Annotated in this window: 59 protein-coding genes, 6 pseudogenes, 1 riboswitch and 1 other annotated feature (2 of these 67 cut by a window edge); of the genes and pseudogenes, 51 read left to right on the forward strand and 14 right to left on the reverse strand. The window is 32.0% G+C overall.

Features of this window, described 5'->3' with window-relative positions:
- From ILS93_RS00260 to ILS93_RS00280, 5 genes and pseudogenes are all read left to right on the forward strand, one after another.
- Nucleotides 1-765: the final stretch of an ATP-binding cassette domain-containing protein gene (locus tag ILS93_RS00260; RefSeq protein ID WP_222659566.1), read on the forward strand. Its footprint begins 2,406 nt before the window's first position; 765 of the gene's 3,171 nt are visible here — the last part of the coding sequence; its start codon lies beyond the left edge, outside the window; its stop codon occupies nucleotides 763-765.
- A 184-nt stretch (nucleotides 766-949) separates the two neighbouring features.
- Complete coding sequence (locus tag ILS93_RS00265; protein ID WP_098111713.1) at nucleotides 950-1,759, forward strand: MerR family transcriptional regulator; 810 nt, start codon at nucleotides 950-952, stop codon at nucleotides 1,757-1,759.
- A gap of 226 nt (nucleotides 1,760-1,985) precedes the next feature.
- A pseudogene (locus tag ILS93_RS00270) lies at nucleotides 1,986-2,222 on the forward strand (helix-turn-helix domain-containing protein); the annotation flags it as partial.
- 64 nt (nucleotides 2,223-2,286) lie between these two features.
- Nucleotides 2,287-3,252 (forward strand): annotated as a pseudogene (locus tag ILS93_RS00275) (helix-turn-helix transcriptional regulator).
- Between the two features lie 71 nt (nucleotides 3,253-3,323).
- Nucleotides 3,324-3,956 (forward strand): type 1 glutamine amidotransferase family protein, encoded by a 633-nt coding sequence (locus ILS93_RS00280; protein WP_064475313.1) that lies wholly within the window; start codon nucleotides 3,324-3,326, stop codon nucleotides 3,954-3,956.
- A gap of 269 nt (nucleotides 3,957-4,225) precedes the next feature.
- On the opposite strand, the pseudogene ILS93_RS00285 reads toward ILS93_RS00280, so the two are convergent.
- Nucleotides 4,226-4,477, reverse strand: a pseudogene (locus tag ILS93_RS00285) (MFS transporter); the annotation flags it as partial.
- A gap of 164 nt (nucleotides 4,478-4,641) precedes the next feature.
- On the opposite strand from ILS93_RS00285, the gene ILS93_RS00290 reads away from it, so the two are divergent.
- Both ILS93_RS00290 and ILS93_RS00295 read left to right on the forward strand, forming a co-directional pair.
- A complete protein-coding gene (locus tag ILS93_RS00290) occupies nucleotides 4,642-4,770 on the forward strand; it encodes a hypothetical protein (protein ID WP_255449769.1) in 129 nt (42 codons plus the stop codon).
- 49 nt (nucleotides 4,771-4,819) lie between these two features.
- Nucleotides 4,820-5,377 carry an NUDIX domain-containing protein gene (locus ILS93_RS00295; RefSeq protein WP_222659568.1) on the forward strand — a complete coding sequence of 186 codons (558 nt, stop codon included), beginning with the start codon at nucleotides 4,820-4,822 and terminating at the stop codon, nucleotides 5,375-5,377.
- A 42-nt stretch (nucleotides 5,378-5,419) separates the two neighbouring features.
- Here the strand turns inward: ILS93_RS00295 and ILS93_RS00300 are convergent, their stop codons facing one another.
- Nucleotides 5,420-6,136 carry an SDR family oxidoreductase gene (locus ILS93_RS00300; protein ID WP_088047090.1) on the reverse strand — a complete coding sequence of 239 codons (717 nt, stop codon included), beginning with the start codon at nucleotides 6,134-6,136 and terminating at the stop codon, nucleotides 5,420-5,422.
- A 185-nt stretch (nucleotides 6,137-6,321) separates the two neighbouring features.
- On the opposite strand from ILS93_RS00300, the gene ILS93_RS00305 reads away from it, so the two are divergent.
- The 3 genes and pseudogenes from ILS93_RS00305 to ILS93_RS00315 form a co-directional block, all read left to right on the forward strand.
- Nucleotides 6,322-6,660 carry a winged helix-turn-helix transcriptional regulator gene (locus tag ILS93_RS00305; protein WP_064469748.1) on the forward strand — a complete coding sequence of 113 codons (339 nt, stop codon included), beginning with the start codon at nucleotides 6,322-6,324 and terminating at the stop codon, nucleotides 6,658-6,660.
- 266 nt (nucleotides 6,661-6,926) lie between these two features.
- Nucleotides 6,927-7,679, forward strand: a complete 753-nt coding sequence (locus ILS93_RS00310) for a class I SAM-dependent methyltransferase (protein WP_064475315.1) — start codon at nucleotides 6,927-6,929, stop codon at nucleotides 7,677-7,679.
- Nucleotides 7,680-7,721: 42 nt separating this feature from the next.
- Nucleotides 7,722-7,889 (forward strand): annotated as a pseudogene (locus ILS93_RS00315) (alpha/beta hydrolase); the annotation flags it as partial.
- 140 nt (nucleotides 7,890-8,029) lie between these two features.
- On the opposite strand, the gene ILS93_RS00320 reads toward ILS93_RS00315, so the two are convergent.
- Nucleotides 8,030-8,473 (reverse strand): carboxymuconolactone decarboxylase family protein, encoded by a 444-nt coding sequence (locus tag ILS93_RS00320; RefSeq protein WP_064469746.1) that lies wholly within the window; start codon nucleotides 8,471-8,473, stop codon nucleotides 8,030-8,032.
- Nucleotides 8,474-8,723: 250 nt separating this feature from the next.
- On the opposite strand from ILS93_RS00320, the gene ILS93_RS00325 reads away from it, so the two are divergent.
- Together ILS93_RS00325 and ILS93_RS00330 are read left to right on the forward strand one after the other, a co-directional pair.
- Nucleotides 8,724-9,518 (forward strand): VOC family protein, encoded by a 795-nt coding sequence (locus ILS93_RS00325; protein ID WP_064475318.1) that lies wholly within the window; start codon nucleotides 8,724-8,726, stop codon nucleotides 9,516-9,518.
- Between the two features lie 116 nt (nucleotides 9,519-9,634).
- A complete protein-coding gene (locus ILS93_RS00330) occupies nucleotides 9,635-10,384 on the forward strand; it encodes an aminoglycoside phosphotransferase family protein (protein WP_222659570.1) in 750 nt (249 codons plus the stop codon).
- A gap of 78 nt (nucleotides 10,385-10,462) precedes the next feature.
- Here the strand turns inward: ILS93_RS00330 and ILS93_RS00335 are convergent, their stop codons facing one another.
- Nucleotides 10,463-11,410, reverse strand: a complete 948-nt coding sequence (locus ILS93_RS00335; RefSeq protein WP_222659572.1) for a phosphotransferase enzyme family protein — start codon at nucleotides 11,408-11,410, stop codon at nucleotides 10,463-10,465.
- A gap of 192 nt (nucleotides 11,411-11,602) precedes the next feature.
- On the opposite strand from ILS93_RS00335, the gene ILS93_RS00340 reads away from it, so the two are divergent.
- Nucleotides 11,603-12,697, forward strand: a complete 1,095-nt coding sequence (locus ILS93_RS00340; protein WP_222659575.1) for a helix-turn-helix domain-containing protein — start codon at nucleotides 11,603-11,605, stop codon at nucleotides 12,695-12,697.
- A 14-nt stretch (nucleotides 12,698-12,711) separates the two neighbouring features.
- Here ILS93_RS00340 and ILS93_RS00345 read toward each other — a convergent pair whose 3' ends face one another.
- Together ILS93_RS00345 and ILS93_RS00350 are read right to left on the reverse strand one after the other, a co-directional pair.
- Nucleotides 12,712-14,403, reverse strand: coding sequence for a M3 family oligoendopeptidase (locus tag ILS93_RS00345; RefSeq protein WP_222659577.1), 1,692 nt, complete (start codon nucleotides 14,401-14,403; stop codon nucleotides 12,712-12,714).
- Between the two features lie 17 nt (nucleotides 14,404-14,420).
- On the reverse strand, nucleotides 14,421-15,359 hold the full coding sequence (locus ILS93_RS00350) for a DMT family transporter (RefSeq protein ID WP_064475322.1): 939 nt from the start codon (nucleotides 15,357-15,359) through the stop codon (nucleotides 14,421-14,423).
- 127 nt (nucleotides 15,360-15,486) lie between these two features.
- Between ILS93_RS00350 and ILS93_RS00355 the strand changes: the two genes are divergently transcribed.
- From ILS93_RS00355 to ILS93_RS00365, 3 genes are all read left to right on the forward strand, one after another.
- On the forward strand, nucleotides 15,487-16,866 hold the full coding sequence (locus ILS93_RS00355) for an aminotransferase-like domain-containing protein (protein ID WP_222659579.1): 1,380 nt from the start codon (nucleotides 15,487-15,489) through the stop codon (nucleotides 16,864-16,866).
- An 11-nt stretch (nucleotides 16,867-16,877) separates the two neighbouring features.
- Nucleotides 16,878-17,225: a hypothetical protein gene (locus tag ILS93_RS00360; RefSeq protein WP_064475324.1), complete on the forward strand. Its 348-nt coding sequence runs from the start codon at nucleotides 16,878-16,880 to the stop codon at nucleotides 17,223-17,225.
- A gap of 176 nt (nucleotides 17,226-17,401) precedes the next feature.
- Nucleotides 17,402-17,605, forward strand: coding sequence for a hypothetical protein (locus ILS93_RS00365; protein ID WP_064475325.1), 204 nt, complete (start codon nucleotides 17,402-17,404; stop codon nucleotides 17,603-17,605).
- 27 nt (nucleotides 17,606-17,632) lie between these two features.
- Here ILS93_RS00365 and ILS93_RS00370 read toward each other — a convergent pair whose 3' ends face one another.
- Entirely contained in the window at nucleotides 17,633-17,875 is a 243-nt protein-coding gene (locus tag ILS93_RS00370) for a hypothetical protein (RefSeq protein WP_222659581.1), read from the reverse strand.
- Between the two features lie 111 nt (nucleotides 17,876-17,986).
- On the opposite strand from ILS93_RS00370, the gene ILS93_RS00375 reads away from it, so the two are divergent.
- The 6 genes from ILS93_RS00375 (at nucleotide 17,987) to ILS93_RS00400 (ending at nucleotide 23,405) form a co-directional block, all read left to right on the forward strand.
- A complete protein-coding gene (locus ILS93_RS00375; RefSeq protein ID WP_222659583.1) occupies nucleotides 17,987-18,913 on the forward strand; it encodes a zinc-dependent alcohol dehydrogenase in 927 nt (308 codons plus the stop codon).
- Nucleotides 18,914-19,130: 217 nt separating this feature from the next.
- On the forward strand, nucleotides 19,131-19,298 hold the full coding sequence (locus ILS93_RS00380; RefSeq protein ID WP_048560991.1) for a hypothetical protein: 168 nt from the start codon (nucleotides 19,131-19,133) through the stop codon (nucleotides 19,296-19,298).
- Between the two features lie 211 nt (nucleotides 19,299-19,509).
- On the forward strand, nucleotides 19,510-20,007 hold the full coding sequence (locus tag ILS93_RS00385) for a DUF421 domain-containing protein (protein ID WP_222659585.1): 498 nt from the start codon (nucleotides 19,510-19,512) through the stop codon (nucleotides 20,005-20,007).
- 316 nt (nucleotides 20,008-20,323) lie between these two features.
- Nucleotides 20,324-20,953, forward strand: a complete 630-nt coding sequence (locus ILS93_RS00390) for a class I SAM-dependent methyltransferase (protein ID WP_064475328.1) — start codon at nucleotides 20,324-20,326, stop codon at nucleotides 20,951-20,953.
- A 283-nt stretch (nucleotides 20,954-21,236) separates the two neighbouring features.
- A complete protein-coding gene (locus tag ILS93_RS00395; protein ID WP_222659587.1) occupies nucleotides 21,237-22,718 on the forward strand; it encodes a UDP-N-acetylmuramoyl-L-alanyl-D-glutamate--2,6-diaminopimelate ligase in 1,482 nt (493 codons plus the stop codon).
- Between the two features lie 54 nt (nucleotides 22,719-22,772).
- Nucleotides 22,773-23,405 carry a type 1 glutamine amidotransferase family protein gene (locus ILS93_RS00400; RefSeq protein WP_064475330.1) on the forward strand — a complete coding sequence of 211 codons (633 nt, stop codon included), beginning with the start codon at nucleotides 22,773-22,775 and terminating at the stop codon, nucleotides 23,403-23,405.
- A gap of 146 nt (nucleotides 23,406-23,551) precedes the next feature.
- Here the strand turns inward: ILS93_RS00400 and ILS93_RS00405 are convergent, their stop codons facing one another.
- The gene (locus ILS93_RS00405; RefSeq protein WP_222659589.1) at nucleotides 23,552-24,253 is read right to left on the reverse strand and encodes a class I SAM-dependent methyltransferase; all 702 of its coding nucleotides are present in this window, start codon (nucleotides 24,251-24,253) and stop codon (nucleotides 23,552-23,554) included.
- Nucleotides 24,254-24,489: 236 nt separating this feature from the next.
- Here ILS93_RS00405 and ILS93_RS00410 point away from each other — a divergent pair, with 236 nt between their 5' ends.
- Together ILS93_RS00410 and lysS are read left to right on the forward strand one after the other, a co-directional pair.
- Entirely contained in the window at nucleotides 24,490-24,654 is a 165-nt protein-coding gene (locus ILS93_RS00410) for a DUF2197 domain-containing protein (RefSeq protein ID WP_064505453.1), read from the forward strand.
- 66 nt (nucleotides 24,655-24,720) lie between these two features.
- Nucleotides 24,721-24,977 (forward strand) — a binding site (T-box leader).
- Between the two features lie 83 nt (nucleotides 24,978-25,060).
- Complete coding sequence (lysS, locus tag ILS93_RS00415; RefSeq protein ID WP_064475332.1) at nucleotides 25,061-26,614, forward strand: lysine--tRNA ligase; 1,554 nt, start codon at nucleotides 25,061-25,063, stop codon at nucleotides 26,612-26,614.
- Nucleotides 26,615-26,671: 57 nt separating this feature from the next.
- Here the strand turns inward: lysS and ILS93_RS00420 are convergent, their stop codons facing one another.
- A complete protein-coding gene (locus tag ILS93_RS00420; protein ID WP_064475333.1) occupies nucleotides 26,672-27,100 on the reverse strand; it encodes a cell wall hydrolase in 429 nt (142 codons plus the stop codon).
- 156 nt (nucleotides 27,101-27,256) lie between these two features.
- Between ILS93_RS00420 and ILS93_RS00425 the strand changes: the two genes are divergently transcribed.
- The 3 genes from ILS93_RS00425 (at nucleotide 27,257) to ILS93_RS00435 (ending at nucleotide 29,985) form a co-directional block, all read left to right on the forward strand.
- Nucleotides 27,257-28,171 (forward strand): acetamidase/formamidase family protein, encoded by a 915-nt coding sequence (locus tag ILS93_RS00425; protein ID WP_098111717.1) that lies wholly within the window; start codon nucleotides 27,257-27,259, stop codon nucleotides 28,169-28,171.
- 126 nt (nucleotides 28,172-28,297) lie between these two features.
- Nucleotides 28,298-29,005 carry a response regulator transcription factor gene (locus ILS93_RS00430; RefSeq protein ID WP_088046637.1) on the forward strand — a complete coding sequence of 236 codons (708 nt, stop codon included), beginning with the start codon at nucleotides 28,298-28,300 and terminating at the stop codon, nucleotides 29,003-29,005.
- Complete coding sequence (locus tag ILS93_RS00435; protein WP_222659592.1) at nucleotides 29,002-29,985, forward strand: sensor histidine kinase; 984 nt, start codon at nucleotides 29,002-29,004, stop codon at nucleotides 29,983-29,985. The genes ILS93_RS00430 and ILS93_RS00435 overlap by 4 nt, the downstream gene beginning before the upstream one ends.
- A gap of 466 nt (nucleotides 29,986-30,451) precedes the next feature.
- On the opposite strand, the gene ILS93_RS00440 is transcribed toward ILS93_RS00435, so the two are convergent.
- Nucleotides 30,452-31,078, reverse strand: a complete 627-nt coding sequence (locus tag ILS93_RS00440; RefSeq protein WP_098094867.1) for a DUF6518 family protein — start codon at nucleotides 31,076-31,078, stop codon at nucleotides 30,452-30,454.
- A gap of 367 nt (nucleotides 31,079-31,445) precedes the next feature.
- Here ILS93_RS00440 and ILS93_RS00445 point away from each other — a divergent pair, with 367 nt between their 5' ends.
- Entirely contained in the window at nucleotides 31,446-32,345 is a 900-nt protein-coding gene (locus ILS93_RS00445) for a LysR family transcriptional regulator (RefSeq protein ID WP_222659594.1), read from the forward strand.
- Nucleotides 32,346-32,416: 71 nt separating this feature from the next.
- Here the strand turns inward: ILS93_RS00445 and ILS93_RS00450 are convergent, their stop codons facing one another.
- Nucleotides 32,417-33,406: an aldo/keto reductase family protein gene (locus tag ILS93_RS00450; protein ID WP_222659596.1), complete on the reverse strand. Its 990-nt coding sequence runs from the start codon at nucleotides 33,404-33,406 to the stop codon at nucleotides 32,417-32,419.
- Nucleotides 33,407-33,910: 504 nt separating this feature from the next.
- Between ILS93_RS00450 and abc-f the strand changes: the two genes are divergently transcribed.
- The 5 genes from abc-f to ILS93_RS00475 all read left to right on the forward strand — a co-directional run bounded on the left by abc-f (nucleotide 33,911) and on the right by ILS93_RS00475 (nucleotide 39,847).
- A complete protein-coding gene (gene abc-f / locus ILS93_RS00455) occupies nucleotides 33,911-35,539 on the forward strand; it encodes a ribosomal protection-like ABC-F family protein (RefSeq protein WP_222660535.1) in 1,629 nt (542 codons plus the stop codon).
- 20 nt (nucleotides 35,540-35,559) lie between these two features.
- Nucleotides 35,560-36,153 carry a GNAT family N-acetyltransferase gene (locus ILS93_RS00460; RefSeq protein ID WP_064475340.1) on the forward strand — a complete coding sequence of 198 codons (594 nt, stop codon included), beginning with the start codon at nucleotides 35,560-35,562 and terminating at the stop codon, nucleotides 36,151-36,153.
- Between the two features lie 274 nt (nucleotides 36,154-36,427).
- Nucleotides 36,428-37,198, forward strand: a complete 771-nt coding sequence (locus ILS93_RS00465) for an ABC transporter ATP-binding protein (protein ID WP_064475968.1) — start codon at nucleotides 36,428-36,430, stop codon at nucleotides 37,196-37,198.
- The gene (locus tag ILS93_RS00470) at nucleotides 37,173-39,107 is read left to right on the forward strand and encodes an ABC transporter permease (RefSeq protein ID WP_222659598.1); all 1,935 of its coding nucleotides are present in this window, start codon (nucleotides 37,173-37,175) and stop codon (nucleotides 39,105-39,107) included. Before ILS93_RS00465 ends, ILS93_RS00470 begins: the two co-directional genes overlap by 26 nt.
- A gap of 68 nt (nucleotides 39,108-39,175) precedes the next feature.
- The gene (locus ILS93_RS00475) at nucleotides 39,176-39,847 is read left to right on the forward strand and encodes a lipoprotein BA_5634 family protein (protein ID WP_142328896.1); all 672 of its coding nucleotides are present in this window, start codon (nucleotides 39,176-39,178) and stop codon (nucleotides 39,845-39,847) included.
- Between the two features lie 75 nt (nucleotides 39,848-39,922).
- Here the strand turns inward: ILS93_RS00475 and ILS93_RS00480 are convergent, their stop codons facing one another.
- Nucleotides 39,923-40,264 carry a DUF3914 domain-containing protein gene (locus tag ILS93_RS00480; protein WP_064475343.1) on the reverse strand — a complete coding sequence of 114 codons (342 nt, stop codon included), beginning with the start codon at nucleotides 40,262-40,264 and terminating at the stop codon, nucleotides 39,923-39,925.
- Nucleotides 40,265-40,532: 268 nt separating this feature from the next.
- Here ILS93_RS00480 and ILS93_RS00485 point away from each other — a divergent pair, with 268 nt between their 5' ends.
- The 10 genes and pseudogenes from ILS93_RS00485 (at nucleotide 40,533) to ILS93_RS00530 (ending at nucleotide 52,078) form a co-directional block, all read left to right on the forward strand.
- A complete protein-coding gene (locus tag ILS93_RS00485) occupies nucleotides 40,533-41,774 on the forward strand; it encodes an esterase/lipase family protein (RefSeq protein WP_098112107.1) in 1,242 nt (413 codons plus the stop codon).
- Nucleotides 41,775-41,862: 88 nt separating this feature from the next.
- On the forward strand, nucleotides 41,863-42,906 hold the full coding sequence (locus ILS93_RS00490) for a homoserine dehydrogenase (RefSeq protein WP_064475345.1): 1,044 nt from the start codon (nucleotides 41,863-41,865) through the stop codon (nucleotides 42,904-42,906).
- Nucleotides 42,907-43,066: 160 nt separating this feature from the next.
- On the forward strand, nucleotides 43,067-44,515 hold the full coding sequence (gene pdxR, locus ILS93_RS00495; protein WP_222659600.1) for a MocR-like pyridoxine biosynthesis transcription factor PdxR: 1,449 nt from the start codon (nucleotides 43,067-43,069) through the stop codon (nucleotides 44,513-44,515).
- A 4-nt stretch (nucleotides 44,516-44,519) separates the two neighbouring features.
- Nucleotides 44,520-45,434, forward strand: coding sequence for a D-alanine--D-alanine ligase (gene ddlB, locus ILS93_RS00500; RefSeq protein ID WP_064475969.1), 915 nt, complete (start codon nucleotides 44,520-44,522; stop codon nucleotides 45,432-45,434).
- Nucleotides 45,435-45,506: 72 nt separating this feature from the next.
- A riboswitch (TPP riboswitch) is annotated at nucleotides 45,507-45,612 on the forward strand.
- Between the two features lie 124 nt (nucleotides 45,613-45,736).
- Nucleotides 45,737-46,426, forward strand: coding sequence for a thiaminase II (gene tenA / locus ILS93_RS00505; protein WP_098112046.1), 690 nt, complete (start codon nucleotides 45,737-45,739; stop codon nucleotides 46,424-46,426).
- Between the two features lie 445 nt (nucleotides 46,427-46,871).
- Complete coding sequence (locus ILS93_RS00510) at nucleotides 46,872-47,180, forward strand: heterocycloanthracin/sonorensin family bacteriocin (protein ID WP_222659602.1); 309 nt, start codon at nucleotides 46,872-46,874, stop codon at nucleotides 47,178-47,180.
- A gap of 515 nt (nucleotides 47,181-47,695) precedes the next feature.
- Nucleotides 47,696-48,028, forward strand: coding sequence for a DUF898 family protein (locus ILS93_RS00515; RefSeq protein WP_000402399.1), 333 nt, complete (start codon nucleotides 47,696-47,698; stop codon nucleotides 48,026-48,028).
- 831 nt (nucleotides 48,029-48,859) lie between these two features.
- Nucleotides 48,860-50,391: pseudogene (locus ILS93_RS00520) on the forward strand (alpha/beta hydrolase).
- A gap of 386 nt (nucleotides 50,392-50,777) precedes the next feature.
- Nucleotides 50,778-51,047, forward strand: a pseudogene (locus tag ILS93_RS00525) (thiaminase II/PqqC family protein); the annotation flags it as partial.
- 329 nt (nucleotides 51,048-51,376) lie between these two features.
- Nucleotides 51,377-52,078: a pPIWI_RE module domain-containing protein gene (locus tag ILS93_RS00530; RefSeq protein ID WP_222659604.1), complete on the forward strand. Its 702-nt coding sequence runs from the start codon at nucleotides 51,377-51,379 to the stop codon at nucleotides 52,076-52,078.
- A gap of 38 nt (nucleotides 52,079-52,116) precedes the next feature.
- Here the strand turns inward: ILS93_RS00530 and ILS93_RS00535 are convergent, their stop codons facing one another.
- Nucleotides 52,117-53,226 (reverse strand): site-specific integrase, encoded by a 1,110-nt coding sequence (locus tag ILS93_RS00535; RefSeq protein ID WP_222659606.1) that lies wholly within the window; start codon nucleotides 53,224-53,226, stop codon nucleotides 52,117-52,119.
- A gap of 234 nt (nucleotides 53,227-53,460) precedes the next feature.
- Here ILS93_RS00535 and ILS93_RS00540 point away from each other — a divergent pair, with 234 nt between their 5' ends.
- From ILS93_RS00540 to ILS93_RS00555, 4 genes are all read left to right on the forward strand, one after another.
- Nucleotides 53,461-53,922 (forward strand): hypothetical protein, encoded by a 462-nt coding sequence (locus ILS93_RS00540; RefSeq protein WP_222659608.1) that lies wholly within the window; start codon nucleotides 53,461-53,463, stop codon nucleotides 53,920-53,922.
- 778 nt (nucleotides 53,923-54,700) lie between these two features.
- On the forward strand, nucleotides 54,701-55,798 hold the full coding sequence (locus ILS93_RS00545; protein ID WP_222659610.1) for an AimR family lysis-lysogeny pheromone receptor: 1,098 nt from the start codon (nucleotides 54,701-54,703) through the stop codon (nucleotides 55,796-55,798).
- Nucleotides 55,799-55,810: 12 nt separating this feature from the next.
- Nucleotides 55,811-55,960 carry a hypothetical protein gene (locus ILS93_RS00550; protein ID WP_088046583.1) on the forward strand — a complete coding sequence of 50 codons (150 nt, stop codon included), beginning with the start codon at nucleotides 55,811-55,813 and terminating at the stop codon, nucleotides 55,958-55,960.
- 121 nt (nucleotides 55,961-56,081) lie between these two features.
- Nucleotides 56,082-56,222: a hypothetical protein gene (locus tag ILS93_RS00555; protein WP_179194421.1), complete on the forward strand. Its 141-nt coding sequence runs from the start codon at nucleotides 56,082-56,084 to the stop codon at nucleotides 56,220-56,222.
- A gap of 19 nt (nucleotides 56,223-56,241) precedes the next feature.
- Here the strand turns inward: ILS93_RS00555 and ILS93_RS00560 are convergent, their stop codons facing one another.
- Nucleotides 56,242-56,580 carry a helix-turn-helix domain-containing protein gene (locus ILS93_RS00560; protein ID WP_088060324.1) on the reverse strand — a complete coding sequence of 113 codons (339 nt, stop codon included), beginning with the start codon at nucleotides 56,578-56,580 and terminating at the stop codon, nucleotides 56,242-56,244.
- A 169-nt stretch (nucleotides 56,581-56,749) separates the two neighbouring features.
- Between ILS93_RS00560 and ILS93_RS00565 the strand changes: the two genes are divergently transcribed.
- The 4 genes from ILS93_RS00565 to ILS93_RS00580 all read left to right on the forward strand — a co-directional run.
- Nucleotides 56,750-56,959 (forward strand): helix-turn-helix domain-containing protein, encoded by a 210-nt coding sequence (locus tag ILS93_RS00565; protein ID WP_088046585.1) that lies wholly within the window; start codon nucleotides 56,750-56,752, stop codon nucleotides 56,957-56,959.
- Nucleotides 56,960-57,082: 123 nt separating this feature from the next.
- Entirely contained in the window at nucleotides 57,083-57,346 is a 264-nt protein-coding gene (locus ILS93_RS00570) for a helix-turn-helix domain-containing protein (protein ID WP_088046586.1), read from the forward strand.
- Between the two features lie 2 nt (nucleotides 57,347-57,348).
- Nucleotides 57,349-57,630, forward strand: a complete 282-nt coding sequence (locus tag ILS93_RS00575) for a helix-turn-helix domain-containing protein (RefSeq protein ID WP_088046587.1) — start codon at nucleotides 57,349-57,351, stop codon at nucleotides 57,628-57,630.
- A gap of 10 nt (nucleotides 57,631-57,640) precedes the next feature.
- A protein-coding gene (locus ILS93_RS00580; RefSeq protein ID WP_222660557.1) for a hypothetical protein crosses the window boundary here: on the forward strand, nucleotides 57,641-57,671 show its beginning. Its footprint extends 137 nt past the window's final position; 31 of the gene's 168 nt are visible here — the first part of the coding sequence; it begins with the start codon at nucleotides 57,641-57,643; its stop codon lies off the right edge, out of view.

The raw sequence follows: 57,671 nt of genomic DNA on the forward strand, positions 1-57,671 counted from the left end.
ACGGTATTAAATCATCAAAAACCGCTTAAATTTGCTAACTTCGATATTCGTGAAATTATCAATCAACCTATTGATGAAGTGTTGAAGATAGTCGGTGATTTACCTGCACTTCAAAAATTGAAATCTATTGTTGGTGGCGATATGAGATTGACAGAAGATGTTTCTTTATTGCCAAAAAAAGCACAAGTTGCACTGAAAATGTTTGAATTAGAACAGGCAAGCTTTTCAAACTACGAAATGGTGTTACAAAATGTCTTACCATTCTGGGACGAAATAAAAGGAAATATCGAATCCATTAGTGTTAATAATCAAGTAACTGTTTGTGATTTCCCTAATGTTTATGAAACGAGAGAAAACATTATAGATAAGTATTTCACAAATGGTAAATATAAAAAACTTACGTATGTATACGAAGCGTTTGGATACAAAAAGTTAGTTACCCAAATTAATAAAATTAAAAAAAGTAATCCATGTCCATTCTGTAAAGGAAAGAAAGTTATAACGGAAGATAATTTACATGATGGTGTATTTAAACTAACAATTCCATGTGTAACTTGTACTGCAACTGGTATTAATGACGAAGGACTAAAAGAAGTTGTTGAGAGCGTGGATGTACAAACATGGTTAACTGGAAAAATTTGTGATGTTGTGGATGAAAGCTTATTAACAGAAGATGTTTCGCAAATACCAATTTTTAATCGCATTCGTGAATTGGATAAACAAGATATGATGGCGGTTTATGAATGTCTGGAGATAAATAATTAAGCGAAACAACTAATATGTTGTATTAGCATAATTGATTATAAAAACGAAAATATGCAATTTTAATTATATAAATATAACGCATTTAATTATTATTTAAATCATTAAAAGTAGTTGACTCTCACACAATGTCATTGTTTAAGATGAAGTTGAGCTTCGAAGTAGATGTAATTCATAGGAGGAAAACATGTTTAAAATAGGGGATTTTTCAAAACTATCTTCCATTAGTATACGTATGTTGAGACACTACGATAAAGTGGAATTATTACAGCCAGTAAAAGTCGATGAACAAAGTGGATATCGATATTATTCAGCAGCCCAATTAAAGAAAGTAAATCAAATTCAAACATTAAAAGATATGGGGTTTAATATTGCTACTATTAAAGAAATAGTAGAGAGCGATAATATGGAAGTAATAAAATTACAATTTGAAAATCGTAGTGCTCAAATAAAGGATGAAATGGATGACCTCCAAAAACAATTACGTCTTCTCGAAGCCTCAATGAAAACGATGAGAGAGGATGTTGTTGAGATGAACTATCATGTTTCAATAAAAGAAATTCCAGAAAGAAATGTAGCTAGTGTTAGAAAGGTTATTCCATCTTATAATCGCGAAGGGGATTTATGGGGTATATTAATGCAAGAAATACAAATGAAAAATATTAGCATTGCCCATCCGAGTTATAGTATTGCAGTTTTCCATGATCGTGAATACAAAGAAAATGATGTAGATGTAGAAATACAGCTAAGTATTTTAGGGAAGCACGAAAAGACAAAAGACGTTACATTTAAAAATATTGAATCAACTAATGTAGCTTCCATAACGGTTAATGGAAGTTATGAACAAATGACAGCTGTAAATGAGGCTGCAGCAAAATGGATTGAGACAGAAGGTTACGAATTAGCAGGTCCAATGTATAATATTTATCATGTGAGCCCAGCGATGGAATCGGATCCTAATAAGTGGGTTACAGAAGTTTGTTATCCAGTTAAATGATGATAAAGAAAAAAGGCATATAATTAATGCCTTTTTTCTTTATGGGTACCGTCAGGGAAATGTTACAATGCTAAACCTTTTTTTCTGACGATTCTCCCGTTTTTAATAATGTTAAGAAAGTTTCAGTGGCCTTAAAGAATCTAATGAGATCACTTTCTCTGAATTAAAATGGTATTCTCCTAGCAAATTAATATGTTCCCAGCAAAAAGGTGACATATGGTGCAAGATTACGGTTATGGCGGGTGTAAACCAACCAGAACGTGATCTTATCCGTATGCGGTAGCGTGAAGGAATTGAACTGGCTAAGAAAGAAGGAAAGTTTAAAGGTCGGTTAAAGAAGTACCATAAACATCATGCAGTAAAGCTTAATAAAGAGGGAGATATGACTGTAAATCAAATTTGTGAAATTACAAATGTGTCTAGGTTCTCATTATATAGAAAGCTATCGGAAAGGAACAGTTGATGAGTTATACTAAAAATAGGAAATATTACAATAGAAAATAAATTTCATATAGAGGTGGAATTATATGCCTAAAATTGACAATATGTTAGCAATTCTATGGATGCTTCGTTCAGGTGAAAAAATTACTGCAAAACAAATTTCAGAAAAGTTAGAGATGAATATAAGGACTGTGTATCGTTATATTGATACAATTTCAACAAGTGGCGTACCTATCATTTCAGAACCAGGACATAACGGTGGATACACTTTATTGAACAATTTTATTGAGGCTCCTCTTTTTTTTGATTTTGAGGAGCAAACTGCACTATTTCACGCTGCTGTTTTTGCAGAAGAAGCGGGATATTATGGAGGTGAAGCACTAAATAGGGCCATTTCAAAACTAAGTAAATACTCAAATCAAGAGCAGGAAACAAAGATAAACCAACATTTAGCTAGTCTTGAAGTAATAAGTCGATTAAGTTCGCTCTCTATGGAACCTTTTTTGAAGGAGTTGGAGCAGGCGGTAGCTGACGGGTACTCAGTAAAAATTATTTACCATAAAAGTGGTGAAAAGCAATTAAATTATAGATTGGTCGATCCGTACAAAATTATCTATTGGAATAATAAGTGGTATGTGATTGGATTTTGTCATCTTAGGAATGATATCCGTAGTTTCAGAGTAGATCGAATTGAAAGTCTAATGCTAACAGAAAATAAGTTTAACCGACCATAAAATTTTTCAGCACGTGACTTTTTTATAAAAGGTCTTCTTCCAACTATAGAAGATAAGGAAGGGACTATTTCTTTGGTTATTAATGGGGATAAAAGTGTATTGGCTGATATTTGCCAACATTGGTTTTTAGGACATTATTTACAAGAACGGACTTCAAATCAAGCAGTTTTTCTTCTTGAAAAAGATATAATACATACATATGTACCTTATTTACTTTTGCCGTACAATAAATCTATTAAAGTTATTGAGCCAATAAGTCTTAAGAAAAGACTTATTGAAGTTCTTTCAGAATTAATAAAATTTCATCAAGTAATATAACTTCCCTGACGTTAACTGTCAGGGAAGTTATATTATAATAGCTATATAAATTGTGATTGGAGTGTTATTGGATGCAAACAAAAAAAGTATTTCTATATGTATTTAACACAATGTCGGACTGGGAATATGGATATTTAATTGCAGAATTAAACTCAGGAAGATATTTTAAAAAAGATTTAGCACCTTTAAAAGTAATTACAGTAGGAGCTAATAAAGAAATGATTACTACTATGGGAGGACTGAGTATAAAACCAGATATTTCCCTTGATGAATGTACTCTTGAGAGTAAAGATCTTTTAATTTTACCAGGAGGGACTACTTGGAGTGAAGAAATTCATCAACCGATCTTGGAAACAATTGGCCAAGCTTTAAAGCTTGGTACTATTGTTGCTGCAATTTGTGGTGCAACTGAGGGCCTCGCGAATATGGGATACTTAGATACTAGAAAGCATACAAGTAATAACTTAGAATATACTAAAATGGTATGTCCTAACTATAAAGGAGAAAAATTCTATGAGTCGGAATCTGCGGTATCTGATACGAATTTAGTTACTGCATCAGGAATAGCTCCTCTGGAATTTGCAATGGAGGTACTGAAAAAAATAGATGTATTTACACCAGATGCATTACATTCATGGTATAACCTAAATAAGACTCATAAACCTGAATACTTCTTCAAGTTAATGAATTCAATAAATAAATGAAGTAACTGAAAAGCTCAATTTCTCTATTTTGATTTGTAGAGAAGTTGGGCTTTTTAATTTGGAATTTTCTTATCGTTGTAAATTCGTATTTTCCTGACGCTACCCTTTTATCAACTTATCCGTAAATATCAAGAGAAATTACTTCTTGATTCGATTCGTCAACTACTGTCAAAATTTTATTTAAAAATGTACAAAATGAGCGGAGTGTAATGGATATTTTCGTTCTTCAATTTCAATTAACCAATCATACATAATTATCTTTCCATCCATAGTAACTTTTTTCGATCGTATTGATCAATCATTACACCAACTAAAGGGCCGAATAAAACAATTGGCAAATTAATAGTAAATAAAGAACTCATAATTACAGCTGAACCGGTTAATTGATAGGCAATCCAAGGCAATGCAAAAGTATATAGTGAATCTCCAATTCGTGAAATGAGTAAACCAAAAATGAAAATCTTGTATTCTTTTGAGAAAGTTGTCTTAATGGTAAGCCTGCGTTCTAGTATAAATTTCACAACTGTTTGAACCACCTTTATTATAGAGGAATTTGAAAATCATCCGTCCAATACTTGTTATATATAGAATTCTGTAATTTTTAGATGAATCCTACTTTTTATAGGTATTTTTAAAATCTAAAGGAGGAAATAAAAATGAGGGCAGTATTATGAAAAAGATTTAATTGCGAACAGGATGGGGAGAAAATTCATTAACAAAGTATAGACATTCGTGGAAAGAAACAGTACCTGAGTATATAGCGCAAAACCTACTTGATGCTGTGTGTTGGATTGAAGATAATTTAAATACATAATAAAATTATAGTAAACTATTTTATTCAAAGGTCGTTAGGAGGGAAAATATTGATACATATAGATAAGAATGTGCGAACAGCTGGTGCGTATGTAATATATAAGAATTTATTTGTTTTTCAAGGTGATACATTAGGTGTAGTAAGGCTCGGAGGACATAAAGAAGGGGATGAAACAGCAGTAGAAACAGCTAAAAGAGAAGTGAAAGAAGAAGCTACTATCGATATTGCTATATTGAGTTCACCAATTACATATTATAAAGAGAATTGGAATGCAAAATCAAAGAAAGTAAAAGTAGAAAATGAAGTCAATCCAATTTTAATTATTGATAGTCCAGATGAAACTTTATCTATTATGTATATGGCACATGCAGAAAATGAACCAACTCCATCCTCTGAAACGAACGGGCTCTTATTACTTTCAGTAAGTGATATTAGGCTAATTTGTAGTAAAAAAATAACACTAAACGATTATATTAAGCAAGATGGAATAGCTGTATTGAAAGAAAAAATGAATAAAGAGTTAATCTTACAACCTTTTCCACAACTTATGTTTTTAGCAGGAATTTTAAAAGAGGATCCTTTATTACTGCAGCAGTTTCTAAATTAGCAACAAAAGCCACCTTAATAAGGGGCTTTTGTTTTAAATAATTTAATGGTATGTGTATCCTCCATCAGGAAACAATACATTGCCTGTAGTAAAACTATTTTGCATTAAATATAGAACAGTATGTGCAATTTCATCATTATGCCCAGGCCTCTTTAGAAGAGAAAGAGATTTATAAGCTTCATAAGCAGCTAGTCTATTTTCGTTTTGTTCATTTTCCCTCCGTATCGTTCCAGGGGAAACAACATTAACTCTTATAGGAGCTATTTCAACAGCTAAAGCTTTCCCTAAACTCTCAATAGCACCATTACAAGCTCCATAAGCAGGTGCCCCTTTAAGCGGTTTTTGACTAAATGCACCGGACATTAATACGATAGATCCGGAGTCTGAAAGAAAAGGAATTGCATATTTTACGGCATAATATTGTGGCCAAAACTTGCCGATAAAGCTGCTTTCAGCAATATCATCAGTAGCGGTTATAGGTCCAAGTGTGTAAGAGGCTCCTGGTGTGAACAAGTGATCAAAATTCCCAACTTTCTTGAAAAAATCTTGTAATTGGTTTTTATTTTGGTTATCCAATACATAAGTTTGAAGATGAAGGTTATTTATTACTTCTTGAGCAATCATTAATTTTTCAGTCGAACGCCCTGCAATAATAACATGTGCTCCTTGTTCAATTGCTTGTTTTGCTGTTGCAAACCCAATACCAGAACTCCCACCAATGATAACGATACGGCTACCTTTTAATGTAGTAATAGACATATTTAAGCCACTCCTTTAATAAAAACGTTAAAATAAAACTATTATTTCTTTATTATTCGCTAAAAGATAGCAAGTGAAAAGTACGCACTTTTTATGTACATAGTCGCATATTTCGTACTAATCACTATTCATGCGGATATGCAATGTGAAAAAAGATTTGTGATGTCAGAGGAGAGGTGTGAAAAATGGATTTACAAGAACCGAAGTTAAAAGGAGTAATAGCGACATTACAAATAATTGGTGGGAAATGGAAACCACTTATTTTGTTTATATTATTAACAGACGGAACAAAACGGTTTGGTGAATTAAAGCGATTAATACCAGATATATCTCAAGGGACGTTAGCGAAGCAATTGCGTGAATTAGAGCAAGATCAACTAATAAAACGAGAAATTTATCAAGAAATACCACCTAAAGTGGAATATAGTTTATCTGAACATGGAAAAACAGTAAGTACTGTGTTAGATAGCATGTGTGGTTGGGGAAGAAGACATTTAGAATATATTAATGAAGATGAACTGTAAATATATTATGTAAACTGAAATGTATAAAGCTGCTATTTCGATAATTTGTATTTTATAATATACTGAATTAAATGATGTTATCGTACATATTTTCTTTTAATTGTAGTGGGATGAATTTATGTATTACTCGAAGTAAGTAGTCGTTTGGGATTGAAAGATGCGTACCAGATATAAAAGGAGATTAATAAGAATATAAACTATGAGTCTATTTCGATGATGATCAGGATTAAACATTTCATGCACATTAACAAAGGGGAAATAATGAAATGAACGAATTAGAGTACAAAAACTTTTATGATAAAGTAGGAAGATTAAATGGATGGGATTTTAGTAAAATAAAATGTGAAACTGTAGGAGATACATGGGACTTTTATGGAGAGGTAAAAGAAAGATGCAAGCAATCACATATATTACTTGATGTTGGTACAGGTGGAGGAGAGAATGTACTTAACATAGCATCTTCGGCTAAATTGTTAATTGGAATAGATAATTCTAACGGAATGATAGAAACAGCACATTCTAACTTGAAAAAATCAGGTGTACAAAATGTTGAGTTTCTTCAAATGGATTCTGAAGCTTTAGTGTTTCCGCATGCGCATTTTGATATAGCTTCAAGTTGTCATGCACCGTTTATAGCATCTGAATTAGCAAAAGTAATGAAAAAAGGTGCTATTTTCTTAACACAACAAGTTAGCGAACATGATAAATTGAACTTGAAAGAAGCATTTGGAAGAGGGCAATGCTTAGGCGAAAAAGATGGAATTTTAAAAGAAAAGTATATGAGGGAACTTATTCATGCAGGATTTGAATTCGTGCAAGTACGTGAATATAATATTACTGATTATTACAGTACGCCTGAAGATCTTATTTTCTTGTTAAAACATACGCCTATTATTCCTAGATTTGGAGAAGAGGAAGAGGATTTTACTATTTTACAAAAGTTCATTGATGCAAATAGTTCTGAAAAAGGGATTCGTACGAATTCAAAAAGGTTTATGATTATTGCTGTTAAATTATAATGTGTTATAGATTAAAAGCTGCTTTTCTTTAAAAAAAGCAGCTTTTTGTGTGGAAAAGAAGGTTATACAAGATGGTCTTCATTACTAGAGATTGGAGTTAAGGACCTGGGTATAGAAATAAATTATAAAGTCTGCTGGCATGCGAGAGGTACAACAACGGTTAATATTGTAAGAGGTATGCATAAGGACGAAACATTGGGATTATCCGAAAGTTATAGTAGAAGAAATAAGAAAACATCGGTAAAGTTAAATCCAAAAGGTTGATTTTTGTAATATATAAAAATCAACCTTTTGGAGCGTATGTAATATAGAAATAACGTATAGAGTAAGTAAGATTTTTACTTACAGTTTTATTTTTTAGCAGGTGTATTTCCCATCGCGATAGAAATTCTATTCCAACTATTAATTTGATTAATAATCAAGACAAGGTCAATATATTGTTTTTCATCATAATGTTCACATACTCGTTTGTATAGGGAATCAGGAACTCTTTTAGTAGGAATTAGTGTAATATGTTCAGCTAGTTCAATAGCGACCTTTTCTTCTTCTGTATAAAAAGTACATTCATCCCAAGTGCTTAAGCAATAAATCCTTTGTTCAGTTTCTCCCATTTTTCGCGCATCAGATGTATGTAAATCTAAGCAGTAAGCACAACCATTGATCTGAGAAACTCTAATTTTAATAAGCTCTCTAGTCATTCGATTAATCGTTGATTGCTTTGTGTACTTTTCCATGTCCATCATAATTTTCATAGCATCAGGTGCAGCATCATAGTAAGAAATTCTTTGGTTCACAAAACATCACTCCTTTAGCTTAAGATATTGTTCATTATATCTTGATATGGTCGTTTATACCAATTATTTGAACTATAGCGCAAAACGCTTGAAGTTAAAATTTTATTGCATTAGCCGGAAATGTTAGCGTAACTGCTCTAATACAAAAGTATTATTTTGTTAATTGAAGTTTCAATCTCCAGATGGATTCTTCCTGTTAGTTTTTGAAATACAATACTAATAGATATTATGAATTTGGAGGTTTATTACAATGATTACACATATATCAGATATAAAACTACAAACGGTTTCCATAGAAGGGGTAAAACAAGTTTATAAGGACATATTATCTTTTCCAATAAAAAAAGAAACAGCATCATTTATTCAATTTGAAGTAACACCTTATACAACAATTAGTTTTCAAGAAGTATATGAACCAATTGCACCTGCTCACTTTGCTTTTGAGATTCCATATTCAAAATTTCTTGAAACAGTAAGATGGCTAAAGGATTCTGGATTACTCATTGTGAAATGGCAAAATGGAAATGTAATTGGTGAAGAGAATGGTTTATACAATGTATACTTTAAAGACGGGGATGGGAATCTACTCGAAATTATCGCACATAGTTATGTTAAAGAAGATGTATTAGTACCGCAGTCCCCTTTAAATATTTTATATGTAAGGGAAATCGGACTTCCTGTTAAAAGTGTACCTGTATTTACAGAATGGTTAAAATCCAATCTAAATATGAAAACGATGAAAGATGGGGATATTTTCAACTTTGTTATAGGTGGCACTGCATACATCGTTGCAACTTGGTGGCAGCGACCTTGGATCCCGATTGCGATGAAAGCTTTACCACCAAAAGTACACGTATCTTTCGGAACAACAGATCAAGCATTTTTACAGCAAATCCAAATTAACTTTAAGAAAAATAGTGTCCCATTTCAATGTAAACATAATGAAGTATCATTTATTGAGCAGGGATATGCATTTTCAATTGTGCATACACCAAATTTCCCTTCCGATATTCCTAGTAAATTAAACTTACCACTTTCTATTTAAGGATAGAAAGTGGTAAGTTTTTTATATTTTCGTGGAGAAGGGTTTCAGCATAATTACACTGAATTTATAGGGGAGTATAATGTGTCAGCTTAATTTACAGTAAGGAGAGAAATGAATTGAATTTAGGAAATCCGATAGCTAAAGGGAATACAGCAGAAATCTATCTCTATGATACTAAGGTTGTAAAATTATTTAATGAATATCTGCCTGATACAGAGTCTATGAATGAAGCAAAAAAACAAAAATATGCTTATTCATGTGGACTATCAGTTCCGAACGTATTTGAAGTGACAAAGATAAAAAATAGACAGGCAATTATTATGGAATACGTAAAAGGTGACAGTATGGGGGATCTCCTGCTTAATAATCTAAATGAGGCAGAGCATTACATAAATATTTGTGTTAATGAACAAAAAAAGATTCATGCCATACGTGTGAATACGGATGAAATGGAAGCGATGGGGGAAAGGTTAGAGCGTCAAATTAAATATGTACATAAATTGGATGAAAAACAAAAGGAAAGTATATTGAATAAGTTATATTCAATCAAATTTGAACCTAGATTATGCCATGGTGATTTCCATCCATCTAATCTAATTTTGAGTGAAAAGAATGTAAATATTATAGACTGGGTAGATGCTAGTTCTGGTGATATTCGCGCAGATGTATTTCGAACATATTTATTGTATGCTCAGACTTCTTTAGAATTAGCTGAAATGTATTTACAAATATATTGCCGTAATACCGATTTAACAAGAGATGAGATCTTTCAATGGGCTCCTATTATGATTGCAGCTAGATTTTCTGAAAAAGTATCACCGCAAAATGAAGTGTATTTGAAAAGATTATTGAATCAGTATTTATAAGTCATAAAAAATGTTGTCAGCTAATTAATAAACGCTGTTGTTTAACTAAAGTTTCCTTGTAGTTAAACAACAGCATTTTTAAACATTGATATAGGTATACTTATTTTCAATCTTCATCCTATAAAGGTTCATTATCCGTACTTGTTCCTCAGTTAATTCTTCCTTATTCCAATACATATGCATTAAGCTATATTCAAAAATCTCCTTTAATTTAATAAATAATGGAAACTTGTCTATCATTTCTTTAGGTAGTTCATTTTCCTCTTGATACCCTTCAAATAGTGCTTTTGTAATAGAATGCTCATAGTCAATGATATTTCCATTTCCAGCAAATGAATATTCAATCGCACTATAAATAGGAACTGCTAAATCGAATATGTAAAAATGTTTTTCGCAGTCTTGAAAATCAATCATTGTTATGTTTGAATTGTTTTCAACTAAAATATTTTCTAACCATAAATCTCCGTGAATTAAGCCGTAATTTGAAATGGATTTTTGTAGCTCTTTTATAGAAGTTAAAACGTCTGATGCAATTTCTCTTATAGTAGTTTCTTCTTTAGGGATATACTTAAGAAAATTATATTCTTCATTTTCATACCAGTCGTTTATATGTTTAACTGGATTAGTCTTTTCAAAGCTTTTAGAAATACGATGTAATTTTCCAATTTGTTTACCAAGCTTTTTAAATATATTAGAATCCCATTCGTACTTTGGTAAATGTATACCAGGCGCAGCTTTATATAATACGGCAAAAATCTCTTTATCTAATGTTAACTTTTCTACAAAATTTCCTTGCAATGAAGGGATGATTGGTGGAACAGCTAAACCGTTTTGGTATAAAAAATTCGTATATGTAACTTCTTCTAATTGTTCTTCATACGTTTTATAGTTTGTAATTCTAATGAAGTATGCACCTTGTTCTGTGAGACATTTATACATTTCATTTGTTATTGGTGTAATGTTAATAAAATTCAAAGGATATAGTTTATTTATTAATTGAAGTATTTCTTTTTCTAGCTCGTTCATTGTAACGTCCTTTCCAAACTTTAATTTTTTACTAGAGAACTAAAAGATTCGTAATTTACAACATTCGTGTTTTATTTTTGATATCCTTTAAAATGAAGCATGAAGTAATGAATGGCTCATGTTATAAAACACAAGAAATATCAAAAGAAAGAAACGAATCTCTTTTATACTTTTATATAAGGAGTGAAGGAAATGAATGCACATATACAGCAGATGATTGATTGGATTGAGAGCAATTTAAAAGAAGAATTTTCATTAAATGAATTATCGCGTTATATGGGTTATTCTCCGTATTACTGTTCTTTTAGATTTCACCAAGTAACAGGCATTAGTGTTAGGCGCTATATTCTTTTAAGAAGACTATATTTATCTACGGAGGATTTGAAGAATAATAGAAAGATAATAGATATTGCATTAGATTATGATTATTCTTCGCAAGAGGCTTATAGTAGAGCTTTCAAGACTGTTTTTGGAATGAATCCAAGAGAATATCAACTTAACAACATGCCTATTCAATCATTTGTTAAACTCAATATAAATAAAGAAGGGGAGTTTAAAATGAATATTTCTAGAAAATTTGAGGTTGAGCAGTTACGTAGCAATAATAATGAGTTGTTTGATAAAGATGTATTAAACATATTGAATGGTCAAATGATGTATGAAGAATTTAAAACGGAGAAGCTAATGGGTGAGTCTGATTATGCCCCATTTAACGAAGCGATGTGTGTAAACACGGCTACTACACAAGTTTTTAATGAAGAATTTATTAAAACAAGAGCAGAAGGACATAATAGTTCAGTAGAAAGTTATACAAAAAAAGTTATAGATCCGTTAGAAAATCTTTTTACGAAAAAGTATAAATGCATTGTTTTATGGTTTGGTGAAGATATGTTCTGCCAAATGAACTTACTTACCATACTTTCATACTTAGAACAATCTTGTTATGAAGGGAAGGTATACTTAAATAGCTTCAGAGAAGATGAATTTAAAGTAAGTCAACTTGAACTGGAATTAGGAAATTATTCTTCTATATACGATGAAGTAGTAGTGAATCATAAAAAAACATCCTATAAAGTACCACCTGTAATCTATCAAGCTATAGACTTATATTTAAATATGTTAAAAGAAGATAATATCGTAGTAAAATTCATCTCTAAAAATAAAGATTTATCAACTCGAGAATTATTAACAAAGTTGTTTAAACTCTTTTCGACAATCGGATATGGTGATTCTCAGTACATAGAACTAATAAATAAAATAAAGAAGAAAGCTGAACCTAAAATATAGGAACAGCTTCTTTCTTACAATTGTTCAAATGACTCTAATTCGCCCTCTACAAATAACATTAGTTCTTTAATTGTTTCACCAGAAAAATCAAAATGAATTCCAGCTGCTTCATATACTTCCGTTAAAGATCTAGAGCTACCTAATGATAAAGCCTTTTTATAATTTTCTATTGCTTGTTTAGGATTTTCTTTATATTGTTTATACATTTGTAACGCACCAAGTTGTGCCATAGCATATTCGATGTAATAGAATGGTATTTCGAATATGTGTAGTACAGGTAACCAACCAGTTGCAATCCAATTTTCATACCCTTCAATATTTACGACGTTCGATTGGTAAGTGTTATGTAATTCTAAATACTTTGCATTTCTTTCTTTAGCAGTATGATTAGGATTCTCATACATCCAATGTTGGAATTGATCAACGATAAGCATTTGTGGTAAGTACTTAACAATATCTATAAAGAAATCTAATTTTGCTTTTATAAATTCTTCAGTATTCTCATAAAATGTATCCCAATACTCCATCGAAAATAATTCCATTGTCATGCTAGCGAGTTCTGCTGATTCAGAAGGGATTTCCAAATATTTTTGAAGTTCTAACTGCTTCATACATTCATTATGAATACTATGACCCATTTCATGGAGGAAAGTAGTAACATCATAATGTGTATGATTGAGATTCATAAAAACGAAAGATAATCGAGAAGCAGGTAAATATTCGCAAAATCCTCCTGGTCCTTTTCCTTTACGACTTTCTAAATCTAAGCAATTATTTTTACACATACGGTCCAGTAACCTAGAAAATTCGGGATCTAGTTTGTGTAAAATATGAGAACTTTTTTCGATTAATTCACTGGCGTCTTCGATAGGTTTTAATGCTTTTTGATTTGGTGCGGTTGCTTTTAGATCCCATGGACGAAGACTATCTACTTGAAGTTCAGATGTTTTCTCATTAAATATTTTATTGATAAGTGGTACTACGTATTTACGAATAGATTCAGCAAGTTCATAGCAATCCTCAGGTGTATAATCAAAACGTTCATGTTTTTTAAACATATAATCACGATAATTATCTAATTGAATGTTTTTTGCTTTTTGGTGACGTATTACGATTAATTCATTTAATATCTGTTGTAATGTATCTTCAACAGATAAGAATGTTTCAGAAATGAGTGTTTTCGCTTTTTTTCGTATATTACGATCCGGATCTTGTAAGTAAGACTGTAGTTCAGTAATTGTTTTTTCTTCACCGTCCCATAGTGCAGTTAAACCACCTGTAATTTCGAAGTACTCGGTTACTAGTTTGTCTTCGTCTACTTCTAAATCAATGTTCTTTTCACAAAATAAAGTCTGCGCATTCTTTATTTTTTTATCTAGTAAGCTATACGTTTTTGGATCAAGTTCCATTCGAAAAGGGGACTCTAAATATTTATTATCAAATGAATTTTGATAACGTTTCAAAAGAGGCCTGACAAATTGTTGGTCATATTCAAAAGTATCTTTTATTTTTTTATTATCTGTACTACATTGAAAGGCGATATAGTGAGATGTTAATTGTTCTTCAATTTCCCAAATGAATGTAGATTGTTTTTTTAACCAATTTTCGAGTTCTAGTTTTGAAGAAATCACTTCATTTTCTAAAGTAGAAAGAGTGTTTTCTAATTCTAGAACGTTACTAATATCAATCGTATTTAAGCGCTGCATGACATATCCCTCAATTTTTATTTATTCATGGAGATATTCTTCTTTTTCACTGTAATTCCTTTTTTACCCAAAAAATTTGTGCCTATTACACCAAAAATAATCATTATTGTACCAATGATATGAAAATAAGAAATTTGCTCGTGTAAAAAAATAACGCCTGCGATAATTGTAATAAGTGTAGATAAGTTACTAAAAACACTTATTTTAGCGGCTTCAATGTATGATAAGGAATAATTTAATAGCAATGCCGTCAGCAAGGAAGATAGTAACCCTAAATATAAGATGGAGATAAGAAATGTTCCATTCGTAAACGGTTTAAAGTATGCCGTTATAGTACCTTTGCTTATATGGCTGGCGATTGCGATTAAATTAAAGCTAATAAAGCCGATTACTGTCATTGTGTAAGTTAAATCCATTAGTTTGAATTTCTTCGTCATTTTTCGAGCTAACACATTATAGAAAGCAGATGATAATGCCGATAGCAAAATAAGAATAACACCTATGAAACTAGTTTCATGAGTCCTTATACCATTCATGATAAATATATAAATGACACCGATAACAGAAATGAGTACAGATATTTTTTGCCATGTATTTGTATACTCTTTTAAAAAATAGGAAGCTAACATCATCGTAAATATAGGAATAGCCGCTTGTATAATTCCAGCTTCGGATGAACTTGTATACACTAAGCCAAATGCTTGGAAAGCAAAAAATAGTGCTGGATAAAATATTGCAAGTGGTAAAAGGGGAAGTATATTTTTGAATGACATATTTAACTTTACGAAACCGAAAACAATGGGAATGCTTGCTGCTATGAAAGCAATTGTAAAACGATGAGCAAGGGTATCAAGTGGGCTTGTAACAGTTAATGCTAATTTCACAAACATAAAGGAGAATCCAATAATAAATGAATAGAGTAAAGCTGATAAATATGCCTTTGTTGTAAGTTTCATAATTTCACCTCATAGTAATTGATTTCTTACTGGCCAGTATACGTACATAGTAATCTTTATGATCTAGTGCTACAATGTGAATAATCACAAACTGTACCGGTACAAATTAAATGTTGAGGTGGTAATGATGTATAAGTATTTACATGTTTTCAACGACTTAGAAAGTATGATTCAAAATGGGGAGATAAAAGAAGGAAAGAAACTACCGTCTATTCGGACACTCGTTACGAAATATGAATGCAATAAGGCGACAGTAATACGAGCGCTACATGAATTAGAAAAGCGTCATATTATTTATTCCGTCCCTCAAAGTGGATACTACGTTGTTCGAAAATCAGGGGAGGTTGTAGAAAATGAAGAGATAATTGATTTTGCTTCCTCAGCACCAGATCCAGATGTTTTTCCATATGTAGATTTTCAACATTGTATAAATAAAGCCATTGATACATATAAAAATGACTTGTTCGTATATGGTACGCCAAAAGGTTTACCGTCTTTAATTCCGGTTATTCAACAACAACTGGTAAACTATCAAGTCTTCACTAAAGAAGAAAATATTTTTATAACGTCAGGTGTACAGCAGGCGCTAGCAATATTAACTTCTATACCATTTCCAAATGAAAATGAAACGATATTAATTGAACAACCAACATATCATCTATATATTGAATATCTAGAAATAAACAAAATTCCTGTAATTGGTATTAAACGTACGAATGAAGGTATTGACTTAAATGAATTGGAACGCATTTTTCGAACAGGTAAAATAAAATTCTTTTATACAATACCAAGATATCATCATCCGCTCGGAACTTCTTATTCTAAAGATGAGAAAGAAAAAATTGTGTTATTGGCTAAGAAATATAATGTATATATAGTTGAAGATGATTATTTAGCAGATTTAGAAATGGATTCAAAAGCAGATCCGTTATATAGCTTGGATAATGGGAATCATGTCATATATTTGAAAAGTTATTCAAAGATTATTTTTCCAGGTTTACGAGTGGGCATAGCAGTAATCCCACCGGTAATAGCGAATGCTTTCCATACATATAAAAAGATTTTAGATATCGATAGCCCGATGATATCCCAAGCTGCTTTAGAAATTTATATAAAGAGTGGCATGTTTGAATGTCATAAAAATAAAATTAAATCTTCCTATCACGATAGATCTAAAAAACTAGCAGAAACATTAGAAATAACTCATAGTGAAAACCCGCTTTTATTCACATATAAAAAGCAAAATACAATTGGAATCCACACTTGTTTAAAATTATACAAAACGAGTATTTCCGAAATGTTTTTCCATAGATTAAATGAAATGCAAATAAGTATTGATGCGATTGATAAAAATTATTTGAGAGGTTTTCCGAAAGATAGACTATTAAAGTTAAACGTATCGAATGTGAAGGAAGATAGGATTGAAGAAGGAATTCGTAAAGTAATTGAGGAAATCAAACAAGTGGAACGTATAACCTTTCAATTTAAAAAAGAAAAAAATGAATAAGGGGGTTTGTTGTGAGACGCAAAATAATTCTCTTGTTTGTGTGTATCGCTATAATAATTGGAGCTATAGTTGTGACTAAATATTATAAAAAAGATGACCAATGCATTGCGGTTGGTAAGTATTCAAGAGGTATTATCGTAAATCAAAATAACGAACCTATATCTAATGTGAAAATTTATGAAGATTCAATCGAAAGTAAGGAACGCAGTATTTCAAATACACAAGGCGAATTTGAAATACTAAATGGAGTTTGTGGTGAGATTGTATTACAATTAGTTACTCCAGATGGTGAAACCTATACGAGGAAATATGATAGTAATCATATACCGGAAGTGATAGAACTGAGTAATAAAAAGTAATAGAAATTATATGAAATCATTACAAGGAAAATGTGTAGAATTAATATTTTTTAGAGCACTCAATAGCTGAGTGCTCTTTTTATTTAGGACATAAGTAATTTAAATGGAAATAAATTACCAATAAATGATAACTTTAAAGTGTAGCATTTATTTTGAATAGGAGGGTGATCGAGTCTATGGCAGTACGTTTAGTCGATGATTTACAGCAACTATCGTTGTTACTAATGTTTTTAAGTACATTTATATTTTACAGATATTTAAAAAAAGTAAGACGAGAGAGAAATTTGACTGGTTTTGAATGGACAATGTATTTTGTCACTCAATTTGCGACAGTAATTTGGACAATTACTTATTTTATTAAACACTTAGCTGAATCGTAATTTCTATTCATTCAATCTAGTTTCCTGTTATCTATTAGGGATATAAATATAGTCCGTATCTAAATCAATGACAACATCGCTCATGACGTCTTCTTGTAGTAATTTTGGGGTTTTTTCATAATGGTACTGTACACAAAATAAGCTTAGAAGATCTTCATTAGATATCTCTTCATTTTTTACATGTAAATACATTCTTCTTAATTCGTTTAGAGAACAGTTACGGCCAATAACATACTCATTTATTCTATATCCATCAAATTCAATTATCATATTATCACTGTTGGTTGCTAGCCAACATTATAGCTTGAATTTTAGATGAATCTATTATACATTGTTTGAAATTTAGTGAGAATATATTTTTATATAATGTGAGGGTTATAAATGGAACAAAATAAATTAGTTTTAGTAGGATCAAAACGTCTTAAGTGGGAAACATGTAAAATTAAGTCTATACAGGATGAGGAAATTATTATTAAAACAATTGCAGGTGCAATAAGTATTGGAGCAGAGTTACCGCAGTATAAAGAATCTGATGTTACAGATACAAATCCTATGTATCCAAGAAAAACTGGATATGAAAGTTATGGTGAAGTTATTCAAGTTGGTAATAAAGTAACAAATTTAAACGTAGATGATAAAGTAGTTTCTTTTTATGGGCATGAAACGGTAGGAATAGTTAAAGGGGATAAAGTAATTCGAGTGCCTAGTTATATAAAATCTAAAGTTGCTTTATTATCTATTCTTTCGTGTGATGTTGCTAAAGGGGTATTGAAGCTAGACCCGCGACGGGATGAAAAAGTACTCATTACTGGAATGGGAGTTATCGGTTTACTCGCTTGTTATTTTTTAAAATACTATGTAGGTGTTGAGCATGTGGATGTTGTTGAGCCTAATAAAAATAGAAGAGAATTTGCAAAGAAGTTTGGTGCGAAAAACCTCTTTGATTCGGAAGAGAAACTTATAGATACGTATAATTACGGTTTGGAATGTTCTGCTACAAATAGAGGGTTTCACACATTGCAAAAGGTTATTAAAAGTAATGGGGCTATATGTATTCTTTCTGATGGTAATATAGAAAACTTAACATTAATCGCCGACTTTTATCGAAAAGAATTGCAAATCATTGGTTCAAGTGACGGATATGATTATCAAAAACATGCAGATTGGTTTTTTAATCAAATAGAACAGACGCCATGGATAGAAGAGATTTTTCAACATGAAATTCATTATACTGCTCTTGAAAAATGTTTTGAGGAATTAAGTGAGCAGATAATTACTCCTTTAAAAGTATTTGTCTCATATGAATAAAATGACCACGTACTGGTCACGTAGCTCACATATATTTCGTCACTAATATGATAACAAAACGAGGAGTAGCATGTACGGGGATTTTTATTGGGTACAACGGGTTGCGTAAACAGAGAAGGATTCTTGCTCTTTCATTATGTACAAATAGTATATTATCTTTCTCAATGTACATATTAAGTAAAGTGTTTAATATCATGTACATAAAAGGCGGGGTAATATGGATGAAAATAAGAAAAATGAAGAATTGAGTAAATTTAAGAAACAATGGTTTAATGAAGATAATCAACCAGTAGCTGGTATAGAGTTAGCATTACCGCCTGATATAGGCAGCATGTTAGACTCCAAATCAGTTGATGATAAAAGTGGAGAGAGTAATAATGAATAAGTTTAATCTATGCATCCATGTGGGTGCTTTTTATTTTTTTGACAATGGAAGATGGATCATCAAACCCTTATTGAAAAAAGATTGATCAAAATAGATTGTTTTTCAGTATATGTAAGTTTGATTTTTACAAAAAAGTTTAATTAAAATGCATTTAGAATGCTATATGAAATGGGAATGCTAGTAACATTCACCATTAAAGGATTGGGCAATTATGAATATAATTTGGGAAAGTATTATTTTAATTCTTACTGGAATGATTGCATTAAAAATGACAGGTAGTAATTCTGTTAGCCAAATGACGAGAGCTGAAATAATTATAGTAGTTTCCATTGGACGTATTATTGTAGAGCCTGTATTAAGTAGGAAAGTAGTCCCATCTATATTTGCAGCTGTAATATTTGCAAGCATACTTCTTATCATTCATTTTTTGGAATTGAAATCAAAGAAGGTGGAGCAATTCCTAAATGGCAGTAGCATTGTAATTGTTGAAAACGGAGAAATTGTAAAAGAGAATTTGATGAAAGCAAAAATGTCGGAACAACAACTGTATATGCAATTAAGAGAAAAAGGAATTCATGATTTAAAGAGTTTGCAGCAAGTTACAGCTGAACCGAATGGGCGTATTGGTTATCAATTAATAGAGAAAGCTCAACCGATAACTTTAGAAATGTTAGAAAAAATATTAGATCAATACAATATAAAAAGATAATTTCTCTTGAGAAAAGCTAATACTACAACGGAAGTATTGGCTTTTTTGTTTTTCTACAAAAACATAAGGGTTAATAAAAAGAGTGGGTTTTACACCAATCTTTAAAATAGATATAGGCCTATTATTATGCTATATTCAATGGAGCTATAGTGACTATGGTAAATGTTTTGAATAGAAGAAAGAACAACTGTATATTAACAATACACATACTATCTTGTATTAGAATCGTAAAAATTAAATTGGCACAGGGAGCCGTATTATATAGGCCTTTTATGTGATACTAAAAATGAGATAAAAATAAGGAGATAGAAACATAATGGAATTTTGGGAATCAAGTTTTATTGAGAAACAAACGATGTGGGGATTTGAACCTACAGAATCTGCAATTTTGACAAAAGATTTTTTTCTGGAAAAGAGCGTTAAAGATATATTAGTTCCAGGTATTGGATACGGTAGAAACGCAAAGGTGTTTATCGAAAATGGTATAAATGTAACAGGTATTGAAATTTCAAAAACAGCCATCGATTTAGCAAAACAAAACGGACTAGAAGATGTTCGTATGTATCACGATTCGGTAAACGAAATGCCTTTTGATAATAAACTTTATGATGGGATATTTAGTCATGCACTTCTTCATTTGTTAAATGAGCAGGAAAGAGAGAAATTTATTAAAGATTGTTATAATCAATTAAAACCAGGTGGATATATGGTTTTCACAACTGTTTCTAAAAAAGCTCCAATGTACGGAAAAGGAAAACAGTTGGATAAAGACTATTATGAAGTAATGGAAGGCGTAAAAATGTTCTTCTATGATTCTGAATCTATAAAACAAGATTTTAATAAATATGGACTAGTACAAGTTTCAGAAATTGATGAGCCAAATAAGATCATGGAAAATAAACCTTCAATCAATTTTTTAATGCTCCAATGTAAGAAAGAACTATAAATAAAAGTTATTAAATATTATTAAAGATGTTTATATATTGATTATGCACAATTAAAAAGGACAAGCATATAATATAAATACCTATTAACTTTAAGTAACCTTAACTTTCGTTAATAGGGCATCTCAAAATCCCCAAAAAGAGCACTTGCGGAAACAAGTGCTCTTTTATTTTTTTGTTTATTGAAGAAGATTATATTTCGTTCAACTAATATGGAATTTAAAACCATAAACTTTTAATAAAATGGTAAAATTAATAGGAGGATGTATAAAGGGGGCGAGGGATTTGAAACTAAAAGAGCTGGCGGATTTGTTTTTGATTAAAGAAACCATTGGAGATATGAATGTAGAAATTACGGGATTAGAAATGGATTCTAGAAAAATAACTAGTGGAAATTTATTTATATGTGTATCAGGTATCGATGGTTTTCTTGAAGATCGACATCAATTTGTTGAAAATGCAGTGAAAAATGGCGCTGTGGCGTTAATTGTAGAAAGAGATATAACTATTGAAATACCTAAAATAATTGTTAAAGATGCTAGGTATGCTATGGCAGTTATTGCGTCACATTTCTATGGTTACCCATCTAATAAAATGAAGCTAATTGGAATTACAGGAACAAATGGTAAAACAACTACTTCCTATTTACTTGAAAAAATTTTAACTGATTATGGATTTCAAACAGGGCTTATGGGGAATAACGGAGTCAAAATTGGTTCGAAATGGTATCCTACTGATATTAATACGCAAGAACGACCGATACTTCAGCGGAATTTGCAAACGATGAAAAATCATAATACAGATTATTGCGTTATGGAAGTTACGTCACAAGGTTTACATATGGAAAGAGTTAAAGGATGTAACTTTAAAACTGCGGTTTTCACAAATTTAACGCAAGATCATTTGGATTATCATGGTACATTTGAGGAATATAAACATGTAAAAGGTCTTCTTTTTTCAAGATTGGGAAATGATTTTTCTACTACAGATAAAAAAATTGCTATTTTGAATGCAGACGATCCATCGGTAGAATACTTTAAAAAAATTACTTCAGCTGAAGGTATCACATATGGAATACATAATGAAGCAGATGTTCAAGCGAAGGATATTACTTTAAGTTCAAAAGGAATACAGTTTTTAGTTTCTGCCTTTAATGGAGAAATAAAAGTTAATCTAAATCTCGTAGGCCGCTTTAATGTTTATAATGCATTAGCAGCAATAACAGCTGCATTGGTTGAAGGTATTCCGCCTACAAATATTAGTGACAGCTTATCTGATTTAAAGAGCATTGAAGGTAGAATGGAAATTATAGACGAAAACCAAGATTTCCTTGTAATAGTGGACTATGCTCATACGCCCGATGCGTTAGAAAATGTCCTTACTACAATTAGCGAGTTTTCAAAAGGTAAAATCATTACTGTTTTCGGCTGCGGTGGGGATAGAGATGAAAAAAAACGACCTATAATGGGTGAAATTGCTGGAAGTTATAGCGATTTTGTTTATATTACTTCTGATAATCCACGTTCGGAAGACCCGCAGTCAATAATGAAAGATATTGAAAAAGGATTTTTACAGAATAATAATTTGAATTATAAAGTAGAAGTAGATCGTGAACTTGCCATAAAACATGCAATAAACATGGCATCTTCTAATGATATTGTTTTGATTGCAGGGAAAGGGCATGAAACATATCAAATTTTAAAGGATTTGACTATTCATTTTGATGATAAAGAAAAAGCTCGACAAGCAATTATAAATAATAAATAGATTATCTTTTAGAAAAGACTAGATTAGATTAAGTTGTGAATGGAGTGTTATTGAATGCAAACTAGAAAAGCTTATTTATATGTATTTCATACGATGTCCGATTGGGAATACGGACATTTAATTGCTGAACTTAATACAGGTAGATATTTTAAAAAGGGTTTAGCACCTTTTAAAGTAGTTACAGTTGGAATAAATAAAGAAATGGTTATTTCAATGGGAGGCTTGAACGTAAAGCCAGATATTTCCCTAGATGAATGTGTACTTGAGAGTAATGATTTATTGATTTTACCTGGAGGAAATACTTGGACTGAAAACATACATAAACCCATATTGCAAAAAGTTGAAGAAGTTTTAAAGATTGGTACTATTGTGGCTGCAATTTGTGGTGCAACAATAGGCCTTGCAAATTACGGATACTTAAATTCTAGAAAGCATACAAGTAATAGTTTAGATTATATGAAAATGGTTTGTCCTACATATAAAGGGGAAAATTTATATGAAATGGGACCTGTAGCGTCTGGTGAAAATCTTATTACTGCATCTGGAGTAGCTCCTTTGGAATTTGCAATGGAAGTTCTAAAAACATTAGATGTATTTGCGCCAGATACACTCCATTCATGGTATGAATTAAATAAGACACATGAACCTGAACATTTCTTCCAGTTAATGAATTCATTAAATAGCTAAGCAATTTAGTATGATCAATAATAAAAACCATGTTTCTAATGATACTGAAGCATGGTTTTTGTGTTTTGATTAATAAATATATAAAGTAACAAATTTTGTACAATAAAAATGAATTTGAGAGAAAGAGTCACTTCTTTATTATACTATTATTTCTGAACGACAAAAGTAATGGCATTTGTTTTTAATTGAACGTGTTTGCCATTTCGGACTATATTATAAGCTAATTCTTTTATTTCAATTTTTATTTCTTTCCATTCCTTATAAATGTTTTTTAATAGATATATCATATGTTCAGTTGGAAGGTTAATTTCAATTAAAGCATCTAATTCTTCTTTCGTATGTAAGTCAATTTCTTGTATGTTCGGGTTTATAATTAAACAATTGATACCACCAGTCTTTGTACCTTTTTTCATAGAATGGAGCAAGTTTGTTAAATCTTCTTCTGATTTAACATGCTCTAAACTTGATACTGCAACGATATAATCATAGGTATCAGGTTGGATGTAGTAATTTTCAATTGCCGCTTGTTCTGTTTTTATAACTTCAAATACATCATGTTCTTTACTATAAGTTTGTAATTTTGTTAACGCAGAATCCAGTAAGTCCACACATGTAACAGTACCATTAGCATTTTTTATTTTTTGTGCAATTGGAATACTATTTCTTCCAACGCCAGAGCCGAGATCAAGTACTTGCAAGTTATTTTGTCCTTCAAAGTAATTCATCAAGTCCATAACTGTTTTAACCGGTTTGTAAAGCCAAGAGCCAGTTTCAAATAGTTTGTATTGTTCATAGCAAAGGTCATGATATTTCTTTTCTTCTTGTCTTATGTAATTAATACGATTCATTGTATTTCAACTCCAATACTTTCATTCTAACGAGGCCCTTTAGGAAAACTTGCTAAAGCATCTAAAACTAATTCTATATTACTGATCAAGATTTTCACCTCAACTTATAAGATATTTATATAATTCGATAAGAATGAAGGTAAACCTTTTAGTAAGAGGATATTAAGGTTTTACTGTAGAAAACTGACTATCTTAAGCAATTAAAAAAATGTATAAACATGGAGAGGAAACTGCATATGATGTTTTATGAAATTGTTTGCTTTTCTTGTAAAAATATATTCCGTGTATACGAAGGAAGCGAAAAATATAAGCGATTTAAAGAGAAACCGAAAGGGACATATTGTTGTGATGAATGTAGTCATAAAATTCAATTAGAAGCAATAAAGCATTTATTTAGATAACTTTTTTGTCCGGAAAAGTTTGACAATAAAAGTATTATAAATTATCATATGAAAAAACTAATATTTAAAATGGCATGGAAGAGAAGAGTAGTTAAGAAAGAATACGTACAGAGAGCTCTGGTAGCTGAGAAAGAGCAGTATACATCTTAATGAAAAAAGACTTGGAGCTGCGCAAGGAACTAATTTGTTTAGGGATGGTGCGACGGGTTCTCCCGTTATAGAGATAGGGTATAAGCATATTTTGCCGTACCTGAAGAGGTTAATATGGCGACGTATTAACAAACTGAGGTGGTACCGCGAAGCTAACAACTCTCGTCCTCAAGATGAATAATCTTGGGGGTGGGAGTTTTTTTATTGCATAAAACTGAAAATGTGAAAACAAAAAATCAATTGAGGTGAGTAATATATGCATTGGGCGTATGAAGTAGCACATGAATTAATTAGAAAACATCCAAACAAAGAAACGTTTGTTTGCGCATCTGGAATAAGTCCATCTGGTTCTGTTCATATCGGGAACTTCCGCGAAATAATAACGACATATTTCGTGGTAAAAGCACTACAAGATTTAGGGAAAAAGACTCGTTTTATATTCTCATGGGATGATTATGACAGATTTAGAAAAGTTCCTAAAAATATTGATCCATCTTTTGCAAAATATATTGGTATACCATACTGTGATATTCCAGATCCATATGGTTGTCATAATTCGTATGCAGAGCATTTTGAAAAAGAGTTTGAGAAATCTCTTCAAGCATTTGGGGTTGAAGTGGAATTCATATATCAACATGCTGAATATAGAAGTAGAAGGTATAACAAAAATATATTAGAGGCTTTATATAAAAGAAAAGAAATATATGATATTTTAATGGGATTTAAAACTGGAGAGTGTAGTGAAGAAGAGCGAGAGAGCTTTTATCCAGTTACATTATATTGTGAGAAATGTGGGAAAGATGCAACAACGATTACACATTTTGATGAAGTATTAAAAACAGTTCAGTATGAATGTGTATGTGGAAATCAAAATGAATTATCAGTATTAAATACAAATAAAATGAAACTGAATTGGAAAATCGATTGGCCGATGAGGTGGATGATAGAGGATGTTATTTTTGAACCGGGCGGAAGAGATCATTCATCAGAAACGGGTAGTTATAATGTATCAAAGGAAATTGTGAGGGAAATATTCAATCGTGAAGCTCCTCATTACGTTGCTTATGATTTCATTGGAATTAAAGGGAATCATGAAAAAATGTCTAGTTCATCAGGGAATAGTATTACACCTAGCGAGTTGTTAAAAGTGTATTTACCAGAAGTGATTCTATTTATGTTTGCTAAATACAGACCAAACGCAGCTTTTCATATCGGTCTTGATGAAGATGTGATTCGCAATTATACAGAATATGAACGATTGAAAGATGGTTATGAGAATAAAACGCTCAAAAATGAAGATTTATTTGATGCAATTAAACTCTCTAAAGTTGATGGCAGGTTTAAAGAATATCCAAAATTTAATCAAGTAGCAGGAACGTTACCATTATTAAATTTTGATTCATCTATTTTACAAGGTATATTAGAAAAAACAGATAGGAGTTATGTATTAGATGATATGATAGCGATATGTAACCGTGCAGAGTATTGGATAAGAAGCTTTCAATCTGAAAAACTAATTTCGGTAAATCAAGAAAGAAATACAGAGTTTTATAACACATTAGATGAAAGACAGAAAGAATGGCTAGTAGAAGTTTGCAACATACTTCGTTCTAACAAAGATTACTCTAACTTAATGGAACAATTGTATTCGATTTGTCATCATGAAAATAAAAAAATAATGAAAGAAAATCAAAAACAATTATTTCTTATTATATATAGGCTCATTATAAATCAGTCTAGCGGCCCACGTATACCGTTATTAATACATGTAGTAGGCATTGAAAAGTTCATCGCATTATTAGATTTCTAAAAATGCTAAAAGAAACGCAAGTACTCAGAAATCTAAGTACTTGCGTTTCAAATTTTGCTACCGTGAATACATTTTCGGACATTCATCACCACGTGGTTCATAAAAGCAATGACTTTTAAATTGTCCCGCAAATGGCTGGTTATACCATTCAGGCGGACAAGATCCAACTGGACGGAAATACCAAAGAGCCCATCGTGCTGGCCAGCGCCATTCACCTTGTAAAACTTTTCTTGCAATTTCTTTTTCAGAATCACGAGCACGCTGATAAAAATATCCGTATTGCACTGCTTCAAATCCACCGGGACTTTGATATACTGCGTCACGTACAGAACGAAGCTGTTTAAAATCTAAGCAATCACAAAATACACGATTTACTACTACGCAGCCAACAAGTTGTTCACCTTGTCGACCTTCTCCTTCAGCTTCTGCACGAATTAAACGAGCTAGTAAATCAACATCACTTTCGTTATATGGAATAAGGGGCATAGTGCTACCACCTTTCTTTATCTGTTATAGTAAAGAGTGTATGTATGAAAATAAGCTAAGTGCTTTTCTATATGTAAATTCATTAATTTTCACAATTAGCTTTTATGAAAAAAGCTAATTAGTAATTGTAGACTAATGTAAAAGGGGAGAGATAACGTGTATCGAATTCATAAAGACCATATTATTTACGCAATGTCACCAGAAAATAAGCCGTGTATGGAAGTAGAAATTGGGAGTCGTCTTGTATTTGAAACATATGATTGCTTTGAAAATCAAATTGAATCTGAAGATGTTGCGTTTCAAGAATTAGATTGGAACCGAATTAATCCGGCGACTGGGCCTGTATATATTAATGGTGCAGAACCTGGTGATATATTAGTTGTAATGATTGAAAAGATTAAAATTGCAGAGCAAGGTGTTTTAACTACAGGAGCGAATCTTGGCGTAATGGGTGAAGATCTAAACGAAAATACAGTGAAAATCGTCCCAATACATAATGAACATGTTTTGTTTTCAAATGAACTACAAATCCCGATTAATCCAATGATCGGTGTTATTGGTACTGCGCCGAAAGAAGAGAGTATTTCATGTGGCACACCGCATGATCACGGCGGGAATATGGACTGTAAAGAAATAAAAGAAGGGACAACATTATTATTACCTGTAAATGTTCCTGGTGCCCTATTAGCATTAGGTGATTTACACGCGGCGATGGGTGATGGTGAAATTGGTGTTAGTGGAGTAGAGGTTGCTGGTGAGGTAACTGTTACAGTTCAAATTATAAAAGGAAAGAAATGGCCACTACCAATGGCGATCCAAAAAGAAAAAATAATGACGATTGCTTCAGAGAAATTGTTAGATGATGCAGCGAATCGCGCTGTACGTAATATGGTGACATTTTTACATAAGGAATTAGAAATGTCTAAAGCTGATGCAACACTTTTATTATCAGCTGCAGGCGATTTAAGAGTTTGCCAAGTTGTAGATCCACTGAAAACAGCACGAATGGAACTAAGTATGAATTATGTGGAGAAGCTAGGTTTTAGTTTGAGTAAATTTCATCTTAAATAAGAATGATAGAAGAAGGATGCTGTTGTATAAAAGTATCCTTTTTTGATTTACGGATGATATAAAAACAGGTAGTATTTATTTTATATCATTGAATATAAGATTGTGGATTAAAAAAGGAGTAAAATGATGGTTAAAATTATGATTGTAGAAGACGATATGAAAATTGCAGAACTATTATCAACACATGTCGCGAAATACGGGTATGAAGGAATTATTGTATCGGATTTTCAAAATGTATTAAACATTTTTTTAGAAGAACAACCAGAGTTAGTTTTATTAGATATTAATTTACCAAGTTTTGATGGGTACTATTGGTGTCGTCAAATTCGCGGAGTTTCTACATGTCCGATATTATTTATTTCGGCTCGTGAAGGCACGATGGATCAAGTTATGGCGCTTGAAAACGGTGGCGATGATTTTATTTCAAAGCCCTTCCATTACGAAGTGGTAATGGCTAAAGTTCGTAGTCATTTAAGACGTGCTTATGGAGATTATGCACCGAAAATAGAAGAACGGATGGTTGAGCAACAAGGTCTTTGTTTATATCCTGAAAGGCTTGTATTGAAATTGCGTAATCAAGAGATTGATATAACGAGAAATGAAGCCATTTTATTAGAAATGTTAATGAAAAATTATCCGCGTGTTGTGGGTAGAGAAGTGTTGTTGAATAAATTGTGGGATAGCGAATCCTATGTTGATGATAATACATTAAGTGTAAATACAACACGTGTGCGAAAAAAGTTAAAAACTTTACAGATTGAAGATGCGATTGAAACGATTCGTAGTGTCGGTTATAGATTACATATTACTTGGGATACTGGTATGGAGAAATGATAAGATTATTTATTCGTGATCATATACCAATTATTTGTTTTACAGCAATCCAATTACTAGCCATATTTCTTGTATATTGGTTTGATGGGCATAACCATATTGCAACGGCATTATATGCAATGTTTTTAGGTGTCTTTTTTATGGTAGGCTATTTAGTATTTCGTTACTTTACTCATCGTACGTTCTATGAAAGATTAGCAAATCCGTTGCATTCTTTGGATGATTCTGTTCAAAAATCAGATTTTGCAGTTTTATCTACTGCGCTTCAAGAGCTACTTGAGGTGCAATATCGACATTATCAATACCAGCTGCAAATACAAGAGAGAAAAAATAATGATCATTTAACTTTTATGAATCAGTGGATTCATCAAATGAAAACACCTTTATCTGTAATAGAATTAATTACACAAGATGAAGTCGATTCACGTTTTGAAAGTATAAATGAGGAAACAGATAGGCTGAAAAAGGGGTTAGATATGGCTCTGTATGTCGCACGTTTAGAAGCATTTACACAAGATTTTTATGTGGAAAAAGTACAACTACATAAAATAGTGAATGATTCTGTACATGAACATAAACGCTTTTTTATCCGGAATTTTGTATATCCAGAGCTTAAAATTGATAAGGACATTAGTGTAGAAAGTGATGCGAAATGGTTACAATTTTTAATTGGACAAATACTATCGAATGCGATTAAATATTCATCAGGTAGTAGAGAAAAGATTAAGGTGAAAGCTTGTAAGGAAGGTAATACAATTATACTTGAAATTGCCGATAATGGCGTAGGGATACCGAAGCAAGATTTACCAAGAGTGTTTAAACCTTTCTTTACAGGAGAAAATGGCAGGGATTTTAAAGAATCAACTGGAATGGGGCTATATCTTGTATATGAAATTACGAAACAATTAGGACATAGTGTAGAAATCCATTCAGAAGTTGGTAAAGGTACCGTTGTACGAATTATATTTTTTAATGTGTAAATAAGTGAACTAGGCTAAAGAACTTTGGAGATAAGTTTTTTATCCTTACTTTATCCCGCTTTAATGGGCAGTAAGACCCCCACCTCAAAATTCAGCGAAAGCAAAGAAGTTAGGGATCAACTGCCCATAAAAGTCCAATTGGTGAGGGCCAATAATCAGTGGGAGATGGAGAAAATCCCCACTGATTAAAGTTTCACTTTATAGCGATTATATGAAATGGTAAAAAGTCATCTTAGTATGTATAATGACACGCTAATAAATACGATCTTTAAATTAGAAGTATTTAATAAAAAGCTGATAAATAGTTTTTGTAAGAAAAAAGCCCCCCTTTTGAAAGAGATAGCTTCATGAATCCATCCTATGGATAGGTGTATCAACATTAATAAGTATAATATTCGAATTCGTGATATGTTTTGTGGATTATAATAGAATTAGTCTTTTGTTTTTTCATGATACAGTATTGTAATTAAGTAAACAAACTTAATAATGTATATCCAATTAATCCTAAAATAGTGATAGGAACCATCATTAAGAAAGAAGAAATTCGATTAGCATTAGAGCGTTCTAACACAAGAACCAAGATAATCCCGACTATCATTTCGGTATATCCAACAGGTAACATGTGACTATATTCTTCAAAATTTAAAAGAATGTGAAGTCCATCCGTTACAAAAACTCCACTAATAAGCGCGCTTCCGAATTTATGAAGTGGATTTGTAGTATCTTTCCATAGAAAACCTGCAATTCCAAAGATAGTTCCTCCTATAAATGCACATACAATCCATACAGATATAAAATAAATAGAGTGAGCTACATTTTTAATAACTATTGCATAACCATAATAGCCTAATACCATACCAAGTAGTGCAAGGATACCAGAAAGTATAGCTGTACGCTTAGAATAACTAAAGCTAGCCACAAAAAAGGATGGAACTAACCAAACGCTTCCTAGATTAGCTAATGAATTCCAATGTCCTGGAAGTATACTTTGCCCTAATTTAGTTAGTATACCAACAATTATCCCTACTATAATCGGGATGAGAAAAATCCTTAAAAACATATTTAACTTTGTGATTTTTAATGTCCTGTCCATTAAATCAATCCTTAGATTAATATTTTCTACAAACATATAATAGCTTATTATAGGGGGGTAATCAATAAAAATTTATCGAAAAACAATAAGTTATTGTTGGATAACGAATAACATTTTGTTTTTATAATTGGGTGAATAAAATATCAAGTACTCGTTACGCAACCAAATAGTAAATCAAATAGTATATGCAAGTAATGAAATTGCCCAAAACATGTAATTCAACTTAGTATAAATCTCTCGTATTTTCATGAAATGATTTATGATAAAAAAGAAACGAAAAGGGATTGATATAGTTTCCTCCTGTTTTTATTTATAATTTATTAGAAGGAGGGATTTTTTACTAGTTGTGAATGTTAGGGGGATTGTAATGGATATTCGTAAAATGAAATATTTCATAACAGTGGCAGAAGAATTAAACTTTAGCCGTGCGGCAGAACGTCTTATGATGGCACAACCGCCTTTAAGTCAAGAAATTCGAAAATTGGAAGAAGAATTAGGTGTTCAACTTCTTCACAGGACAAAAAGGATGGTTGAACTTACCAATGCGGGGAAAATCTTTTTAGAAGGTGCGCGACAAACGCTGCTTCAAGTAGAAAGAACTATTAAAGAAACTCAGCTTGTAGAGGAAGGAAAAATCGGGTATTTAATCATCGGTTTTGTCGATTCTACAGAAACGGTTATAAACATATTAAAAACATTTCGAGAACGCTTTCCTAAAATTCAGCTTATATTACGCGAGATGACAACAGACCAGCAAATAAAAGCACTCTATGAAAAACAAATTCACATTGGATTTATTCGTTCTAAGCAGAATAATGAAATATTGTCTTCCGAAGTCTGTTCTAAAGAACGTTTAAAATTGGTTTTACATGAAAATCACGCATTAGTTTCGTTACCTAATATTTCTATTAAAGAACTAGTAGATGAACCATTTGTTTTATTTCCTCGTCATTTAGGTACTAACTTTTATGATTTAATTATTAGTTACTTTTGGGAGCATGGAGTAAGTTTAAATATTGTTCAAGAAGCAATTCAAATGCAGACGATTGTTAATTTAGTTGCAGCAGGAATGGGGATTTCTGTCGTTCCATCATCGGTGGAAAGTTATAAAAAATCGGGAGTCATATATAAAGAAATTGAGGAACATACACCGGAAATAAACTTATACGCTGGATGGAGGCAGGATGAAAATTCTGTCGTGCTCGAGAACTTCTTAGCAGTTGTTAGAGAGATTTATACGACTTCACAATTTGAATTTGAAAAGTAAAGGCCCATCTTGATTGGATGGGCAGTAGTGATTTGGGAAAGGTACTATATTTATTGTCAAGTCACGACGATTTAACCTGTTTTACTTGGGTCATACTCAATGAAACCTTTTAGTACACTATCAATTTGACCCATAATTTCAGGTGACAATGTAACACTAGAAGCAATTACATTTTCTCTTATTTGCTCCGGATCTGAAGCGCCAATAATTGCAGAGGAAACAGCTGGATTTTGTAGTACCCAAGTAACTGCGAGTTGAGGTAAGGTAAGATTATTTTCAATTGCAATAGGATTAAGTTTCTGTATTGCAGTAAGTACATCATCACTCATCCAACGTTGTACGAGTTTGTTGAAAAATGGTTTTCCTGCATCTGAATTAGCACGTGATTGGGCGGGGAGTGGTTTACCTGGTTGATATTTTCCAGTGAGAATACCTTGTGCGAGTGGAGACCAAACAATTTGGCCAAGTCCTTCACGTTGACATGTTGGAATCACATCAGTTTCTATAACTCGCCACAACATCGAATATTGAGGTTGGCTAGCAATAAGAGGGATTTTCAATTCTCGTGCAAGTGCTGCACCGCGTGTGATTTGCTCCGATGTCCATTCACTTACGCCTAAATAAAGGACTTTCCCTTGTCTTACAAGATCTGAGAAAGCTAACATTGTTTCTTCCAGAGGTGTTGTTGTATCGAATCGATGTGCATAATAGACATCAATGTAGTCTGTATGTAGCCGTTGTAACGATGCATTACAATTTTCTATAATATGTTTTCGTGATAATCCACGATCATTTTTTCCAGGTCCGGTCGGATGACATACTTTTGTACAAAGTTCTATACTTTCTCGGCGTATACCTTTCAAAGAGCGGCCAAGCACTTCCTCAGCAATAGTGTCTGAATAAACATCTGCAGTATCGAACGTTGTAATCCCAACATCTAATGCGGCTTTCACACATTCATTTGCAGTATCTTCATTTACTTTTCCACCATGGTTTATCCAGTTACCATATGCAATCTTACTTACTGTTAATCCACTGTTTCCTAGTTTGCTAAATTCCATTGTAGAATCCCTCCTTGAAAATGATAACTTTATTATAAGAACTGAAATGTAGTCTGTATAATATATAATTAATCATAAATTTATATAAAAATTATATAAGAGGGAGTGCTTAGAAGTTTATTACTAGGGAAATCTAAAGCAAATGTAATTTGTACTTTTTAAATATGAAGTTAAGAAATGATAAATAGACCTAAAAGAAAGCAATCTTTATAGCAGCACATATAATTGCATTTACTCATACAGTACTATCATGGTACAATATGGTTATTAACGACGGAAAGGAATGATGGGTGGACGATGATTAACTAATCTTATTTTTAAATGTTGAAATTCAATAAATTTCAATTTATAAAAAATAGGATTAGTCTGCCCAATTTCCATACAACGGTATTGCTATTTATGTTACGCAATAGCTTATTTGGGTATAAATATTTTAACGACTAATCCTGCCAAATTTATTTGGGAGGATTTTTTTATTCTCCCTTAATGAAAGGGATCGGTATTATGAAAGAACTATTAAAATTAAATGATGTTTATGTTGAAATAAAGGAAAACACTTTGTTAGAGAAAATGAATGTGACAGTAAGACAAGGGGATGTTATCGGGTTAATTGGTAAAAACGGGGCTGGTAAATCAACGTTACTTCAATTAATAGATGGGAAAATTGAACCATCAAAAGGTACTGTTGAATGGATGCAAATGAATATGACAACAGCATATGTTGAACAAGAAAAAGAATTTTTCGTTAGTAAGGATATAATTGCAAAAGAAGCGGAACTCCTTGCAAAATGGGGCGTGCCAACGAATGATTTTCTTACTTTAAGTGGTGGTGAAAAGCTGAAAGTTCGATTGGCAAAAGGGTTTGCCGAAAATCCTAATGTCCTAATTTTAGACGAACCGACAAATCATCTAGATGAGATGAGTACGGAATTTCTCATTAAACAAATAAAAAACATGAAAGGTACAGTTCTCGTCGTATCACATGATCGATATTTTTTAGATGTTATCGCAACAAGAATATGGTCAATTGAGGATAAGAAATTAATTGATTATAGTGGTAATTATACGAGTTATATGAAAGCACGTGAGCAGAAAAGAATGACGCAGCAGCGTGAATATGAAAAACAACAAAAGAAGATAGAACAAGTAGAAACTCATATAAAAGAATTAAGTTCATGGTCACAAAAGGCACATGCGCAGTCTACAAAACAAGAAGGAGTGAAAGAATTTTATCGTGTAAAGGCGAAGCGAATGGACGCGCAAGTTAAATCGAAACGAAAACGCCTTGAAAAAGAGCTGGAAAAAACGAAAGTAGAACGTGTGAAAGAAGAGTATTCAGTTGAATTTTCTATTCAAGCGAGTAAAAAAGTAGGAAAACGTTTCTTAGAAGTAAAACAATTGCGGAAAGAATTTAATAAACGTACATTATTTGAAAACGTTAATTTTACAATCCAGCACGGTGAGAAGGTTGCGATTATTGGACCAAATGGTAGCGGGAAAACAACTTTACTGAAGATGATTATGGGAACAGAAACTGTTGAAGGAGAAGTATGGATTTCACCTTCAGCAAATATCGGCTATTTAACACAAGAAGTATTTGATTTACCACTTGATAAAACACCAGAAGATTTATTTTATAAAGAGACATTTGAAGAAAGAGGAAAAGTCCAAAATTTAATGAAACATTTAGGATTTGAATCTTCCCAATGGAAAGAGCCGATTCGACATATGAGTATGGGTGAACGAGTAAAGTGTAAGCTAATGGCTTATATTTTAGATGAAAAAGATGTACTTATTTTAGATGAACCGACGAATCACCTTGATCTTCCTTCACGTGAACAGCTTGAAAATACATTAGCTGAGTATAACGGAACACTTGTTATCGTTTCTCACGATCGATATTTTCTGGAGAAAATAACTAATACAAAACTCGTGTTTTTAAACAATACGATACAAAAGCAGCTCGATGAACCTACGAAAACAAGAGATGAAATTGAAGAGTTACGTTTAACGTTAGAAACAGAAAGACAAGAAGTATTAGGGAAATTAAGCTTTTTAACTTCTAAAGACAAAGAATATAAAGAACTAGATGAACGGTTTATGGACCTTACGAAGCAGATTAAGGCGCTTTAACGTAAGGAAGGGGGATTAAAATGGGAGAAGAGAGCTTGACTAAGTTATTTAAAATAGATTGTGGTGATATATACCTACAAGAGTTTGCGGTCAAAGATGCAGAGAGTATTTATAAAATATCAAATGAACCAGAAATAGAAAAGTTTTTACCAGACTGGAAATCAACGATAGAACAAAGAGTTAATTGGGTTACAAATGATGATATACCAGAAAACAAAGCGTTTCTTCATGCTGTTAGAACTAGGACTAACATAGATGATCACATATTAAGACTAGGAATATTTAAGAAAACCACAAATGAATTTGTTGGATGTTGCTGCACAGGTATGAAAGATGAGCTTCCTTCACCGAACAGAGAAATTATGTATGCTGTTTCAAGTGAATATCATAATAATGGTTATGCAACGAAAGCGACAAAAGGCTTGATCGGTTATTTGTTTGAAAATACAAATGTGGATGTCCTTAACGCAATTGCTTTAATTAAAAATGTGCCATCAAATAAAGTTATTGAAAAATGCGGGTTTACTTATTTGGGTCAACAGGTGATAGAAAATCAAATTTATAATCATTATGTATTGAGTAAATCCGGATGGATAAAAAATAGTGCTCTTTAAAGGGAGCGATTATGCAATGCAAAAAAGCTTAGAACTAAAACTCTAAGCTTTTTTGCATTTATATAATAAAGATTTGATATACAATTGTATTTTCTACCACTATACAATTATTATAAGATAGTTATGCGTTAATTTTAGTTTGAAAACAGTTTTATTGTCAGTTTTTTTAGAAATCTTACAAGCGTGTAAGATAAATGAAAGATGAATCAATATGAGCATTAAGACAATTCATTTACACTCTATTGTGAGAAGTGCAAATGAAGGGAGAATAGAAATGGAAATTTTACATGCGAAAAATATTAGTAAAGTATATAAAGGGAAAATACCTTTTAAAGCATTAGTAGATATTGATTTATCAATTCAAGAAGGTGAATTTATAGGGATCATGGGGCCATCTGGTAGCGGGAAAACTACATTATTAAATATGGTATCTACTATCGATTCTCCGTCCTCAGGAGAAATATTAATAAACGGTACAAATCCTTTCCAGTTATCATCAGAAGGTTTAGCTTTATTCCGTAGGAAACAATTAGGATTTGTTTTTCAATCATTTAATTTACTTAGCACGCTTACAGTGAAGGAAAATATCGTATTGCCGATGACATTAGATGGCGTTTCTGTGCAAGAAATGAACAAACGCATACAAGAAATCGCAGAGAAATTAAATATTACAGATATATTGAATAAAAGAACGTTTGAAATATCAGGAGGCCAAGCTCAAAGAACAGCAATTGCTCGTGCAATTGTTCATAAGCCGCAATTATTACTTGCAGATGAACCAACAGGGAATTTAGATTCTAAATCTTCAAATGATGTAATGGAGATGTTAGATACTCTAAATAAGGAAGAAAAAGCTACGATGATGTTAGTGACTCATGATCCGTATGCAGCGAGTTTTTGCAGCCGAGTAATCTTTATTAAAGATGGTCAACTATATAACGAAATTTATTGTGGCGAAAGCAGGCAAACATTTTATCAAAAGATTATGGATGTCCTTTCTTTGTTAGGAGGGAAAAGGCATGACTTTTCGTCAGTTCGCATTTAACAATATTTTTCGCAATAAGCGTACATATGCTGCCCATTTTTTAAGTAGTGCATTTTCTATTATGATTTTCTTTACGTATACTCTTTTATTATTCCATCCTGATTTACAGGGGGAGTTGAAATCGACAAGTAAAACAATAAGTACATTTGGTACATTAGGATTTGAAGTTTCTCAAGGTTTGATTTTTGTCTTTTCATTCTTCTTTATTCTATATTCAGTGAGTTCGTTTTTAAAAACGCGTAAGAAAGAATTTGGCATTTTAATGATGCAAGGTATGTCAATGAGACAGCTTAAGAAGTTATTGTTAATTGAAAATATGTTAATTGGACTTGGTTCGATTTGTGTTGGGATTCTTATCGGTCTCGTATTTTCTAAACTAGTTTTATTAATAAGTGCCAGTGTATTAATGATTAGTAACGGCTTACCTTTTTATATGCCAGTGAAGGCGGTATTATTAACTGGCATCACGTTTCTATTCTTATTTTTAATTGTTTCGCTAGTTACTTTTAAAATGATAAAAGTAACAGAACTTGTGGAACTTATTCAAGCAGGGGAAAAGCCAAAGCCTGAACCGAAATCGTCAATTTTATTATCAATTTTTTCTTTATTTAGTATAGGATATGGCTATATTTTAGTATTTCGCTTTATCCCAAGTTATAGTTTTATTACGCTCGGAATGGGTGTGCTCCTAGTAATTATAGGAACGTACTTTTTATATACACAGTGTAGCGTTTATATATTGCATCTTGTGAAAAGGAGTGAATCTTTCTTTTTAAAGAGAACCAATATATTAACATTTTCAGAATTAATATACCGTATGAAAGATAATGCAACAATGTTTTTTATAGTATCTATTATTTCAGCAGTTGCTTTTACAGCAATTGGCACGACAGCAGCTCTTGGAAACAAAGATTTGGTAAGGATGACAAACCCGTATACATTTCTGTATACAGCTCCTGATAAAAATAAAATAACGGATAAACATCTCTCGATTATAAAAAAACATCTTGCTGATTCTAATATTCCATATCGAATGGCTTCCACTTCAGATATTTATACAGAAAGTAATGTAAATGTAATGAAGTTAAGTGAATATAACGAACTTGCGAGAGCACTCGGGTACCAACAAGAAACGATTGAAAAAGAAGATGAAATGTTATTAATCCCTGGAGTTGTATCACAAAAACAAGAGTTTAAAAATGGTGATTATAAAAAGAATATTGAAGTCATTCAAGGCGATTGGACAAAGACATTTCATGTGAAAAAAACTGTAGATAATTTAGTTTTGCCACACGATACGGAAGGGATTAATATTGCGATTCAAGATCATGTGTATGATGAAATTCCGCTTAATAGTAATCTAGATTTTGAAAATATTATTCAATATCGAACTTATGGATTTGTTGTAGATGATTGGATAAAAACAAAAGAGATTTCAAACCAATTAAGTGACATATTCGATCAAGATCCTAGAGACATACATTTTGAATTTAGAGCACTAACTATAGAGTTGTTAAGTGCAAAACAAACGAATGGGTTATTACTTATGGCAAGTGTTTTAGTTGGAATCGTCTTCTTTACTTTCGCTGCTAGTTTTATTTATTTCCGGTTATATACTGATTTGGACCGCGATCAGCAGCAATATAAGATGATTTCGAAAATGGGATTAAGTAAACGAGAGTTGAAAAAAGTTGTAACAAGACAATTAGTATTAATGTTCTTCTTACCGATTGTTATTGCAGTGATTCATACTGTGGTCGCTTATTTGGCATTACAACAATTAGTCGATTTTTCTATTATGAATAGCTCTATCATAATTTTAATTTCATTTATATGTATACAAGTTTTATATTTCTTTATAACTCGTTGGCGTTACTTACAAAAGCTTTATAAAACTATGGAACAGTAGAGAATATCAGCAAGTAAGATTGCAGAAAAGCATGTAAAAAAACATTTTGAGTTATGAAAGGAACTGTGATGAAAAAAACACTCTCTATTTTCATATTAAGTATATTAATTTTAATAAGTTTAAGTGCATGCTCTAAAAATGAAAACAGATTTCCAACTAACGGCGTATTAATCATTGGAGATGAGAATCATACTTCAACAATTATGAATCGTTATAAGGAAAATACGAAAGAACTTGAAGTTTTTTCGGTGAAAACAGGTAAATTTGACCAAAAAAGGGTTTTAATGTTAAATGAATCTACTGCAAAAGCGATGATTAAAGCAAAAATTTTTCGTAAAAGAGATCATTCATCTCATTCTAAACCTTTAGATACGTTACCGAATTTTCCAAAAGAAAGTTCACTATTATTTATAAATGAAGAAGAAAAGAATATAAAAAGTATTGAAATAGAAGGAAAAGTGATACCAGTTACATATGATAGTGATGCTTGGCTTGGTAATAATCGAAATTATGGAACACTATGGTATGTAATTGTGGCGAGCAATAGTGTATATAAAGAAATACAGGCAAATGAAACAAAAATGCAACTTCTTCATCTGAAAAAATCTTTAGGTGACGAAAAACCTAAAATGTCGACAGATAATATATTGACTAATGAATATGTAAAAGTAAGAAAGTTAATTAAAGATTTTGAGGAAGAAGTATCAGTTCAATTTGTCACGATTGGAGAAAAATCATAAAAAAGGGTTCAAGGTTGATAGGGATTTTATCAGTCTTGAACCCTTTTTTATTTTAGACCATTTAGATAACATAATTTACATTACTTCATTTAATCGCGTCTCGCTCGGTTCTTCAATCGCATTTGAATTTTGAACTGAATTATTTTGAGATTCTTTTTCCTTACGAGACCTTTGTAGCATTTCAAGTATGATCCATAAAGGAACACCTTTATCTTTTAACATCTTCCATAAATCTAATTCGTTAAATTTATGCTCAGGTTGTTTCATTTCTTTTTCAGATGAACGAATATCAAACTTGATTGGATCATTTGATTTTTTATCTTCAAGTTTACTAGAAGAGATAATATTACGCTCAAGAGAAGTAGGGGTTAATTTAGTAGGTTGAGATAGTGTATGAGTATTTATTCCGATTTGCATGCTTTTTCCTCCTCCTTAAGTAATGAAATTAGCTTTCTTATAATTTTTAAAGCTATTTAACTTGAGGAAACTAAACCTAATTATAAATTCAAATAATAAGATTTACAAGTTGTATTGTAAAAGGTAAATGCTTACTTGGATTAATATTTATCAACATTTGTGTATGTTTTCTGTATATACAATGTATATAAAATACTTTACATTATGTTTAAGTTAAAAACTTATTTTTAATAGAAATATGTAAACGTTTTATTAAGGGGGAGAAAGAATGGGGAAGTTAATTTTAAAAATATGTTTTTTCGCATTAGTGACTGTTTTTTCGTTCACAGTAAAAACAACATACGCTGAAGAGAAGCAACAAAATAATTACCCTATCATACTAGTGAATGGATTTGCAGGGTGGGGTAGAGAGGAAATGTTAGGGGTTAAATATTGGGGTGGTGTTCATGATATACAAGAAGAATTAAAAAGAAGTGGCTATACAGTACATACTGCTGCTGTTGGACCTGTTTCTAGTAACTGGGATCGCGCATGTGAATTATATGCGCAAATTAACGGTGGTACAGTAGACTACGGTGCCGCACATGCTGAGAAACATGGACATAATCGTTTTGGCAGAACTTATAGTGGTTTTGCATCGAATTGGAGTGAAACAAATAAAGTTCATTTAGTTGGGCATAGCATGGGTGGACAAACGATTAGAACATTAGTACAGCTATTAAAAGAAGGTAGTTTTGAAGAAAAAAATTATGTGAAAAATCATCCGAACACGAATATTTCACCACTATTTGAGGGCAAGAAATCATTTGTTCATAGTGTGACAACATTAGCAACTCCTCACAATGGCACGACACTTGCGGATGGTAGTCTTCTAGTACCGTTCGTTAAAGATTTGCTTATTACAGCTGCAAGTTTTGGAGGGAATAATAATTTATCGTTATATGATTTTAAATTGGATCAATGGGGTATAAAAAAGAATACTGGAGAGTCTTTTTTCCAATACACTGATCGTATTGTAAATAGTTCACTTTGGAAAGATACAAAAGATATAAGTCAATGGGATTTAAGTACAGATGGTGCAAAGGAGCTTAATAATTGGGTAAAGACGCAATCAGATGTGTATTACTTATCCTATAGTGGACATGCATCACAAGCAGCACCTATTACAGGTTTACATCTACCTCATATAACGATGAATAAAGTGTTAATGGGTAATGCATTTTTCTTAGGTTCCTATGCAAGATATGAAGAAAACCGTCCATTCATTGATACTTCTTGGTGGCAAAATGATGGTGTAGTAAATACAAATTCTATGATCGCGCCTTCTTCTAACACTTCGGTAAATAATAATGAGACTTTACAGATTGGAAAATGGAATCATATTGAAACGAAAGCAAATTGGGACCATCTCGATATGGTAGGACTTAGTGTTTCAGACACGTTAGGTTTTTCTAGCATTCAAGAGTTTTATAGAACAATTGCAGAAAAGTTATCAAGATTACCAAAATAGGTAATAATAAAGCGCTCTCGATGGAATTCGAGAGCGCTTTATATTATATTGAAAGAGGGATATGGTAGAAAAATATGGGGGGTATATTATGAAAATAAAAGTTGTATTATCAGGATATGGAACAGTAGGAAGAGAGTTTATAAAATTATTAAATGAAAAAAATTTATATATAAATGAAATATATGGAATAGATTTAGTGGTAAGTGGTGTATTAGGTAGAAATGTTGCAATACATAATGAGGACGGATTATCTATTCATCACTTATTAATGTATGGTGGCGGTAGCGCTGCAATTGAAGAATATATTGAACATCATCCGAAGGAACGAGCAACAACTAGCATAAGTGGAACTGTATTAGTAGAATCAACAGTTACAAACCTTAAAGATGGAAATCCAGGAAAACAATATATAAAACAAGCGATTGAGAAACATATGGATATTGTCGCAATTTCAAAAGGCGCACTCGTTACAAACTGGAGAGAAATAAATGAAGCAGCAAAAATCGCAAATGTACGAATTCGATATAGTGGTGCAACTGCTGCGGCATTACCGACACTAGATATTGGGCAATTTAGTTTAGCTGGATGCCATATTGAAAAAATAGAAGGAATATTAAACGGGACTACAAATTATATTCTTTCAAAAATGAATGAGGAAGATATTACGTTTGAAGAAGCACTGAAAGAAGCGCAAAGTAAAGGAATTGCTGAAACGAACCCAATATTAGATGTAAGTGGTTCTGATAGTGCGTGTAAATTGTTACTTTTGACAAACAGTTTAATGGGAACAGAAAATACGCTTACCGATATACATATAAAAGGAATCGAACATGTTACACAACAACTAATTCGAAATGCTAAAGACCATAATAAATATATTAAATTAATAGCTTCAGCATATACGGATAAGGATGGTAAAGTGGCTCTTCATGTGGAACCACACGAAATAGATAAAGATCATCCGCTAGCAAATGTAAATGGGACAGAAAAAGGAATTACCTTCTTTACTGATACGATGGGGCAAGTTACTACAATTGGTGGTGCATCAAATCCACGCGGAGCCGCAGCAGCAGCTTTAAAAGATATAATTAACTTATACCGTAAAGATTTATCACTTAGTAACAGGCAGTAAAACACCTGGTTCGTGAGGGATAATAATCAGTGGGCGATAAACAGCCCATTGATTAAAGTTCCACTTTATAAGACCGTACCGCCCTTTATAAAAAATACATATGTAGTGGACCTTTTGAGAAAGAAATAAATATGCAAAAATGATTGCAGGGGGTAAGGAATTGTTTAAAGATTTTAAAGTTGTGAAAGATCGTCCTGTTTATATTCAATTGAAAGATTATTTGAAAAAGATGATTATGAAAGGTCATTTGCTCGGGGATCAAAAAATCCCTTCAACTAGGGAACTAAGTGAATTACTAAGTGTGAGCAGAAATACTGTGCTCGCTGCTTATGCAGATTTAGAGCAAGAAGGACTCATTTATGCAGTTAAAGGTAAAGGGAATTTTGTAGCGAAGGTTGATATATCGAACACTTCGTCTGTTGAAATAGATTGGAAAAATAAACTTAATACAGTTACCTTATTAGCGGATGAATTAGATTTAATGAAACATGGTGTTCGCTGGGAAAAAGGAATGATTGTTTTTAATAGCATTGCTCCGGACGAAAAGCTATTTGATGTGGAAAATTTCAAAAGAGCTTTTCTTACTCGTATGTCCATTGAAGGGGATGTCGTATTAAACTACGGATACGCAAAAGGTTATAGACCTTTAATGAATTATCTACTTCATTATATGGAAATGAAAGGTGTAGATATTTCGAACAAAGATATTTTAATTACAAATGGATTTACAGAAGGATTAGACATCGTACTATCCTCGTTATCGAAGAAATCAGGGCGGGTTATTTGTGAGAATCCAACTCACCATGCGGCATTGAAGCTTTTCCGTTTACATGGACTTGAAGTTCACGGAATTAATATGAATGAAGATGGCATCGATACAAACGAAGTAGAAAAAAGTTTGCGTGAAAAAGAGTTTGATTTCGCGTATTTAATTCCTTCCTATCATAATCCAACCGGTATTGTTACGAGTTCGGAGAAAAGAACGGAACTGATGAGATTATTCTCAAAATATAAGGTTCCTATTATAGAAGATGGATTTAATGAGGAGCTACGTTATTCAGGTTCGCATTTAGCACCATTATTAACTTTTGCTGGAGCTGGTAATAATGTAATTTATATTAGTAGCTTTTCAAAGGTACTTTTCCCTGGTTTACGTGTAGGCTGGATTATCGCAGATAAAGAACTGATTCATCATTTAGAAAGTGTAAAAAGAGCAAGAACGATTCACACATCTACGTTAGATCAAGCTGTTCTATTTCAATATTTATATGAAGGATATTTTGAAAAATATTTAAAAAAGGCAAGATCAGTTTATAAGAAAAAATATGAGTTAGCTGTTGGGGCGTGTAACGAGTACATTCCGTTTCAAAGAATGACCGGTGATGGTGGACTTCATTTATTTATAGAGTTAGAAGAAAAAATTCATGCCCGCACACTTTTACAAAAGTGTTATGAGCAAGGGGTTACATTTTCTCCTGGAGATGTTTTTTATTCTGATGGAGGAGGAGCGACTACTTTTCGATTAGGGTTTTCACGTCTGAAAGAAGAAGAAATAGTTCGTGGAATAAAAATAATCGGTGATACAATAAAAAATGAAATTTGGAGTTGAGGAAATGAGAATTGGCGTTATTATGGGTGGAGTATCCTCTGAAAAACAAGTATCAATTATGACTGGAAATGAAATGATTGCAAATTTAGATAAAAATAAATATGAAATCGTACCAATTACATTAAATGAAAAAATGGATTTAATCGAAAAAGCGAAAGACATTGATTTTGCGCTCCTCGCATTACACGGAAAATACGGGGAAGATGGGACGGTTCAAGGCACGCTTGAAAGTTTAGGGATTCCTTATAGCGGGAGCAATATGTTATCTAGCGGTATATGTATGGACAAAAATATTTCGAAAAAGATTTTACGCTATGAAGGTATAGAAACACCCGATTGGATTGAACTTACAAAAATGGCGGATCTAAATCTTGATGAATTAGATAAGTTAGGATTTCCGTTAGTGGTAAAGCCCAACTCTGGCGGATCAAGTGTTGGGGTAAAGATTGTATATGATAAAGATGAATTAATTTCAATGCTCGAAACTGTGTTTGAATGGGATTCTGAAGTAGTAATAGAGAAGTATATAAAAGGTGATGAGATTACATGTTCCATTTTTGATGGAAAACAGTTACCTATTATTTCAATCCGACATGCAGCTGAGTTCTTTGATTACAATGCAAAATATGATGATGTTAGTACAATTGAAGAAGTTATCGAACTTCCAAGAGAATTGAAGGAACGTGTAAACGAAGCGTCACTGGCTTGCTATAAAGCATTAAAATGCAGCGTTTATGCAAGAGTGGATATGATGGTGAAGGATGGTATTCCATATGTAATGGAGATTAACACATTACCAGGGATGACACAAGCAAGTTTACTACCGAAAAGTGCAGATGCAGCTGGTATTCATTATAGTAAACTATTAGATATGATTATTGAAACTTCATTGAGAGTAAGAAAAGAAGAAGGATTTTAAGTAGCGGTATCATGAATACTTTTGACAGTAACATGAAGTATGTTATGATGAATACAATACGAAAACTTAATATTTATCCACTAGGGGGGCCTAATATAGGCTGAGATCAAATGAGAATTTGAGACTCTTAGTACCTGATCTGGTTAATGCCAGCGTAGGGAAGTGGGAAAGACATTACTATTTTATGAATAAATACTGTCAATTTCACTTTCTTTACGTCTGTAAAGAAAGTTTTTTTATTTTAAAGCGTTAATAACTGTGGATAAATACGTATAATAAATAAATTACTTGGAGGGATTTAAATGACTTTTTCACAATCATTACGTAAAGAAGTAGATTCAATTTGGGAAGCTAGTTTTCATCATCCTTTTGTAAAAAAACTTGGCGAGGGAACGTTAGATTTAGCTAGTTTTCGCTATTACGTGCTTCAAGATTCATATTATTTGAGTCATTTCGCTAGAGTACAAACTTTAGGAGCTGCAAAGGCTCTAGAATTAGAAACGACAGCTCGTATGGCACACCATGCTCAAAATACATATGAAGCAGAATTATCTTTACATGAGAATTTTGCGAAGAAACTAGGGATTACACAAGAAGAAAAAGATAATTTTATCCCTGCTCCAACTGCATATGCGTACACGTCACATATGTATCGTGCTGCGTATGAAGGACATTTAGGTGATATCATTGCAGCAATTTTACCTTGCTATTGGTTATATTATGAAATTGGTGAGCGTTTAAAAGAGTGTCAGCCAGAAGAGCCAATTTATAACGAATGGATTTCTGCTTATGGATCTGATTGGTTCCGTACGCTAGTTGAAGAGCAAATTACAAGATTAGATACTATCGCTGAAAACGTAACAGAATCTGACCGTAAGCGAATGAAACAGCATTTCATTATTAGCAGTCAATATGAATATTCATTTTGGGAAATGGCTTATACTTTAGAAAAGTGGCCAGTGAATACAGAAGTAGAAGATGTCATTGGATAATGAGTAGGGGTATTGCTATACATAGGTATGGATAATACCTATGTATATGATTTCATAAAAGAAGTATCGCAAAAAGACGCATCAATCTAAGTGCGTCTTTTTTCAATTTATAAAAATGAGCCTATGGAAAAATAACCTAAAAATAGGTATATGAACAAGGTGCATTATCTAGTGATAGGTCATATTTTGTAGGTGTACGTATTGAACTTAATTTATCCCACGTTAACGGACAGTAAAACTCCCACCTCAAAATTCAGTTGGAGCAAAGAAGTTAAGTGGGAGATCAACTGTCCGTAAACGTCCGATTGGTTCAACTAATAATCAGTGGGGGATGAACAAAACCCCCACTGATTAAAGTTTCACTTTATAGCGCTATTTCTACTTAGATTGAACGAACAGAAATATAGGGAAGCATTGAAAAGGTTGAAGTTTATAAACGGAGGTCATGAAAATGAATAAGTTTCAACAAGAACTACAAGCGTTAAGCCTTAATGATTACCAATCTGGAAATATTGTGTATTGGGACCAGCAAAACCAATATCCATATTACTATATTGAAGATGATGCTCGTCGCTGTGGCGGTTGTGGTGGTTGTGGTGGTTGTGGCGGTCGCTGTGGTGGATTCCGTTGTATTGGTTGCTTCGGTTGTTTTGGTTGTGGTGGCTGTGGCGGCTGTGGTAGTTGTTCTAATTGTTTTAGTGGTTTTAATGGTACTACTGATACAACTGGTACTATTGTAACATATGAATATTGATAAGAGAAAAAAGGAATCCATTAGTGAAGCATTATACAATTTTTGTAAAAATCAATCAAAACACATGTAGCATCCTTTCATTTAAAGAAACAAGTTATCCCACCTTTTTATAAACATTGTGACTTTATTTCAAATCAACAATCAAATGTCTTTTTTATGTTCTATACCCTTTACGCGATCTTGGACTTTCGTAAGTAAATTTATTGCACCAGAACCAAAAAGAAGGGCTGCTATCAGCCCTTCTTTCTTTTTTCATATTTCTCATATAATTAAACTTAATCATAAAAAAAATCTTACCACCTTATAAATTGTTACAACCAAGGCTAAGAATCCATTTCCACTAAGAACAAAACCAATCCAATGAAAATATTTACGTTTCTGAATTAAACATCTCGATCCAAAAAGAATTTTAAATTTTATTTTACTTTATATTACGATTTATAGACCTGAAACCATTTTATTGTGATATAATTTGTTTTTGTCATTATGAATGTATATATGTTAGGAGTTTTTTTATGGAAATCGGTTCTGAATTAAAAAATGGTCGCCACTCATTTTTTGATGGTGGATTATTCAGCTTTATTGGTTGGAGTATCCTTGGTGTACTTATTACAGTTTTTACCCTTGGTATTTGTTACCCTTGGGCTTTATGTATGGTTTATGGTTGGAAAATAAATCATACAGTAGTTAACGGGCACCGTATGAAATTCAATGGTTCTGCTGTAGGCTTGTTTGGTAATTGGATAAAATGGTTGCTCTTATCAATTATCACTCTAGGAATCTACTCATTCTGGGTTTTCATTAAACTTGAAGACTGGAAAGTAAAAAATACTACATTTATAAATTAAAAAACATTAGCTTTATAATACCAGTCTATAACGACTGGTATTTTTATTTATGGTATGAAAAACGAAAATATAGATAAATAGCCCATGCTCATTCAGTTAACAAATATGAATACCTCCAGAACAAAAATTCCATACATTTTGAAAGAAACCTTTTTATTTTTCGCTCTGAAGAATATCCGTTTCTTAAGTTAATGGTTTTGAAGTCATCCTTAAATGAAAATTTTCTGTTTCTACATTTAGTTATTTTGAGACTTTTCTTTTTCTTAAACTGTTGGATATGAGTACCTTCTAGTATAAATTTACCATTTAAAAAAGTGATTCTAACAACATTAGGATTGTATCATATAGCACAATGTAATTTGTGTTACATAGCAAGAAAAATAATCAAAATTTAAAGCCTGAAAAAGAAGCACCAAAGCAAATTACATTGGTGTTTCTTTTTTTGCGCTTTCGGGCACAGTGGTTCCTGCAGTACTATTATAAAAGCAATTTCGGATGTAAGGAATTTGTAAGTAATAGGTAAGGAAAAAGAGATTTTCATTGTATATGATAAAAATATAAAGTGGCGCGAAGGGGGAAAAGGGTACGACTTATATATGAAAAACAAACCAGTAACAAGAGTGTTTTAAAGAAAATAAGTAATTTCTAGAGTTAACATACATGTGGAAAAGAGAGCGAAGGCATTTTAAATTGAAGTTTGTTTATAATAGTTTTTTAACCTGTTAGGGGGATCGTAAAGTAGATTATTAATCGCCTTGAAAATATCTATGACCTTATAGTACTAGGCATGCTGTATTAAAAATTTTAATTTTGAAGGGAGAATTAATATATATGAGTACGAAAAAAAGAATGGGTAGTAAGTTATTACTTGTCAGTGCAATTTGTGCGATAACTATTCCTTCGGTTTCATATGCGGAGGAAGTAATGTCACCTAAAAATTTTGAGGATTATTCAAACTTGTTTGAGGGACGGAATAAGGACGTATTGAAAAGAAGTTTATATCCAAATACATACAATAATCCGTTTAGTCACCAAATTAAATCGACATTAAAGGAAACAAACACAAATATAAAAAAATAGACAATATTGAAGAGGGAAATCCCGTTATATCTACTGCTTTTTCATTTGTCTGTTCTATGCATACTGAAGATTATAAATCTGCATTTGATTTAACTTCTCGATCATTACAGAAAATAATATCTGAAAAATGGTTGAAGAACTATTGGGAAGAACTTCCTACGCAATTACAAAAAGGTTCTTTTATAGAAATTGGAGAGGTTACACAAAAAGAGACAAATTCTGTTCATACAAATGTAGAGATTAACTTAGTTTTTGAACAAATTACTGTACCTTTACTAATAAAACTAGATCCATCTGGAAAAATAGATGATTTTCAACTCAGTATGCCGTTTAGTCCTGTTGCAGATCGGCCATCATATAGTAATCCTAAATCATTTGTTGATAAAGAAGTAGTAGTTGGAAGTGGTGCATTTCCATTACCAGGAACATTATCTGTTCCAAAGGGAAAGGGTCCTTTTCCAGCGGTTATTCTTGTTCATGGAGCTGGAGCAGCCGATCAGGATTCAGCAACGTATGCTTTAAAACCATTTCGTGATTTAGCTGAAGGTCTTGCCTCGAAAGGAATTGCTGTTCTTCGCTATAATAAACGAACCTATGAACATAGATTGAAAACAGAACTTAGTCCTTTTTATACAGTTGATAAAGAGACAACAGATGATGCACTTCTTGTGACTCATTTTCTTCAAAATGAACCTATGATAGATAAGAATCAAATTTATATTCTTGGTCATAGTCAAGGTGGAATGATGATTCCGAGGATAATTGAAAAAAATCAAAATCAAAATATTGCTGGGGCAATTGTGATGGGAGGAGCGGGCAAGGCATTCACAGACAATGTTTTAGATCAACTGGAGTATCGTCTTTCTATTGGAGAAATGAAACCAGAAGAATATAAATTTTACAAATCGCAGTTTGAATTATTAAAGGATCCTAATTTCTCTAGTCAGAATCCGCCAAAGGGTTTTTCTTTAGGACCACCAGTATATTGGGATTCTATCCGTAAAATTAAAGCAGCAGAAATGTCAAAAAAACAAAAAACACCGCTTCTTATTCTTCAAGGAGAAAGAGACTATCAAGTTCTATCAAAAATTGAAATTCCTTATTGGAAAGAACAATTAAAAGAGAGAGATAACATTGATTATCGACTATATCCAAAGTTAAATCACTTCTTTACAGAAGGAGATGGAGAATTAAGTAAACCGGATGAATATTATAGTCCCGCTAATATCCCTGAGTATGTTATAAATGATATTGCTACTTGGGTGCAAGGAAGATCGAACTGAAATTAGCAGCCATATTTTTAAATAGCTATTTTCAGTTCTTAAGGTAGAAATAATAATAATATATTATGATGTGAATAACTATAACGAACGGAGTAAAGTTTCTTATTCAAATACTTTAGATTCTCAAACCTTGGGGCATGATCTATGCCTAGCGTCTTAATATTTTGAAGTATATACAAATACTCTAAACGAAAAAACGGTATTCTTTCTATCTATGATGTAGAAGGACTATCGTTTAATAATCGCTTATATGTCATCTTCAATAATAGCCATTATCATTTAGAACACACTAATACCAAATAATCATAAAAACATTCTTAATATCAAGAGTTTAACCAATCAGATATTTTTTTACTATTGAGTCGAAACCGGGGCATGATATTGATTTCTACTCAATTGATGAATGTTTAAAAGAGCGTCAGCCAGAAGAGCCAATTTATAAAGAATGGATTTCTACATCGGGTTGGTTCCGTACTTTAGTTGAAGAGCAAATTACACGATTAGATGCAATAGCTGAAAAAGTAACAGAGGCAGACCGAAATCGAATGAAACAGCATTTTATTATTAGCAGCCAATATGAATATTCATTTTGGGAAATGGCTTATACTTTAGAAAAGTGGCCAGTGAATACAGATGTAAAAGAAGTAATTGGATAAAAAAGGTATTGTTGAACATAGGAATGAACAATACCTTTTTTATCGTTATTTTTGTAAAGTTATTGTAAATTGCAAATACAATACACTATTTATATTGTATAATTCGAATGTACTATATTTAATATTAGTAGGTGGTGATGTATATGTTGTGTTTTATAAAGTATAGAAGATAAACAATTATTATTTTTTAATTATAATGTATTATTCGAATAAATTAATAATAATTAAATTTTAAAGAACCGGGTTTTAATTGATTAGATTATGTAACGTAACGGTTTCTTCTAGTTTTTAGATGATCAAGGCAAATGAAGAAAGGAAGTATCCATTACATGGAAAAACTACGGTTATTAACATTTGAGAATATTGTAGAGCCGCTTTTAAATGAAAGTGTATCATTTATATACTTTCCTATCGAATGGCTTGATATTGTAGAAATACATTATAAGACATTTTTATTAACAAGTAAGTTAAAAAGATTGAATGAAAGATTATATGATATGTTTTCTGATATATTATTTATTCAGCACAATCCATATGTATTAAATGAAAATACACCATGGATTGTATGCAAAGAACCTATTAGAAAAGAACAACTCGATTATATTTTCCAAAGTTGGTATGAGGTTATACATGATTGGAAACCTAATAAATTAATAGAATCGCCAAAATATGAATGGCATTACGATTTAATTTCTAATTTAACAGTACTACATGATAATGAAGTATATTCTAAGTGGTTGCCCGCTTTAATTTCACATATTTTTTGTGAACAATCTGTACGATTAGAGAATATTAACGAAGAAGATATATATTTTTCTCCGCTTAGATCACAAAATATTTGTGAGGCAATGTCAGAGCCTATTAAAGATGAAAAAACACAAGATTATTTCGCCTACGTATATCGGTTCGAATGTATCACGCGCGGTGGCGAGAATATTCCGTTATTAAATGTTTCAATAGGAATTCGGAGGTTTTATCAAGAATATAAGATGTTAGGTCAAACAAACCTTGATATAACAGTGTTTGTTTGACTTATTTTTATAAAATGCAAACATTTTGCAAACATGAGTTATCCAAAGATACTTTTACCGAAGTTTTTAACAGCTTCTTCTTGCATATTCGGTAAAATATGCGAATACACACTTAATGTCATTGAAATGTCTGTATGACCTAATCGCTCACTGATAATTTTAGGGTTAACTCCTTGCTTCAATAGTATAGTAGCGTGTGTATGTCTTAAATCATGGAATTTAATTTCTTGTATACCCGCTTTATGTGTATCTCTAATGAAGCTTTTTCTGAAATGCGCTTTTTTTATTATTCTTCCAAACTCATTACAATTAATTAAATCTTGATCTTGATAAGCAGAGCCAAACCTTAATTTCTCTTTATTAATTAAATGCTTATGTCTTTTTAAGGATTCTATAGTTTCTTTAGGTACAGGAATAGTACGCTTTGATGAATTTGTTTTTGCTGTTTTTTTGATCTTATTGTCATGGCCCGATGTTTGGTTTATCGTAACGGTGTGTTTTTCAAAATCAACGTCCTGCCATCGTAAGCCTAGAACTTCTCCCATACGCATACCTGTAGTTATTGCAAGTAGATACCCAATGTGATATCGTGATTCTTGTGAATGCAAAAGAAACTTTTTTACTTCTTCCTCTGTCCAAGTCTGGATAGAGGTTCTTTCTTTTTTCGGTATCTCTGCAAAAGCAGCTGGATTTCGAGAAATAATATTTTGTTTTACAGCAAGATTTAAAGCGCTCTTTAATATTCTATGCATAAGCAGAATAGAATTGTTTGCAATACCTTTATCTATAGCAGTTTTATAGCATTTTTGAATGTGCATAACATTCAATTTATGGAGTGCAACCATTCCTATACTAGGTATAACATGTTGGTTGATACATGCCCTATAGACCACAAAGGTACTTCTTTCTATACTCATACTTTTAATTTCTAGCCAATGATTTAGATATTCCTTTAATGTAACTTTAGATGGTTCTATAAAAGTTCCTTCATTTAATTCTGTAATCTTCTTCGCAACATCAGCCTGTGCTTCTTTTTTTGTATTATAACCAGAAAACCACTTTTGTCTTCTTTTTCCTGTCTCTGGATCAGGACCGATATCAATAACAATACAGTACTTATTTCCTCTTTTTCGAATATGTCCTTTCACTTATAACACTCCTTCATTTTGTTTTGAATCATGTTGTATAAGTCTAGTTGTAATTTTGCTGCTATGAAAATTACATAGTTGGACATATCAGCGATGGATACATTTTACCATATATGAACAAATTCGGTTATAGGGTATGATTGTCAGATAATACTAATTTTATCTTTACAATATACAGAAAATTCGGTAATGTAATTAATGAAATTATAAAGCGATTCAAGGGGAGGAAGAAAGATGAAAAAGTTATTAGCAGTATTTTTCGCACTAGCATTAGCATTTACGGCTATTGGTTCTACACCAGCTATGGCAGCGGGGAATTCTGATGCAAGAATTGTATCTTATGTCGGGGTACTTCAAAACTATATTTATGGTAAAAAGCCACTATTCAATAGTCCAAGTGATCCAACAGTAGTAGGATATGTAGCTAATCAATATGTAACAATAAAGCAACCATGGTTTATTGTTAATACATCTTTAGGGGAAAAATGGATGGGATTCAATCAATGGGAATCTTCACTATGGCGTGATTTTGATGCAGGTGCGGGACGTTTATATGTATCAGGAAAAATGGCTATACGCAATGATCCGGGCTCTCAACCAGTAGGTTATGTTGCTAATCAAAACGTTACAGTAAAACAAGCTTGGTATTTAATTAATACATCATTAGGACAAAAATGGATAGGTTATAACGTGTAATAAAGCGCTCATTATGAGTGCTTTTTTTGTTTGTATATATAATGAGGGAGCGAAATATAGATCATCCAGATTTATAGAAAAATAAATTTACAGATATAAAAGAGGTAAGATACAATATTTGTATATTAAATTAAGGAGGGGAGAATATGAGAGAATTCACAAAAGACCCTAGTGGTCACAGAGTAACTGATCCAGGTGGAGGATACATGAAAGACCCAGGTACCGGAATATAAAAAGAGAAAAAAGCACAGTGCTTAATGCTACTGTGCTTTTGATTTACAGAAATTTATTTTTCAATTTTTTTAAGTAACCAATCTTGAACTTCGTCTTTCAAATCAATGCCTACAGTTATAACTCCTAAGACAACACCCTTACCTATAATGTTAAGGTCTACACTTAAAGATTCTTTTACAAATTGTAAACGGCAAATGTTTGACGTTTACTGCCAGAGTATAGGTTACAATTAATATACTTGCTAATAGTTTTGGGGCATAGACTTTTCGAAAAAACTTTCTCAACATGAATTGACTTTAAGTGGAATGAAGATTCTAAATCTTGTGATAAACTTATTTTAAATGAAAAATAAGAACAAAAAAGACCCATAGCGCAGCAAAAGTAGTGTGCAGCCACTCTTTCGCTGTTCCCTAATATGGATAGGGAAAACTTTTGCCATGAGTCAGCCCAAGTATAACATAATATTCCAAAAGAAATCCCCTATGGTACAGTTTTTCTATTGAGAAAATTCGGGTAGGTGTCTCGCGTTCAAGGAGGCTTTAGAATGAATAAAGCAATTGGCTTTGGAGGTATTGTTTTAAGTGATGATTTGAATTCAGCGAAATTATCAAAAACAACAAATTTATCGCAGTCAAATTTATGGAAAACATTGAATGGGAAAGTTCCTATGACTTTCACAAAACTAATGAAAATCTTGGGTGGACTTGATTCTGAAGAGAAGAAAATGGAAGTGGTTCAGGAATTTTTAAAGTGTACTGATAAAGAAGCAGATGTACGGCTTGCTATGTATTACTTATATTTATCAGGTTATACAGAATTACTGCATGATCTTATTGGGAAAGAGTATAAACAATCAGTTACTAATAATTATAAAGAGATTTTTCGCGTTTGTTTAGAAAGACAAACTCGTTTATTAAGGTCAGGAGAATTTCTTAAAGAAATAGAAGAGTTACGCACAAAAGTCAATTTAAATAAACCAGGGGTGAGCATACTTGTGAACACCCTAAGTATATATGGTTATTTTGATCTAGGAGCATACAATGTTTTAACAGTGTTACAAGGCATGATACAAGATAAAATAAATGATATGCCAAAAGGTTTGGAAAGAACCTTAAATGAGGTAGAGTTAAACATAATATGCTCATATGCGTATTTAATGCAGGATGAAGTAGGTATGGCTAGAGATTTATTAAAAAAAGTGCTAGTAGAAGAAGGGGTTCCAAGTTTATTAAAAGCTACAGCATTAAGTATATTTGCGGAAAGTTATATTTTCTGCGACCCTGATAAAGCATTGTATTATTTTGAGCTTTCATTTGTAGAATTGAAAAAAATAAAAAATAACAAGTCATTACTTAAAAGAAAATTAGTGGAAAATACCATCTCTTTTTGTTGTATTATTCATAATTTTCCCGTAAAATCAGAATATATACATCATAACGCTGAAAGGGCGTTACATTATATTCGTCAGAATAAGAATAGTAAAGCTTCTGCAATTTTACATCAAATTGATAATCGCACTGCAATTCAAGACTTTTATTTATCAATAGCAACAAAGGATGAAGTATTGCGCAGAAAAGCATATCATCGATTCTTAAAAGACGGCAATTTATTCTACATAAAAATCTTTGATATCTTAAAGTGAGGGACAATGAGAATGAAAAAAATAGTAGCTAGTTTAGTTATTGCATGTACGCTTACATTATCAGTGTTATCTGTTAGTTCGGTATCAATTAAAGATAATCAAGCCACTGAAAAAGTAAAAGAAGTACAAATGATGAGAATGGACCCAGGCACTTTAGGATAATAAATGATTTAAAAATGCCATTGCATCTAAAGATGCGATGGCATTTCGTACGTTTAGGGGATTATTCATTTTCTTCATTTTGGCATTTTTGAATAATTAAGGGTGATGGGGGAAGGGTTATATGGGGTATCTAACAAAAGGAAAATCAGAAATGATTATTGTTGAAAAGAAAATGGAATCGTTATTAAAAAAGGTTTATCAAGGTGATAAAGAAGCTTTAGAAAAGCTGAATAAAATAAAAAAAGCGATGGTTAGCAATTAAGCTATCTATCGCTTTTTTCTTATAACTCATTTTTGATCATATTAATTATTTCTTCACGTTTCTTCGGATTCAGGTCATTTATCTGTTGCATTATTTCTTTGAGGTCGTCTTTTATTGATTTCGAATCTGTTGAATTTAAATTTTTATATTCAGAAATCCCCATGATGTAGTCTGCTGACACCCCGGATATACGAGACATCTTTTCAACGGTCTCTCTAGATGGGTTTCTATGACCATTTTCATATAAAGAAATCATTGATTTTTTAGCATTTATAGCTTCTGCGAATTCAAGTTGACTCATTTTAAGAAGCTCTACTCGTATCTCTTTAATTCTAATACCAATTATATTTTCGCTCATTAGTAAATCCTCCCCTAAAAATTCATTGAGTTAAGTCAATGAATTCCCTATATAGAATGTAACAAAAAGGTTTGCTACAAGACAACTAAAATTTTTCGAATAAAAAGGTTGCTTGAAGCAAACCCTTAGTATATAATCAAATTAACAAACAAGATGAAGGTGATAAAAAATGATGGTACTTGATACCGAAAAAGTTAAAGCCTTACGAACACAGCTTGGATTTAGTCAGAGTTACGTTGCTGAAAATGTTGGTTATCGAAACAAATCAATCTACTGCAATTTGGAATTGGGTAACAGACAGCCAAGCATTACAAAGTTGGTTAAAATAGCAAAATTGTTAAATGTAAACACTGAAGAAATTTTAAAGGAGTCAGTTTAAGACGACTTTATTTTTTACCTAGGGGTTTGCTTGAAGCAAACTTAATAGGTATACTTTATGAGATATTTTTGCCTTAAATCAAAATTTCATAAGTAAATCACATTTATAAAGGAGCTAAAGAAAATGGGATTAGATCAAATCATTAAAGAGTCAATCCGTGAAGTGATTCGTGAAGAAATCAGATTAGCATTAGCTGATTTACACCAACAATCACAGCCAAACAAGGTATTGCGAGTGAAAGAAGCAGCTGCTTATCTCAACATCGCAGTTTGCAGAGTGTATGAACTTGCAAACCATCCGCAGTTTCCGGTTATTCGAGAAGGACGCAAGTTACTCTTCTTACAAAAAGATTTGGAAGCGTGGCTAGAAGCGCAAAAGGAGTTGTAGCAATGAACATTGAGGAACAAATCAAAAAAGCAGTAAAAGAAGCTGTTTCAGAAGCAATTCAACCATTAGTAGAGCTTCTTCAAAACCAACAGTCACAAGTTGTTAACCAAAAGCCTTTACTTACATTGGAAGAAGCGATGGAGATTCTGGGAGTCGGAAAGAACAGAATGTATGAAATCGTTAAAACTGACGGATTTCCGGCATTTAGAGAAGGAAAACGTTGGATGATCATTACTCATAAATTTTATGAGTGGATGGAAAAGCAAGCGGAAAAAATCGTATAGGAGGGATTTAGTGGAAGCAATATTGGTTGAAAGCACATTCA

Source organism: Bacillus sp. 16GRE42 (assembly GCF_019837435.1).
Lineage (GTDB): Bacteria > Bacillota > Bacilli > Bacillales > Bacillaceae_G > Bacillus_A > Bacillus_A wiedmannii.

Bases quoted from the DNA above. Each gene is read 5' to 3' on its own strand.
- tenA (WP_098112046.1), top strand. From the start codon at position 45,737: ATGACTTTTTCACAATCATTACGTAAAGAAGTAGATTCAATTTGGGAA.
- ILS93_RS00300 (WP_088047090.1), bottom strand. From the start codon at position 6,136: ATGTCTATTACTACATTAAAAGGTAGCCGTATCGTTATCATTGGTGGG.
- ILS93_RS00480 (WP_064475343.1), bottom strand. From the start codon at position 40,264: ATGCAAATCGGAATAAATACTCATACACTATCTCAACCTACTAAATTA.
- ILS93_RS00325 (WP_064475318.1), top strand. From the start codon at position 8,724: ATGATTACACATATATCAGATATAAAACTACAAACGGTTTCCATAGAA.
- ILS93_RS00555 (WP_179194421.1), top strand. From the start codon at position 56,082: ATGGGGTATCTAACAAAAGGAAAATCAGAAATGATTATTGTTGAAAAG.
- ILS93_RS00475 (WP_142328896.1), top strand. From the start codon at position 39,176: ATGAAAAAAACACTCTCTATTTTCATATTAAGTATATTAATTTTAATA.
- ILS93_RS00570 (WP_088046586.1), top strand. From the start codon at position 57,083: ATGGGATTAGATCAAATCATTAAAGAGTCAATCCGTGAAGTGATTCGT.
- ILS93_RS00465 (WP_064475968.1), top strand. From the start codon at position 36,428: ATGGAAATTTTACATGCGAAAAATATTAGTAAAGTATATAAAGGGAAA.
- ILS93_RS00385 (WP_222659585.1), top strand. From the start codon at position 19,510: ATGAATATAATTTGGGAAAGTATTATTTTAATTCTTACTGGAATGATT.
- ILS93_RS00340 (WP_222659575.1), top strand. From the start codon at position 11,603: ATGAATGCACATATACAGCAGATGATTGATTGGATTGAGAGCAATTTA.
- ILS93_RS00400 (WP_064475330.1), top strand. From the start codon at position 22,773: ATGCAAACTAGAAAAGCTTATTTATATGTATTTCATACGATGTCCGAT.
- ILS93_RS00445 (WP_222659594.1), top strand. From the start codon at position 31,446: ATGGATATTCGTAAAATGAAATATTTCATAACAGTGGCAGAAGAATTA.
- ILS93_RS00490 (WP_064475345.1), top strand. From the start codon at position 41,863: ATGAAAATAAAAGTTGTATTATCAGGATATGGAACAGTAGGAAGAGAG.
- ILS93_RS00435 (WP_222659592.1), top strand. From the start codon at position 29,002: ATGATAAGATTATTTATTCGTGATCATATACCAATTATTTGTTTTACA.
- ILS93_RS00545 (WP_222659610.1), top strand. From the start codon at position 54,701: ATGAATAAAGCAATTGGCTTTGGAGGTATTGTTTTAAGTGATGATTTG.
- ILS93_RS00540 (WP_222659608.1), top strand. From the start codon at position 53,461: ATGAAAAAGTTATTAGCAGTATTTTTCGCACTAGCATTAGCATTTACG.
- ILS93_RS00565 (WP_088046585.1), top strand. From the start codon at position 56,750: ATGATGGTACTTGATACCGAAAAAGTTAAAGCCTTACGAACACAGCTT.
- ILS93_RS00390 (WP_064475328.1), top strand. From the start codon at position 20,324: ATGGAATTTTGGGAATCAAGTTTTATTGAGAAACAAACGATGTGGGGA.
- ILS93_RS00485 (WP_098112107.1), top strand. From the start codon at position 40,533: ATGGGGAAGTTAATTTTAAAAATATGTTTTTTCGCATTAGTGACTGTT.
- ILS93_RS00460 (WP_064475340.1), top strand. From the start codon at position 35,560: ATGGGAGAAGAGAGCTTGACTAAGTTATTTAAAATAGATTGTGGTGAT.
- ILS93_RS00305 (WP_064469748.1), top strand. From the start codon at position 6,322: ATGGATTTACAAGAACCGAAGTTAAAAGGAGTAATAGCGACATTACAA.
- ILS93_RS00370 (WP_222659581.1), bottom strand. From the start codon at position 17,875: ATGATAATTGAATTTGATGGATATAGAATAAATGAGTATGTTATTGGC.
- ILS93_RS00265 (WP_098111713.1), top strand. From the start codon at position 950: ATGTTTAAAATAGGGGATTTTTCAAAACTATCTTCCATTAGTATACGT.
- ILS93_RS00365 (WP_064475325.1), top strand. From the start codon at position 17,402: ATGGCAGTACGTTTAGTCGATGATTTACAGCAACTATCGTTGTTACTA.
- ILS93_RS00470 (WP_222659598.1), top strand. From the start codon at position 37,173: ATGACTTTTCGTCAGTTCGCATTTAACAATATTTTTCGCAATAAGCGT.
- ILS93_RS00440 (WP_098094867.1), bottom strand. From the start codon at position 31,078: ATGGACAGGACATTAAAAATCACAAAGTTAAATATGTTTTTAAGGATT.
- ILS93_RS00350 (WP_064475322.1), bottom strand. From the start codon at position 15,359: ATGAAACTTACAACAAAGGCATATTTATCAGCTTTACTCTATTCATTT.
- ILS93_RS00575 (WP_088046587.1), top strand. From the start codon at position 57,349: ATGAACATTGAGGAACAAATCAAAAAAGCAGTAAAAGAAGCTGTTTCA.
- ILS93_RS00410 (WP_064505453.1), top strand. From the start codon at position 24,490: ATGATGTTTTATGAAATTGTTTGCTTTTCTTGTAAAAATATATTCCGT.
- ILS93_RS00515 (WP_000402399.1), top strand. From the start codon at position 47,696: ATGGAAATCGGTTCTGAATTAAAAAATGGTCGCCACTCATTTTTTGAT.
- ILS93_RS00430 (WP_088046637.1), top strand. From the start codon at position 28,298: ATGGTTAAAATTATGATTGTAGAAGACGATATGAAAATTGCAGAACTA.
- abc-f (WP_222660535.1), top strand. From the start codon at position 33,911: ATGAAAGAACTATTAAAATTAAATGATGTTTATGTTGAAATAAAGGAA.
- ILS93_RS00450 (WP_222659596.1), bottom strand. From the start codon at position 33,406: ATGGAATTTAGCAAACTAGGAAACAGTGGATTAACAGTAAGTAAGATT.
- ILS93_RS00420 (WP_064475333.1), bottom strand. From the start codon at position 27,100: ATGCCCCTTATTCCATATAACGAAAGTGATGTTGATTTACTAGCTCGT.
- ILS93_RS00550 (WP_088046583.1), top strand. From the start codon at position 55,811: ATGAAAAAAATAGTAGCTAGTTTAGTTATTGCATGTACGCTTACATTA.
- ILS93_RS00405 (WP_222659589.1), bottom strand. From the start codon at position 24,253: ATGAATCGTATTAATTACATAAGACAAGAAGAAAAGAAATATCATGAC.
- ILS93_RS00560 (WP_088060324.1), bottom strand. From the start codon at position 56,580: ATGAGCGAAAATATAATTGGTATTAGAATTAAAGAGATACGAGTAGAG.
- ddlB (WP_064475969.1), top strand. From the start codon at position 44,520: ATGAGAATTGGCGTTATTATGGGTGGAGTATCCTCTGAAAAACAAGTA.
- ILS93_RS00335 (WP_222659572.1), bottom strand. From the start codon at position 11,410: ATGAACGAGCTAGAAAAAGAAATACTTCAATTAATAAATAAACTATAT.
- ILS93_RS00355 (WP_222659579.1), top strand. From the start codon at position 15,487: ATGTATAAGTATTTACATGTTTTCAACGACTTAGAAAGTATGATTCAA.
- ILS93_RS00380 (WP_048560991.1), top strand. From the start codon at position 19,131: ATGGATGAAAATAAGAAAAATGAAGAATTGAGTAAATTTAAGAAACAA.
- ILS93_RS00345 (WP_222659577.1), bottom strand. From the start codon at position 14,403: ATGCAGCGCTTAAATACGATTGATATTAGTAACGTTCTAGAATTAGAA.
- ILS93_RS00375 (WP_222659583.1), top strand. From the start codon at position 17,987: ATGGAACAAAATAAATTAGTTTTAGTAGGATCAAAACGTCTTAAGTGG.
- lysS (WP_064475332.1), top strand. From the start codon at position 25,061: ATGCATTGGGCGTATGAAGTAGCACATGAATTAATTAGAAAACATCCA.
- ILS93_RS00310 (WP_064475315.1), top strand. From the start codon at position 6,927: ATGAACGAATTAGAGTACAAAAACTTTTATGATAAAGTAGGAAGATTA.
- ILS93_RS00530 (WP_222659604.1), top strand. From the start codon at position 51,377: ATGGAAAAACTACGGTTATTAACATTTGAGAATATTGTAGAGCCGCTT.
- ILS93_RS00510 (WP_222659602.1), top strand. From the start codon at position 46,872: ATGAAAATGAATAAGTTTCAACAAGAACTACAAGCGTTAAGCCTTAAT.
- ILS93_RS00280 (WP_064475313.1), top strand. From the start codon at position 3,324: ATGCAAACAAAAAAAGTATTTCTATATGTATTTAACACAATGTCGGAC.